Origin of the sequence: Nonomuraea longicatena (genome assembly GCF_039525605.1) — a bacterium.
GTDB classification, from domain to species: domain Bacteria; phylum Actinomycetota; class Actinomycetes; order Streptosporangiales; family Streptosporangiaceae; genus Nonomuraea; species Nonomuraea longicatena.
The window spans coordinates 1-55,314 of the sequence record NZ_BAAAHQ010000008.1; the positions used below are offsets into that span (position 1 = coordinate 1).

Consider the following 55,314-nt stretch of genomic DNA (forward strand, 5'->3'; position numbering starts at 1 on the left):
GTGTTCGTTGGGGGGTTGTGTGGTTTGTGGGTGGCTGTCTTCTTGTTTGTGTTTTGGGGGTGTGTTGGTTCGCGGGGGTGGGGTGGGGTTTGTGTGGTGGGGGTTTGTTGGGGTGGGTTGTGTGGGGTTCGTTGTTGGGGGCTTGGGCTGTGCGGTCGGTTTGGGGGGTGTGTTGGGGGCCGCCTGTGCGGATGGGTGGCTGGTGATGGGACCGATGGGTGGTGCGGGGACGGGGTGTACTCATTGACAGGGGCCGTAGCGATGAGGGTTCGCATGGTCAGTGGGCGTAGTCGTACAGCTTCACAGGGATGGGAGCTGTTGCTGTAGGTCTTCTGGCGGTGGCGGGGGATTGTGTGGATAATTCCTGACACATCACGGGGGGAGGTGGACCACGTGTTGCGTCGGGTGCTGGTTACGGTGATCCTCGTTCTGCCTGTCGCGGCCTATGGAGCGGCTGATCGGCGGGAGTCCCGAGTTGTCCAGGTGGAGCGGCTGGTGGCGCCTGCGCGGGAACAGGCGGGGCCGATGGTGACCGCGGCGCCCAGGAGCGGGCGGGAGCCTGGGGAACCGTCGTCACCCGGGTTCCGGGCGCGGGATGTCACCCAACGGCTCGATCGGTTTCTGGCCGGTCGGCCTGGTCCGGTGAGTGCCATGGTCAAGGATCTGGCGACGGGGCGGGAGTATCGCTACCACCATCATGAGCGGCTGATCACCGCCAGCGCTGCGAAGACGCTCATCCTCATGGCGTTGCTGCGGAAGACGCCCTGGGGGCGACTCGGTCAGGCCGTTCGGCGCGACGCGGAGTTGATGATGCGCTACAGCGACAATCATGCCGCCGACCGGCTCTGGTTACGGATCGGCGGCGCGGCGGGCTTCACGAAGGCCGCCGAGGTGTTCGGGCTGCGGCACACGCGAGGGGTGCCCGGCGACTGCCTGGACCTGTACTGCTGGGGGATCACCAGGACGTCGGCCGAGGACCAGGTCAGGTTGATGGGCGCACTGGTGAAGAAGAGCGCCCTGAACGGCGACGGACGGGCTCAGGTGTTACGGCTCATGGGCAAGGTCGTCGCCGGGCAGGGCTGGGGGGTCAGCGCGGGCGCGTGCAAGGGGCAGTCGACGGCGCTGAAGAACGGGTGGCTGAAGCGGGTGTCCACCAAGCGGTGGGCGGTGGTGAGCGTCGGTGTCATCGGGCGAAGGTACGCGGTCGCCGTACTCACTGAGGGGAGTACGAACGTGAGCGACGGCGTCTCCACGGTGGAGGGCGTGGTAACCCGTGTTCTCGCGTCGTTCCGGAAATGCCAGGGGGCGTCAAGGCGTAACCAGCCGGTAGCCCACGCCGCGTACCGTCTGGATGAGCGCGTCGTCCTCGTCGCCCAGCCGGGCGCGCAGCCGCTTGACGTGGACGGCGATGGTGTTGGTGGAGGTGGTCTCGGCGGCGTTCCACACATTGTGCATGATCTGCTCGCGGGTGACCGTACGGTCGGCGTTGCGCATGAGGTAGTGAAGCAGCTCGAACTCGCGCAGCGGCAGATGCACAGCGCGGCCGGCGACACGGACCTGGTAGGCGCGCACGTCGAGCTCCACGTGGCCCACCCGAAGCAGGGAACGGGTGCCGGGTGCGGAGGCCTGTACGAACGGCAGCAGCTCCCGCACCCGGTACGGCCGCGCCACGCATGCCGCGGCACCGGCCGCGAGAGCCTGGACCGCCTGCTCGGCATGGCCTTCCCCGACGCCGAGTAGCACGGGTACGGCACGCGCCAGCCGTACCGCTCGGACGAAGTCGACCGCGCCGATGACCGGCAGCGTGGCCGAGACCAGCACCACGTCCGGCCGCAATGCTCCGGCCTGGAGCAGGGCCTGGGCGCCGTCGGGCGCACCGGTTACGTTGACGCCCTCGCGGGTGAGCGCGGCGGCCAGTTCGCGGACGATGCCGTCGTCCGGGTCGGCGACCAGCAGCACGGGCGCCGATCGAGTGTCGCTGTGCACTCCGGATGCCGGCTGCTGGTTGGTCATCAGCCGAAGCGTCCGGTGATGTAGTCCTCGGTCCGTTTGTCCGAGGGATTGGTGAAGATCCGGCTAGTTTCGTCAAACTCGACCAGGCGCCCGTGGCGCTCGCCCTGTTCGTCGAGTTCGGCGGTGAAGAAGGCCGTGCGGTCGGAGACGCGGGCGGCCTGCTGCATGTTGTGGGTGACGATCACGATCGTGTAATCGCGCTTCAGCTCCTGCATGAGGTCTTCGATCTTGGTGGTGGCGATCGGGTCGAGCGCCGAGCAGGGCTCGTCCATGAGGATCACGTCGGGGGTGACGGCGATGGCGCGGGCGATGCACAGGCGCTGCTGCTGGCCGCCGGACAGGGACAGCGCGTTCTGCTTGAGCTTGTCCTTGACCTCGTCCCAGAGGGCGGCCTTGGTGAGGGCGTCCTCGACCAGGTCGTCCATCTTGCCCTTCTTGCCGTTGACGCGGGGGCCGTAGGCGATGTTGTCGTAGATCGACTTGGGGAAGGGGTTGGGCTTCTGGAAGACCATGCCGATGCGGCGGCGGACCTCGATGGGGTCGACGTGGTCGCCGTAGAGGTCCTCGCCGTGGTAGGTGATCTTGCCGGCGGCGCGGGCGCCCGGGATCAGGTCGTTCATCCGGTTGAAGCAGCGCAGCACCGTGGACTTGCCGCAGCCGGACGGTCCGATCATCGCGGTGATCTCGCGGTTGCCGATGGTCAGGTCGACACCTCGGACGGCCTCGTAGGCGCCGTAGAAGACGCTGAGGCTCTCGACGGAGAAGACGGGATCCAGAGCCTCGATGTTGCGGGGCGCCTCAGGGCCTCGGACGGTGATGTTCGGCATCGAGGTTCCAATCTCAGACATTTCTTCCTCACCACCGCTTCTGATAGCGGTTGCGGAGCCAGATGGCGACGGAGTTCATCAGCAACAGGATCACCAGGAGGATCACGATCGCGGCCGCGCCGACGACCTGGACCTCGGGACGGGAGTTGGTGATCAGGTTGTAGATCTGGACGGGTAGCACGGAGAAGCTGCTGGACAGGCCGTCGGGGTTGAAGCGGACCAGCGTGGCCGCGCCGAGCAGCAGGAAGGGCGCCGCCTCGCCGATCGCGCGAGACAGCGCCAGGATGGAGCCGGTGGCGATGCCGGGTACCGACGCCGGCAGCACCTGCCGCCAGATCGTCTGCCACTGGGTGGCGCCGAGTGCCAGTGAGCCCTCGCGGATCGACGGCGGAACCGCCTTGATGGCCTCGCGAGACGAGATGATCACGATCGGGAGCACCAGGAGCGACAGCGTGATCGCGCCGGTGATCACCGACGGGCCGAGCCCGAACCCCCGGGAGATGACACCGAGGCCGAGGATGCCGTAGACGATCGAGGGCACGGCGGCGAGGTTGGCGATGTTGAGTTCGAGCAGCCGGTTGTACCACTTGGTGTTGTCGGCGTACTCCTCCAGGTAGACGGCCGCGAGTATGCCGGTGGGCAGCGCCATGAGCGCGGTCAGCGCGACGACCCAGATCGTCCCCATGATGCCGGACAGCACTCCGGCGGTGGCCGCGTTCACCGTACGCAGCGACGGGAAGTTCTGGAGCAGGTTGAGGTCGAGCCGGGGCCAGCCCTGCGTGACCACGTACACGAGCAGCACACCCAGGAAGACCATCGCGATCGCCAGGCTGGACAGCAGCGCGATGCGGAACAGGTGCTCCTTGAGCGGCCGGCCCCGGCCGGCCAGGCTGACGTTGGAGGCAGGCGTGGACAGGAACGCCATCAGTCGTACACCTCACGGTACTTCTGCACCATGCGGGCGCTGAACCAGTTCATCACGAAGGTGATGACGAACAGCAGCGAGCCCACTGCGAAGATCGTCTTGTAGGGAATCGAGCCGGTGGACAGGTCGCCCGCGCCGGCCTGGGCGATGAAGGCGGCCATCGTCGCCATCTCGCTGGTGGGGTCGAAGGTGAAGATCGACTTGAAGCCGCCGGCCACCGCCACGATCATGGTCTCGCCCGCGGCGCGGGAGACGGCCAGGATGACGGCGGCGACGATGCCGGAGAAGGCGGCGGGCACGACGACCCGGACCGACGTGAGCATCTTGGAGGCGCCGAGGGCGAAGGAGCCCTCGCGCAGGCCGTTGGGCACCGCGGCCATCGCGTCCTCGGACAGCGAGGCCACGATCGGGATGATCATAATGCCGACCAGCAGGCCGGCGGCGAGCGCGTTCTTCGCTTCGAGCTGCAGGAACGGGAAGACATCGTTGAGCAGCGGGGTCACGAAGGTGAGGGCGAAGTAGCCGAAGACGACCGTGGGGACACCGGCGAGGATCTCCAGGACCGGCTTGAAGAAGCGGCGCACCCTCGGCTTGGCGTACTCGGACAGGTAGATCGCCGCAGCCAGGCCGAGCGGGACGGCCACGACGACCGCGATCACCGTGATCTCCAGCGTGGCGACGACGATCGGCCAGACGCCGAACGTCGGCGGCTTGATCAGTGGTCCCCAGTCGAGCGAGCCGAAGAACTCGGCGACGCGGACCGCCTGGAAGAACTCGATCGTCGGCTCTACCAGGGAGTAGATGATGCCGACGGTGGTGAGGATGGAGACCAGGGTCGCCGCGAGCAGCAGCGTCTTGATGACGGTCTCTCCGTAACGCGGGCGCGACCGCGCCAGGGACCTGCCGGTCCCCGGAGCGGTCGCACGGTGCTGGGCTGCCATCAGCTCGCCTTCAGCGCGGTGATGTCGCTCTTGAGCTTGGCCTCCTGCTCGGCGTTCAGCGGAATGAACTTCGCCTCCCTGGCCAGCGAACCCGCGTTGGCGGCGAGGTAGTCGAGGAAGGCCGCGACCTCCGGCTTCTTGGCGGCGGGGGCGGAGGGGTAGACGTACAGGGGGCGCGACAGCGGGGTGTACTTGCCGCCCTGCGCCGCCTCGACGCTCGGGGCGACGCAGCCGCTGCCCGAGTCGATCTCGACGGCGTTCAGCTTGTCCGTGTTCTCCTCGAAGTAGGTGAACCCGAAGTAGCCGAGGCCGCCCTTGGCGCCCGCCACGCCGTTGACGATGTCATTGTCGTTCTCGGAGGGGCTGTAGTCCTTGCGGCTCGCGCCCTCCTCACCGTTGATCTCGTCGGTGAAGTAGTCGAAGGTGCCGGAGTCGGCGCCGGGGCCGTAGAGCTTCAGCGGCTCGGCCGGGAACGTGGCGTCGACGTCCTTCCAGGTCTTGACCTTGCCGTCGGCCGCAGGCTCCCACATCTTCTTGAGCTGGGCGGTGGTCAGGCACTTGGCCCAGGTGTTGGACTTGGGTACCACGACGGTCAGGGCGTCGGTGGCGACGGTGAGCTCGGTGAACTTGATGCTCTTGCCCTCGCAGAGGGTCTTCTCCTCGTCCTTGATCGGGCGGGAGGCGTTGGAGATGTCGATCTCGCCCGCGCAGAACTTCTCGAAGCCACCGCCGGTGCCCGAGGTGCCGACCGGGACCTTGACCTGGGGCTGCTCCTCGCCGAACGCCTCGCTGGCGACGGAGATGAGCGGCGCGACGGTGCTGGAACCGTCGATCTTGATCTCGCCGGTCAGTCCGGCGGCGGGCTCGGCGCCCGTGGCCGCGCCGCCCGTGGCCGCAGCGCCGGCTGTGCCGCCGTTGCCGCCGCTGCCACAGGCCGCCGCGAGGGAAACGACGAAGGCGGCCGTCGCCACCGCACTGAGGCGGCGCTGTCCACTGGTCACGGTTGTGTGTCCTTCTCCATGAGGGATCTGTCGTGCGTCAACGCCGATACAACTCGGGGAAAGTGAACGGCAATGAAACGAGCCGTGACCTGTGACGGAAGTCGTGTGCGGCCTCGTGTGAATAGGGCGCCAAGCGGCATGCTGGATCCATGACGTACCGCATATGTCTGGTCTGTATGGGAAATATCTGCCGATCGCCGATGGCGGAGGCGGTGCTGCGCGCCACCATCGCCGAGCACGGCCTGGACGGGGTCGTGGTCGAGAGCGCGGGCACGGGCGGCTGGCACGCGGGCGGCCCCATGGACGAGCGGGCGGCGAGGACGCTGGCCGCGAACGGCTACGACGGAGCCGGGCACCGGGCCAGGCAGTTCACGCGGTCGTGGTTCGAGGAGTACGACCTGGTCCTGGCCATGGACAGGGACAACCAGCGGGAGTTGCAGCGGCTCGCGGACGGGCCGGTCCGGTTGTTCCGCTCCTTCGACCCGGCGGCGCCGCGCGACGCGGAGGTCCCGGACCCCTATTACGGTGGTCAGGACGGCTTCGACATCGTGCTCAGGCAGGTGGAGGCGGCGGCGGAGGGCCTGGCCAAGTGGCTGGCCGATGAGATCCGTTAGGGACCTGGGCTCCTCCCACAGTTGGCGGCTCCAGCGCGGCCGCTGGTCCGACGGTCGCGAGGTCTTCGCCAAGACCGGAGTCGTTTGCCCGCCGTTCACCTTGGAGTTGTTTCCCTCGGAGGCCGCCGGGCTGCGGTGGCTGGGGGAGGCGATCGCCGTACCCGAGGTGATCGAGGTGAGCGGGGAGCGGCTGGTGCTGTCGTGGGTGGAGACGGAGCGGCCCACGCCCGGTGCGGCCGAGCGGTTCGGGCGGGCGCTCGCGCGCATGCACCGGGCGGGGGCGGAGTCGTTCGGCGCGCCGTGGCCGGGGTTCATCGCCGACCTGCCGATGGACAACGCGCCCGCGCCCGGCTGGCCGGCCTTCTACGCGGCCCGCCGCATCCTGCCCTTCGTACGGCCCGCAGGACTGCCCGCCGGGCCCTTCGAGGCGCTGGCCGCCCGGCTCGCCTCGCTCGCGGGTCCCGAGGAGCCGCCCGCCCGCATCCACGGCGACCTGTGGAACGGCAACATCCTGTGGTCGGGCGGCACCGGGGTGCTCATCGACCCGGCCGCGCACGGCGGGCACCGGGAGAGCGACCTCGCGATGCTGGCGTTGTTCGGCGCGCCGTACCTGGACCGGATCATGGGCGCCTACCAGGAGGTGCACCCGCTGCACCCGATCCTGATCCACGCCGTTCTGTACGGCGGAGGCTACCGGGATCAGGCGATGGACCTGGCCGCTCAGCTGTTGAGGTGATCGAGGACCTTCTGGTGAAGGGTGCCGTTGGTGCACACGAGGCTGCCGCCGTCGAGGCTGGGGACGCCGGCCACGTCGGTCCAGCGGCCGCCGGCCTCCTGGACGATCACCGTGAGCGCGGCGATGTCCCACCGCGACAGCTCGGGCTCGGCGGACAGGTCGACGGAGCCCTCTGCGACCATCAGGTGCGACCAGAAGTCGCCGTACGCGCGGGTACGCCAGCAGGCGCGGGTCAGCCCCAGGAAGTTGTCGAGTCTGCCCGCCTCCTCCCAGCCGTCGATGCTGGAGTAGGAGAAGGAGGCGTCGCCGAGTTCGCTCACGCCGGAGACTCGCATGCGGGTGGCCCTGGTCAGGTCGCGGCCGGTCCAGGCGCCGCCGCCCTTGGCCGCCCACCAGCGCTTGCCCAGCGCGGGGGCCGACACCATGCCGACGACGACCTCGTCGTGGTCGGCGAGCGCGATCAGCGTGGCCCAGACGGGGACGCCGCGCACGTAGTTCTTGGTGCCGTCGATCGGGTCGATCACCCAGGACCTGGCGCCCCTGCCGCTCTCGCCGAACTCCTCGCCGATGACCGCGTCGCGGGGGCGCGCCCGGCGCAGCGCGCCCCGGATCGCCTCCTCGACCGCCCGGTCGGCGTCGCTGACCGGGGTCAGGTCGGGTTTGGTCTCGACCTGGAGGTCGACGGCCTTGAAGCGCCGCATGGTGAGGTCGTCGGCGGCGTCGGCCATGACGTGTGCGAGGCGCAGATCGTCGGTGTAGTCCGTCACAAGGGGTCACGCTATCGCGCCGGGCGTTCCTTTTGGGTTACTGGCCAGTAGCATGAGGACATGTCATTCGATGTGGGCGCCTTCCTTCTGCAGACCGTCCCGTTCGCCCAGACCCTCGGCATCGTCTTCGACAAGGTCGAGGACGGGTACGCCGTCTGCCGCCTGCCCGATCGGGCGGACCTGCACAACCATGTCGGCGGGCCGCACGCGGGGGCCATGTTCACGCTCGCGGAGTCGGCGTCGGGGGCGGCGATGCTGACGGTGTTCGGGGACCAGCTGAGCCGGGCCGTACCGCTGGCGATGGGGTCGCAGGTGCGCTACCTCAAGCTGGCGATGGGGGAGGTCGCCGCAGAGGCGTGGCTGCTCGGTGACCGGGACGCGGTGGTCGCCGAGCTGGACGCCGGGCGGCGTCCGGAGTTCGATGTGCGGGTCGAGGTGAAGAACGCCGACGGCACGGTGGTGTGCACGCTGACGGTCTCCTGGACCCTGCGCCCGAACAGGTAGGTAGCCCTCACTCCTCCGGGTCGCGCGTGGTGAGGAGGCGGCGCAGCGAGGCGAGGCGGGCTGGGTCGGCGTTGCCCTCGGTGACCCAGGCGTCGAGGGCGCAGTCGGGGCCCAGGTGGGTGCAGCCCTTGGGGCAGTGGACGGTGCCCTCGATGAGGTCGGGGAAGGAGGCCAGCACGGTCTCGGTGGAGATGTGCGCCAGGCCGAAGCTGCGCACGCCCGGCGTGTCGATGATCCAGCCGCCGCCGGGGAGTTCGAGGGCGACGGCGGAGGTCGAGGTGTGACGGCCCCGGCCGGTCACCGCGTTGACGTGGGACACGGCGCGGTTGGCGTCCGGCACCAGGGCGTTGACCAGCGTGGACTTGCCGACGCCCGAGTGGCCGACCAGGACGCTCACCCGCCCGTCGAGATGGGCGCGCAGCTCGTCGAGCTCGCCGCCCTTGTGCACGACCACGTGCGGGACGCCCAGCGGCCGATACAGCGCGAGCAACTCGCCGGCGTCGGCCAGGTCGGACTTGGTGAGGCACAGCAGCGGCTCGATGTCGGCGTCGAACGCGGCCACCAGGATGCGGTCGATCATGCGCGGGCGCGGCGGCGGCTCGGCGAGGGCGGTGACGATGACGAGCTGGTCGGCGTTGGCGACGACGGGCCGCTCGATGCCGTCGGTGTCGTCGGTGTCGTCGGCCGAGCGGCGCAGCATCGAGGTGCGCGGCTCGACCCGGACGATGCGGGCCAGGGCGTCGGGGGCGCCCGAGACGTCGCCGACGATGGCCACCCGGTCGCCGACCACGATGCCCTTGCGGCCCAGCTCGCGGGCCTTCATCGCGACCACGAGGCGTCTGGCGGCCGTCCGCTTCTTGCGGTTGCCGCGGTCGGGGGACTCGACCAGGGAGGTATAGCGGCCACGGTCGACCGCGACGACGAAGCCCTCGACGGCGTCGTCGTGGGCAGGACGGATCCGGGTCCTCGGCCGGGAGCCCTTGCCCGGCCTGACCCTGACGTCGTCCTCGTCGTACTCCCGCTTCCTCAGCGGTCTTCGCCCCCCAGCATCTCCCCCCACATCCGAGTGAACTCGGGAAGGGTTTTACCCGTTGTGGAGATGTTCTCCACTTGGACGCCGCTCACGGCCAGGCCGATGACGGCGCCGGCCGTGGCCATCCGGTGGTCGGCGTAGCTGTGGAAGACGCCGCCGTGCAGCGGGCGCGGCCGGATGATCAGGCCGTCGTAGGTCTCCTCCGCGTCGCCGCCCAGGCGGTTGATCTCGTTGACGAGCGCGGCGAGCCGGTCGGTCTCGTGTCCGCGCAGGTGCGCGATGCCCCGGATGCGGCTCGGCGAGGTCGCCAGCGCGGCCAGGGCGGCGATCGTGGGCGTCAGCTCGCCGACATCGCGCAGGTTGGCGTCGAGCCCCCGGATCGGCCCGCCGCCGGTGACGACGAGGTCGGCGGAGGCGGCGGTGGTGTTCGTGAGGGCGACGCCCGCGCCCATCAGAGTCAGCAGGCGGCGGAGCTCGTCGCCGGGCTGCGTGGTGGACAGCGGCCAGCCGGGGACGGTGACGCTGCCGCCGGCGACCATCGCGGCCGCCAGGAAGGGGGCGGCGTTGGACAGGTCGGGCTCGACCGTGAACTCGCGGGCGGCGATCGGGCCGGGCGCGACGCGCCACACGTCCGGCTCGGAGTCGTCGACGGCGACGCCGACCTCTCGAAGCATCTGGACGGTCATCCGGATGTGCGGCTGCGAGGGGATCGGCGGCCCGTCGTGCCTGATCGTGACGCCCTTCTCGAACCGGGCGGCGGCGAGCATCAGGCCGGAGACGAACTGCGACGAGCCGGACGCGTCGATCGTCACCTCGCCGCCGGAGACCGGCCCGTGGATGGTGAACGGCAGGGCGTCGTTGTCGATCCGGGCGCCCAGCGCGCGCAGCGCGTCGAGTATCGGGCCCATCGGACGCTTGCGGGCGTGTTCGTCGCCGTCGAAGAAGACCGGGCCGTCCGACATGGCCGCCAGCGGCGGGACGAACCGCATCACGGTGCCCGCGAGACCCACGTCGATCCGGGCGCCGTCGGCGACCGGGCCGGGCGTGACGTGCCAGTCGACGCTCTCCGACGTCTCGGCGATCGGCTCGAAGACGGCGCCCAGCGCCCTCAGCGCGGCGACCATGAGGTCGGCGTCGCGGCTGCGCAGCGCTCGGCGCACGACGCCGGGACCGTCGGCGAGGGCGGCCAGCGGCAGGGCGCGGTTGGTGACCGACTTGGATCCGGGCAGGCGGACGGTCGCCGTGATCGGGGCGGTCGCGACCGGGGCCGGCCAGTGCTCAGCGGACATGGTCAAAGCCTACTCGCTGGGGGGAACCCGGCCGCTCAGCCCGGGACCAGGACGGCGCGGCCCTGGATCTCCCCCCGCCGGAGGCGGTCCAGGACGGTCTGCGCCTCGGACAGGGGGTGGCGCTCGGCACGGACCCTGATGCGGCCCTGCCGGGCCAGGGCCACCACCTCGTGCAGGTCGCGCCGCGTCCCCGCGTACGGCGTGGACAGGGTCGCGCCCCAGGGCAGGCCCGCAGCGGAGCCGTCCGCGGTGAACGGGATCGAGCCGCCCGCGAGGCCCACCGCGGACAGGTGACCGTACGAGCCGACGATCGAGGCGGCCAGCCGCAGCGTGGGCTCCGTGCCGACGAAGTCGAGCACCAGGTCGGCCCCCACCCCCGAGGTGAGGTCCAGGACGCGGGCGGCGGCGTCGGCGTCGGACGGGACGGCCGCGTCGGCGCCGTAGCCTTCGGCGGCCGCGAGCTTGGCGGGGTCCACGTCCACGGCGACGATCCGGCTGCCGGTGATCGCGCGCAGGATCTGCACCGCCATGTGACCGAGCCCGCCGACGCCGATCACCACGGCGGTCGCCGACGGGGTGAGGAGGGGCAGGGCGCGGGAGACCACGTGGTACGGCGTGAGCGCGGCGTCGGCCAGCGGGGCGGAGTCGACGGGGTCGAGGTCGCCCAAGGGGACGAGGAACCTGGCGGGGACGAGGAGGTAGTCGGCCATCGCGCCGGGATGTCCGAGGCCGGGGCCGGGGACGATGCGCCGGGCGAAGCGTTCGCAGGCGTTGTCCGTGCCGTCCGCGCAGCGGCGGCACAGGCCGCAGCCCCACGCGATGTAGGCGAGCGCGTGCTGGCCGATCTCCCAGCCGGTGACGCCGGGACCGAGGGCGGCGATCCGTCCCGCCGGCTCGTGGCCGAGCGTCATCGGGTACGGCATCCCGTCCGTGTGGAGCAGGTGCAGGTCGGAGTGGCAGACACCGGATCCGGTGATCTGGAGGAGGATCTCGCCGGGGCCCGGCTCCGGTACGTCCACGTCGCGGAGCTCGGCCTTGTGGGGGGCGACGAGCTGGAAGGCCTTCATGGGCCGACCCTACCGACCTTGATCCGCGGGCCGAGCGGTGTGACAGGCTGGAGGTCATGTGCGGTAGATACGCGTCGGCGCGGAAGAAGCACGAGCTGCTGGAGGAGTTCGAGGTCGAACTCGACCCCGAGCCCGACCAGGAGCTTGAGCCCGACTACAACGTGGCGCCGACCAAGCAGGTCTACGCGGTCCTCAGCCGTGTGCCTGAGGAGGCCAAGCGGGCCGTGCGTCAGCTGAGGGTCGTCAAGTGGGGTCTGGTGCCCGTGTGGGCGAAGGACCCGTCGATCGGCTCGCGGATGATCAACGCGCGGGCCGAGACGCTGGCCGAGAAGCCCGCCTACAAGCAGGCGTTCGCCAAGCGCCGGTGCCTGATCCCGGCGGACGGCTACTTCGAGTGGATGCCCGTGGAGGGCGACAAGAAGCGGAAGCAGCCGTACTTCATCCACCCGGAGGACGGCGGGGTGCTGGCGATGGCCGGGCTGTACGAGTTCTGGAAGGACCGGACACGGGCCGACGACGACCCGCTCAAATGGCTGGTCACCTGCACGGTCATCACGACGGACGCCGAGGACGAGCTCGGCCACATCCACGACAGGATGCCGATGATGATCGAGCGCGAGCGCTGGGCCGAGTGGCTCGACCCGACGCTGACCGACACCGAGACGGCCTCGGGCCTGCTGGTGCCCGCGCAGTCGGGGCGGCTGACGGCGTACGCGGTCTCGACCGAGGTCAACAATGTACGGAACAACGGCCCGGACCTCATCAAACCTCTACCTCCAGGTGAAGAAGCCGCTCTCTTCTAGAGAGGTGTAAGAAGCAGTCTTTGCGGGCATCCGGTGAGGAAAGCGATGCATCCGTTCACTCGGTGTCACCGCCGCATTCGCCCCTGAAGCACGCCAGGCGGGACTGCCGGGGAGTCTCGTCGGGCTCCCCACGCCTACCCGGAGGTGCGGATCCGTGGACAGCGCGACCGCTGCTCGTGACCGTCTGAAGACCATGCTGGCCGAGATCGACCGCTCGATCGGGATACTCGCGGGCGAACCCGTGGCCGTCCGCGACCGGTCCTCGGCCGACGCCGGATCCGACCTCACCGACGCCGACCGCGTCCAGGCGATGGTGACCGCCGCCTCCGCCCACCGCCGCGCCGTCGTCGAGGCGCTCGGCCGCGTGGACGACGGCACGTACGGCGAGTGCGTCGACTGCCGCAAACCGGTACCGGAAGGGCGGCTGGAGGCCCGGCCGGAGGCGGCGCGCTGCGTGCAGTGCCAGTCGCGGAAGGAACGCCGCCGCTAGCCCACGGCCTTGCGGGCGCTGGCCACCAGGTGGATGCCGACGGTGTCGTCGTCGTCCGGGTGGGCCTCCAGTTCGGTGCGCACCAGCCAGGCCAGCGACTTGGCGTCGCTGCCCAGCACGTGGTCGACGGTCGAGGGGGACAGCACGGTGCGCGGCCGTACCCACTCGACCTCGAGGCCCGCGCCCATCAGCAGCTCGCGCAACTGGCCGCTGCTGAAGCACCGGGTGATGCCGCCGTCCGGCCAGGGCACCAGCATGACCTCGCCGGTCTGGGTGAGGTGCTTCCACTGCCCCTGCTCGGCCAGGATCGCCATGCCGAGCACCAGCGAGTCGACGCACACGAGCACCCGTCCGCCGGGCCGCAGCACCCGGGCCACGTCGAGCATCGCCGATTCGGCCATCAGCTCGACCGACATCGCCCGCTCCTCGGCCACGACCGCGTCGACGCTCTCGTCGGGCAGGAAGGCGAGGTCGTCGGAGCGCACCTGGCGCACCCTGATGTCGCGCAGCCGGGGCTGCTCGGCCGTACGGCGGAAGTCGACGACCTCGATGACCTTGTGCCCGGCCTGCGCGGCCTGGCCCGACCACCTCCCCCTGCCGCCTGACAGGTCGAGGACGACGGAGGGCCGGCCGGGGAGCCAACCGTTCAGTTGCTCGGCGACGACCGCTCGATAGAAGGTCCAGTACGGCCCGAGTGTCCCCGAGCCGTTGAGTTCCTCGGCCGGAATGGGCAGCACACGCGACTCCTGGGTTCCGGGTTTATGGCTACCAGCCGGTACATAGGTTTTTTCCCCGCACCGGGTTGTTCGTCACCTTCTATCTTGCGGGAACAGACGCGGGCGCGGGTGTGTTGCGACGAGCATGCTCGCTGTTGTTGAAAGTACCGGCCGCGCGGCCGGTCGCCCGCCTGTGGCACCCCGCCCCCGTGACCGGGGATCGGAGGCCGAGCGGGTATCCTCCCCTGAGTACGGTGTCCCGCGACAGTCGGCCACCGGTGATCTTAGGGGGGTGGGTCCGGTGCCCGCGACAGGCACGGAGACTCTGGAGCAGCGCGGTCAGCGGTTCGAGCGCGACGTCATGCCGTACCTTGAGCAGCTCTACTCCGCGGCCCTTCGGATGACCCGGAATCCGGCCGATGCGGAGGACCTGCTCCAGGAGACCTTCGCCAAGGCGTTCGCCTCGTTCCACCAGTTCCAGGAAGGCACGAACCTCAAGGCGTGGCTCTACCGGATCCTGACCAACACCTTCATCAACAGTTACCGCAAGAAGCAGCGTGAGCCGAAGCAGTCAGGAACCGAGGAGATCGAGGACTGGCAGCTCGCGCGCGCCGAGTCCCACACCTCCAGCGGACTCAAGTCCGCCGAGGTCGAGGCGCTCGAACATCTGCCCGACGGTGACATCAAGCAGGCTCTGGCGGCGCTCCCCGAGGAGTTCCGCATCGCGGTCTACCTGGCCGACGTCGAAGGTTTTCCGTACAAGGAGATCGCCGAGATCATGGGCACGCCCATCGGCACGGTGATGTCCAGGCTCCATCGCGGACGAAGGCAGTTGCGAGGGCTTCTCGAGGACTATGCTCGCGAGCGTGGCCTGGTCCCGGCGGAGGGGTCGAAATGAGCTGTGGCAACCCGCACGACACCGACTGTCGCGAGGTGCTGGACAAGGTCTACGCCTATCTCGACGGCGAGTTGGGCGAGGGTGACTGCGTCGACATAAGAGTCCATCTGGACGAGTGCGACCCGTGCCTGCAGGAATACGACCTGGACAAGGTCGTCAAGCAACTGGTGGCCAAGCACTGCGGGTGCGATCCGGTGCCTTCCGACCTGCGTTCCAAAGTGCTCGACCGCATTCAGCAGGTCAGGGCGGAGCTGTCCGACTAAGCTCGTTGCCATGCGCGTGCTGGTCACCGGAGGAGCCGGGTTCATCGGGTCGCATGTCGTCGATCGCCTGCTGGCGGACGGGCACGAGGTGTTCGTCGTCGACGACCTGTCGTCGGGCAGCACGGACAACCTCTCGGCCGCGTTCGACAGCGGGCGCTTCCACTTCCACGAGCTCGACATCCGCGATCCCGGGCTGGGCGCGTTGGTCGTGGAGTGGAAACCGGAGGTCGTCTGCCACCTGGCCGCCCAGATCAGTGTGCGCAGGAGCGTGGCCGACCCGATCCACGACGCCAGGGTCAACGTCGAGGGTACGGCGTGCGTGCTGGGCGCCGCCCGCGAGGGCGGTTCGCGCAAGGTGGTGTTCGCCTCCTCCGTCGCGGTGTACGGCCATCCGCCGGTGATCCCGGTGCCCGGTGACGCGCCCACGGATCCGCGTTCGCCGTACGCGGCCTCGAAGCTGGGCGCGGAGGCGTACCTGTCGAGCTACCGCGCCCTGTACGGGCTGGACTTCACGACGTTGGTCCTGGCCAACGTCTACGGGCCGCGCCAGTCGGCCGCGGGCGAGGCGGGGGTGGTGGCGATCTTCACCGACGCCCTGGTCGACGGCAAGCCCACGGTCCTGTACGGCGACGGCACCCAGACCCGCGACTACGTGTTCGTGGCCGACATCGCCGACGCCTTCGTCGGGGCCTGCGGGTCCGAGGGCGGCGGCAGGCGCTTCAACCTGGGCACCGGCCTGCAGACGACCGACCGCAGGCTGCACTCGATCATCGCCGACGCGGCCGGCGCCAACGACAAGCCGGGGTTCGCGCCGCCGCGTCTGGGTGACCTGCCGGCGATGGCGGTCGACCCGGTGCCCGCCTACGAGGGGCTGGGGTGGCTGCCGCGCACCGAGTTGGGCGAGGGGTTGCGGGCGACGGTCGAGTGGCGCCGGAGTTGCCGCAGGTAGTGGCTTGATTACGCTTTGCTTGCGATTCTCGACTCCGCCCGTTTCCCCACGGTGACTTCTGTAGCGTGATGCACGGATATCGATGTGGAGGACGTGGATGTTGAAGGTCGTCGCCGTCCGGCTGCTCACCGCTCTCATGCCGGTCGCTGCTGTGGTTCTGCTCGTGGCGGGCGGCGGGGAGGCCATGCCGCCTGGGGTGTCGTGGACCTGAGCACCCGATAGGGGCCTCAATGCGTGATCTGTCGTGGCCTGCGAAGGTCTATCTGCTCGCCGTCATCGTGATGGCGGGCGCCCTGTTCGGCAACAGCCTGGCCACCAGGGGCGAACTGGTCGCGGTCGAGAGCCTGGGCATCCTGTTGGTGCTGGCGCTGCTGTTCCTCGTCTGCGAGTCGATGCCGACGTTGCTGAACGTCGAGCAGTTCGCCGTGTCCGTGAGCTTCTCGGCCGCGTTGGCGGCGATCGTGCTCATCGGGCAGGAGGGGGCGGCGCTGGTCGGCCTCACGGCGATGCTCAGCGTGCGGCCGGGGCTGCCGCTGATCAAACGGTTGTTCAACGGCTCGCAGTTCGCGATCTGCGGATATGCCGCCGGCTCCGTCTACGAGGTGCTCGGCGGGGTGTCCGGGGTGCCGAAGGTCAACGCCTTCGACGCGCTGATCGGGCCGTACGCGGCGGCGACGGCGGTGTTCGTGCCGCTCAACATCGTGCTGACGCTCACCATGATCCGGCTGGCCACGCGGGTGGGCAAGGTGGAGATGCCGATCCGGGGTTTCGCGCAGTTCCTGCTGACCTACCTCGGCTATGGGACCTTCGGGCTGCTGGTGGCGGGGCTGTGGGCGACGATCGCGTCGATCTCGGCGGTGCTGGTGCTGCTGCCGCTGTTCGTGGCCCGCTGGGCGTTCGGCCAGTACTACGCCCAGCAGCGCTCCTACGACGCCACCATCGCCGCGCTGTGCCAGGCGGTGGAGACCAAGGACTACTACACCAGAGGCCACTGCACGCGGGTCTCGCTGGCGTCCACGATGATCGCGCAGGAGATCGGCATGGGCGTGGAGCGGTTGCGCGCGATCAGGTACGCGGGCATGCTGCACGATGTCGGCAAGCTCGGCGTGCCCACGAAGGTCCTGCAGAAGGAGGGCGCGCTGACCGAGGAGGAGTTCGCCGCGATCCAGCTCCACCCGATGCGCGGGCTGGAGATCGTGCGCGGCATCGACTTCCTCGACGAGGCGTTCGCCGGGATCATGCACCACCATGAGCGGCACGACGGCAAGGGCTACCCGATGGGCCTGGCGGGCTCTGAGATCCCCGAGTTCGCCCGGGTCATCGCGGTGGCCGACGCGTTCGACTCGATGACGTCCGATCGTTCCTACCGGGGCGCGCGGCCGGTGGAGGTCGCGGTGCGGGAACTGGAACGGGGCGCGGGCACGCAGTTCGACCCGGTGATGGTGGCCGCCTTCATCAGGGCGCTGGAGCAGGAGCCGTGGCAGCCGCCGCGCCGTGTCGACCCGCCGCCTCCGGACGCCAAGCGGATCAAGGACCACGACGATCCGACGATGCCCATCGAAGTGGTGACCGGCCAGTGAGACGCTCGGCCGGCAAAGGGCTGGACTCCGGCCAGTTGCTGCTCATCTGCGCCGCCGGACTGGTCGCGGTCGCGGGGATCGCCTCGACGGCGGCGGTCGGGCTCGACCGGCCGGAGGTGGCGATCGGGTTCGGCGCGCTGATCGCGGCGGGCGAACTGGCGCGGCTGACGATGCCTGGCAACCGGGAGGTGGCGCCGATCGGCGCCGCCGCCGCACTCGGTTACACGCTGCTGCTCGACCTCGCCTCCGACCAGTTGCACCATTCGGCGTTGCAGGTGGTGGCCGTGATCGCGGTGGGCATGGTGGCGGGCGCGCTGCCACATCTGGCGGTCGGGCGCCCGCCGAGGCTGGACGCGATGGCGCGGCGGCTGCTCACGGGCGCGCTGCTGGCCTTCGCCTTCCGGCCGCTGGCCGCGCCGCTGCACGAGTACACGCGGGGCGCGGGCGGCGTGTGGTGGCCCGCGCTGGCGGTGATGGCCGGGCTGATCGCCATCACGCTGGTGGTGGACGTGCTCATCGCGGCGCTGCTGCGGGCCGAGCAGGTGCGCACGGCCTTCCGGGTGGCGGTGCGCGACGAACTGGGGATGGCGTTGCCGCTGGGCGCGGCGGTGGGGGCCTCGGGTGTGCTGCTGGCGCTGGCCTCGCACAGCATGGACCTGGTGGCGCTGGTGGTGTTCGCGGCGCCGCTGCTGGTCACCCAAGTGGCTTTCCGGAAATATGCCGGTATCCGGGCGACCTATCTGCAGACCGTGCGCGCTCTGTCGCGGGTGACCGAGGTCGGCGGGTACGTCGAGCCCGGGCACTCGCGGCGGGTCAGCCGCATGTCGGTGGCGATCGGCCGCGAACTCGGGATGGCCGAGCCGGAGCTGCTGGAACTGGAGTACGCGGCGCTCATGCACGACATCGGGCAGTTGTCGCTGCGCGACCCGATCCCGGGCGGCGCCACCGTCCTGACGGACCCGGAGCAGGCGCGGCGGATCGCCGAGCTGGGGGCGGAGGTCATCAGCCAGACCGGGGTGCTGCACCGGGTGGCGGACGTGGTGCGCCGCCAGTGCGACCCGATCGACGCCGACCCGCCGCTGTCGAGCCGCATCATCAAGGCGGCCAACGCCTACGACGACCTGGTGGGTGGCTCCAACGACCGCGACCGGGCAAACGCGGCCCTGGAGCGCCTGCGGCTGGGCGGCGGCACGGAGTACGACCCCGCCGCGATCGACGCCCTGTCGCGGGTGGTCGGCCGGTCCGGCGCCCGCCTCTGACCCGTCACGGTCCACCCCCGCCCACCGCCCCGCGCCGCCGCCGCTTCTCCCGGTCGGCGGCCGCTCCTCGGGCGCGCCTGAACCCGCCGTGACGACTCCGCTCTTGCCCTCCCGAGGGCGGACAGGCCGCGGTCATCGACCGAGGCGCGCGAGGAACCTTTCCCGATCGACCGCCATCCGCTCGACGACTCCCCGGCCGACCAGCGTCGAGCGCTCGTGGGCGGTGAAGGTGAAGACCAGCCTGCGGCCGTCGACCTCGGTCAGCTCGGCGACGATCTCGACGTGCGCGCCGATCGGCGTGGCCGCGAGATGGTCGAGTTCGACGCGGGTGCCGACGGTGGTCTGTCCTGGTTCCAGATGTGGTCCGACGGCCTGGACGGTGGCCGTCTCCGCCAGCGCCAGCAGGCGCGGGGTGGCCAGCACGGGGACGTCCCCGCTGCCGATCTTGGCGGCGGTGTCCTCCCGCTCGACCATGATGAGCAGCCGGGACCTGAGGCCGGGGGCGAGCGTCATGCCGTCAGCGTACTGCGATCACCACTGCGCGCCCGCCGGGAACGGCAGGCCGGACGGTGACCGAAGAGAAAACTAGAAACCCGGACAAGATCCTGCATTAACCATCAGGATAGGTTTATACGACATATGGCATTCGAGTGGTGTATGGGGCACGTGGGTCATACACTCTCGAAGTTCCGTGACCTCTGTGTGACCCCGCTGCGACACTGGTGCGCTTTGTTGGGGGTCTGGGGGTCGGGAGAGGCTGGGGGTACCGGGGGGGACATGGCGGCACAAGGGATGATGCTGGCGGGGCGCTATCGCCTCGACACGCGCATCGGGGCCGGAGGCATGGGCGAGGTCTGGCGTGGCGAGGACATCGTGCTCGCCCGGACCGTCGCCGTCAAGGTGCTGCTCCCCGGCCGCATGGACGACCCGGGCTTCCTCGCCCGCTTCCAGGGCGAGGCCCGCGCGATGGCCACCGTCAACCACTCCGGGGTCGTCGACGTCTACGACTACGGCGTCAGCGGCGACACCGTCTACCTGGTGATGAAGTTCGTCGACGGCGAGTCGCTCGACCGGCTGCTGGGACGGCTCGGCCGGATCGCGCCCGAGCCCGCCATGGAGCTCATCGCCCAGGCCGCCTCGGCCCTGCAGGCCGTCCACGACCAGGGCATCGTGCACCGCGACGTCAAGCCGGGCAACCTGCTCGTGCAGCGCGACGGCACGCTGGTGATCACCGACTTCGGCATCGCCCGCTCCGACCTCGCCAACCGCCTCACCGACGCGGGCATGGTGCTCGGCACCGCCGCCTACTGCGCGCCGGAGCAGGCCGAGGGCGCTCCCGTCACCCCGGCCGTCGACATCTACGCCCTCGGCGTCGTCGCCTACGAGTGCCTGGTCGGCCAGCGCCCGTTCGACGGCGACAGCGCCGTCACGATCGCGCTCAAGCACATCCGAGAGGCCCCGCCGCCACTGCCCGCCGACATCCCGCCCGCCGTGCGCGCGCTGGTGGAGAAGGCGCTGTCGAAGGACCCCGCCCGGCGCTTCGCCAGCAGCGGCGAGATGGCCGCCGTCGCCCGGCAGGCCGCTCAGGGACGGCAGGCCATGCCCGAGCTGGCCGCTGCCCCCGTGCCCGCCGCGTTGCCCGAGTCGCCGGCGACCGCGGAACCGGCTCAGCAGCAGAACGACACCACGCCCGTCGTCCCGAACCGCCGCCGCAAGGTCGCGAAGGCCCGCAGCCGTGGCGGGCTGGTGGCCGCCCTCGCCGTGGCCACGGTCCTCGGTGCGGGCGCGGGCGCCATCGCCATCACCAACATGGGGCTGCCGAGCGAAGGGCCCGGGCCCTCACAGCCTCAGGCCGGTGAGGACCCGATCACCGCCGGCGTGACGACCGAGCCCTCGACCCCGACGCCCACCAAGTCGCCTCGGCCCCGTCCGAAGCCCACGGCGTCCACGGAGCCCCCGGTTCGTTCCACCGAGCCGGAGGACGAGCCCGACGACAAGCTCCCCAGCCTCGACCCCGAGCCCACCACGACCACCGAGCGCCCCTCGCCCACGCCCTCCCGCACCAAGGACAAGACGAGTGCGTCGGCGACCCCTGGGCTGAAGAAGGTGCCGAACGTGGTGGACATGCTCTACCCGGAGGCCCGCCAGGTGATCGCGGGCGCCGGGTTCACGGTCAGGTACTACGACGACAGCAACGGGTCGGTGCCGCACCGCTGCCTCAACGTGATCTCCACCACGCCGAAGGCGGGCACCATGCTGGCACCGCGCAAGAGCGTCACCCTCAACCTGGTCGGCTCCCTGACGTGCGCGGCGGAGCCGACGCCGACGCCCACCCCGACGCCGGACCCGTCGGCCGGCGGCACTAAGCCGGCCGGATAGGGCCGGTCGGGTAAGCCCGTCAGATCCCGGTCGTGTTGCGGGGGTAGGCGATCTCCGGGTCCGTCGCGATGTTCACCAGATAGGGCACCCCCGAGTCGAAGGCGCGCCGCAGCGCCGGACCGATCCCGGCGGGCTCGGTCACCAACTCGCCGGCGCCGCCGAGTGCGGTGACCACCTGGTCGTACCGCGTCTGCGGCTGGAGCTCGGCCGCCACGTCGTAGCCGTACAGCAGTTGCATGGGGTGCTTCTCCAGGCCCCAGATGCCGTTGTTGCCACAGATCATGACGACCGGCAGCTTGTGCCGTACCAGCGAGTCGACGTCCATCAGCGAGAATCCGGCGGCGCCGTCGCCGAGCAGCAGCACCACCTGCGACGACGGGCGCGTCAGGCGGGCGGCGATGGCGTAGCCGAGGCCGGTCCCCAGGCAGCCGTACGGCCCCGGGTCCAGCCAGTTGCCCGGCCGGGCGGGCTCGACGTACTTCCCGGCGTAGGAGACGAAGTCGCCGCCGTCGCCGATCACCACCGCGTCGTCGTCGAGCACCTTGTTGAGCTCGCCGTACACCCGCATCGGGTGGATCGGGTCGGCGTCGCTGCCCAGCAGCGCGGCGTCCGAGGCGACGGCCGCCCTCGCGGTGTCGGCCAGGGTGTCCGCCCAGCCCGCGTAACGGGAGGTCTTGACGCCCGCCTCGCCGCAGGCCGCGGACAGCCCCCAGAGCACCAGCGACAGGTCGCCCGCCGCCGACGCCACCGGCTGCATGTGCGTCGTCACCTGGGACGGCGCATCCGCGATGTGCACGACGCGGGCCAGCGGCGCCCCGTCCTTGCCGCCGAACCAGCCGTAGCCGAGGCGGAAGTCGAGCGGAGTGCCGACCACGATCACCAGGTCGGCCTGCCCGAACGCCTTGCCCCTGGCCCGGGTGACCAGCAGCGGATGTCCCGCGGGCAGCAGTCCCCTGCCCTGTCCGTTGAGGACCACCGGCACCTTCCACGACTCGGCGAAGTCGCGGGCGGCCTCCTCGGCGCGGTCCATCCACACGTCGGAGCCGAGCACCAGCACCGGCCGCTCGGCCTCGCCCAGCAGCCGCGCGACGGCGGCCAGGTCGTCGGGGTCCGGCTCCAGCGGGGACGGCGTCTGCGTCCGCACCGTGTGCTCCGGCGACGGGGAGAACAGGTGGTCCATCGCGAAGTCGATGAAGACCGGGCCGCGATGCGGGGCGGTCGCCGTCCTGAAGGCCATCTCGACGTCCTGGCCGATCGAGTCCGGGCCGGTGGCGGTGAAGGCCAGCTTCGTGACGGGCGCCAGCAGCGGTGGGTGGTCGAGCTCCTGCAGCGCGCCGCTGCCCCAGCGGGACTGCGGCGCCCGGCCGCCCATGACGACGACCGGCGAGCCGTTGAAGTGGGCGCTCGCCACCCCGCTCACGCCGTTGGTGATGCCGGGCCCCGCCGTCAGCACGGCCAGGCCCGGCTTCCTGGTGAGCCGGGCCGTGGCCTCGGCGGCGAACACGGCACTCTGCTCGTGGCGTACGTCGAGGATGCGCATCCCCTCGTGCACCGCGCCGTCGTACAGCGGGAACACGTGCGCGCCCGACAGGGTGAACATGGTTTCGACGCCATATGCCTTAGAGACGGCGACTGCGGCGTCGCCGGCGTGCTTCGCGGACTCCATGCGGGGAAACCTACCAACCAGTCACTCAAGTAAACAGATGGTCAGCAGCAGAGCTCCACCCGGCCGGCCGGCGCCTCCGCGAAGATCCTGCGTGAGGAGTGCGACGCGTGTGTCACGTTCACGAAGGTCTTGCGCCCGAGCGCGGTCACGTTGTAGGTGCTGGCCGGCACCCTCACCCGCACCTCGCCCTCGGTGCGCACCACCGCCCGGATGTCGTCCGGCGGCTGGTGGAAGGTCAGGTCGAGGTCGCCCGCGCCGGTCTCGACGTCGGCCCGATCCGCCCGCATTCCCTCGGCGGTGATGCTCCCGGAGCCCGAGCGGGCCCACACGCCGCCGACGATGCCGGAGATGCGGACGTTTCCTGACAGGGAGGTCAGCCGCAGGTTGCCGTACAGGCCGGAGACGCTCAGTTCGCCGCGCCCGGTCTCGGCCACCAGGTCGGTCTCCACGGGGACGGAGATCTGGTAGTCCACGGTGCACCGGGGGTTGTGCTGCTCGACCACGGTGGTGGGCTCCGGGCACTCGGCCCCGAGGTCGAGGGTGGAGGTCAGTGGGTCCCAGTTCTGCGTGAACTTGGGCTGGTCGCGGCTCGACCAGGTCATGCGTCGCTCGACGAAGATCCGCCCGGCCTCGCCGGACACCACGTCCACCGTCACGAACGGGCTGTTCGTCACGACCTTGAGGCTGGAGCCGCTGAACGGGATCGGCTCGTACTCCCTGGACGAGGGCAGGTCGGCGTCGGCGAAGATGGCCACCATCGCCGCCGTGGAGATGACCATGGCGGCGACGGTCGCCACCGACCCGACGACCCGCCACAGCGCCTTCACTGCTGCGTCCTGACCCGCAGGAACCGCAGCACGGCCAGCACCCGCCGGTGGTCGCCCTCCGTCGGCGAAAGGTCGAGCTTGGTGAAGATGTTGCCGATGTGCTTGCCCACCGCGCCCTCGCTCAGCACCAGTTCCTGCCCGATGCCGGCGTTGGAGCGGCCCTCCGCCATCAGCTTGAGCACCTCCTGCTCGCGCGGGGTCAGCCGGTCGAGCGGGTCGCTGTGCCCGCGCAGCAGCAGCTGCGAGACGACCTCCGGGTCGAGTACGGTCCCCCCGGCGGCCACCCGCCGCAGCGCGTCGATGAACTCGGCCACGTCGGCCACCCGGTCCTTCAGCAGGTAACCGACGCTGCCGGTGGCCGACGACAGCAACTGGGCGGCGTAGCGCTCCTCGACGTACTGGGAGAGCACCAGGACCGCGAGGTCGGGCTGCTCACGGCGCAGTACGAGGGCCGCGCGCAATCCCTCGTCGGTGTGGGTCGGCGGCATCCGCACGTCGGTCACGACCAGGTCGGGCCGATGCTTCTCCGCGGCGCGCAACAGGCTCTCCGCCTCGGCCACGGCGGCCACGACCCGCATTCCCGACGACTCCAGGAGCTTGATCAGCCCCTCCTTCAGCAGGACGGAGTCCTCGGCCAGCACTACTCGCACGGTAGCTCCACTTCGATCATCGTCGGCCCGCCCAGCGGGCTGTGTAGTCGCACCGTCCCGTCGACGGCCGCGATGCGCTGGGCCAGTCCGCGCAACCCGGTGCCGCCTTCGAGACTGGCGCCGCCCCGCCCGTCGTCGACCACCGTGATCGTCAGGAGGGCGCCCCTGCGCCGCACCACGACCTCGGCGCCGCTCGCCCGCGCGTGTTTGGCGATGTTGGTCAGTGCCTCGGACACCACGAAGAAGGCGACCGCCTCGATCGTGGGCGAGACCCGTTCGACGAGGTCCACGCGCAGCCGCACCGGGACCGGCGAGCGGGCCGCGATGCCCGACAGGGCCGCGTCCAGGCCCTGGTCGTTGAGCACGGCCGGATGCAGGCCGCGCACGAAGTCGCGCAGCTCCTTCAGGGCCTGCTTGGCCTCCTCGTGCGCCTGCTCGATCGCCTCCTTGGCCGGCGGCGGCAGGTCGGTCAGCGTCGCCCGCGCCAGGCCCAGATTCATCGCCAGGGACACCAGGCGCTGCTGGGCGCCGTCGTGCAGGTCGCGCTCGATGCGGCGGCGTTCGGCGTCCGCCGCGTCGATCACCCCGGCGCGGCTCTCCTGAAGCGTCTCGATGCGCTGGCCCAGCTCGTAGCTGCTGGGGCCGAGCAGGGTCCGTGCCATCGACGACTCCAGCAGCACCATCGCCCTGGCCGCCACCGGCGCGAACAGCAGCAGCACCGCCCCGCCGGCCGTGAAGGCGGCGATCACCGGCGGGTCGCGCAGGTCGAACAGGTTGAACACCGCGTTCGTCGCGTTCACGTGCTGCTGGACGAACGCGGTGATCCCCATCACGCCGCCGCCCCACATCACGCCGACCAGCACCAGCGTGACCAGGCTCAGGAAGGGGGCGGCCAGGTGGAAGCCGATCTGCCGCCACAGCCGCTGGTCCCGCCAGGTGGAGAACGCCGGCGAGGGCGGCAGCCGGTGGTCGATGAACGCCTCGAACCGAGAGCTCTGCACCCGCGTGAAGACCGGCATGCAGCGGCGCAGCAGCGGCGGGGCGAACAACGCCGCCACCGTGAGCACCGCCAGCACGACGGCGACCGGCAGGCCGACGGCGACCAGCGCCGTGTCCAGCCAGGCGCGCCGCGCGTGGCGCAAGAGTTTCATGGCCCCTACGGTACGAACTGCGGGCCGGTGCCCGACAGGGGTCAGGTGGGCGGGCCCCTGGTGGGGTTAGCACCACCGGGGGCCGGGCGTCACAGCGGCGGTACCGACCACCCCCTGGCGCCGAACAGCGGAGCGTGCTCGGCGTTGACGAACAGCCGGTCCTCCGGGGCGGGGACGCGGAAGTAGCTCTGCGGGTGCAGGAGTTCGCGCGCGTCGTCCGACAGGTCGAGGACGTACCGGTCGGGTGCGCGGCGACCGGCCAGGAAGCGCAGCTCGAACGGCAGCAGCGCCAGCGGGTCCTGGTGCTCCCAGATGCCGAGTCCCGCCTCACGGGCCTGACGGACGGCGGCTCTGGCGCGGCCGAGGGCGCCCGCCTCGGCGACGGCGCGGGCGCTGCCCGGCTCCGGCACCGCCTCGGCCACGCTGCCCTTCTGGCGGGCGAACGGGTCCACGTTCGGCCAGATGAAGTACGGCGCCACGTGCCCGGCCGCCAGTAACCGCTCGTTGTAGGGGGCGGGGCGAGGCGGGTCGCGCTGGTCGCGGTTGACGTAGCAGAGCAGGCGACCGTACCTGTCGAGGATCTCGTGGGCGAAGGCCAGCCGGAGCTTGAAGGTCTCCTCCGTGAGGCCCTGTTCGGCGAGGTCGGCGGAGATCATGTCCTTGAGCGCCCTGGTGGACGGCGCCGCGTGGCGGGCGTGGTTGGCGGCGGCGGAGGCGCCCACCTTGGTCAGCAGGTGGGTGTGCAGCGCGGTGCGCAGCGTCAGCGGCGGGTAGCCGGCCGCGAACGGGTCGGTCAGGAAGTCCGTCCAGGCCGGGTGTTCGATCTTGACGAACCCCTTCGGATGGTCGGGGAAGGCGGGACTGCGCGGCAGCGTGAAGCTGACCTCGGGGGCGTCGACGCCGAGCATGCGCACGCCGAAGTTGCCGTCGGCGGCGATGTTGATCGTGTCGCCGTCGTGCACGATCTTCTCGACCGGCTGGGCCCTGCCGTTCTTGGACCTGGCGAGAAGGGCGTGGCCGATGGTGATGCCGGGAACCGGTTGTTCGATCGCCTTTGCCATACCTGCACGATCCACCGTCGCGGGCGTTCCCGCCAGGGGTCACCGGCCGGGTGCGAACGTGCGCCGGAAGCGGGCGGGGTCGAAGGTGCCGCCCAGCACGGGCGCCAGCCCTTCGCGGGCCAGCATGAGGAAGTCGGGGCTCGCGGCGGCGTTCGCGGGCAGGGCGCCCGCGAGGGGGCGGGTGGAGAGCATCTCCAGGTCGGTGACGTTGCTGCGGTCGTCGAGCCCGGGATCTCGCGGCCAGCAGCCGATGACCAGCCCGGCCAGGTCGAGGCCGCGGTGGGCGAGCGCTTCGAGGGTGAGTGCGGTGTGGTTGAGGGTGCCGAGCCCCGGCCTGGTGACGACGAGGACCTGGGCCGACAGCAGGCGGGCGAGGTCGGCGAGGGTGGCGCCCTCCTCGTCGAAGCGGACGAGCAGGCCGCCCGCGCCCTCGACGAGCACCAGGCGGTTGGTCTCGGAGAGTTCCCTGATGCGGACGGCGGCCTCGGGGATCGACAGCGGGGGCAGGTCCGCGTGGCGGGCGGCGGCGGCGGGGGAGAGGGGGGCGGGGTAGCGGGCGAACTCGAAGGTGGTCGTCACGCCGGCGAGGCGGATGATCTCGTCGAGGTCGCCGGGCTCGGTGGGGGCGACGCCGGTCTGCGCGGGTTTGACCACCGCGACGGAGGCGCCTCTGTCGCGGGCGAGCGCCGCGACCGCCGCCGTCACGACGGTTTTGCCGACGCCGGTGTCCGTGCCCGTCACCACCACCACGCTCACCCGTCCCACGGTATCCGTTCGTGGTGGTCGGTGCTCGCATCCATCCGTTACGGCAGGCCGCCCGACCCCCGCCCGCCGTCGCCGCCGCCCGGCCTCCCCGGCGCCCCTCCTCTGCCACACGTCCCGCCGTGACGACGCCCCGGACCCGCCTCCGTGGTTCCCCTCCAGGGGCTTACCAGGCGGCGTCGCGGTGGGGTGGGCGTCCGGGGAGTGGCGCCGGAGAGGCCGTGAGCGGAGGACGGAGGGCGGTGGTGAGGGGTGGCTTGCCGTGACGGATGGGTGGGAGGTTTCAGGGGCGGCGCAGGCGGGTGACGAACTTGTAGCGGTCGCCTCGGTAGAGGGATTGGGCCCATTCGACCGGATTGCCGTCGGCGTCGAAGGCGTGCCGGGTGAGCAGCAGCATCGGCAGCCCGACGTCCACCCCCAGCGCCTTGGCGTCGTACGGCGTCGCCAGCACCGTCTCGATGATCTCCTCGGCGTCCGTCAGCCGCACGTTGTAGGCGTTGTGCAGGGTCTCGTACAGCGACGAGTGCACCTCCAGCTCCCTGCGCAGCCGGGGGAAGCGCCGCGCCGACAGATGGGTGGTGTCGATCGAGACCGGCTCCCCGTTGGCCAGGCGCAGCCGGTGGATGCGCAGGACGCGCCCGCCCGGGTTGATGGCCAGGCGGCGGGCCAGCGCCTCGTCCGCCGTGATGTACCCGATTTCCAGGATCTTGGTGTCCGGTTCGAGCCCGGCCGTCCGCAGGTCGCCGATGTAGGAGGTCAGTTGCAGCACCTGCGCCACCTTGGGCTGGGCCACGAAGGTGCCCTTGCCCTGGATGCGCAGCAGCCGCCCCTCGACGACGAGTTCGGTCAGCGCCTGCCGGACGGTGGTCCGCGAGGTCTCGAACCGCACGGCCAGCGCCCGCTCGGGCGGCAGTGCGGTGCCCGCCGGCAGGCTCTTGGTGAGTTCGAGCAGGCTGCGCTTGACCTCGTAGTACTTGGGCACGCGGGGCGCGTCCTCGGTCACGCTCTCACCTTCACTTCTGCCACGGCGGTGAGGGCGTGTCTGATCACCGCGAGATCATCGGAACTCAGATTGGCCCGAGCGGTCAACCGCAGGCAAGAACGGCCACGGGGTACGGACGGCGGACGGAAGCATCCGACGCGCACACCGTGCTCCGCGCAGGTCGCCGCGGCCGCCAGGGCGGCCTCGGGGGCGCCGAGAACCACCGGCACCACTGCTCCCGCGGGCTCGCTCGTCTCCAGGCCGAGTGCGCGGGCCGCCGAGGCCAGCTCCCTCGCTCTGGCGCGGGCGGTTCCCGGCAGCTCAGGCTGACTGAGAAGGATATCCACAGCGGCCAGCGCGGCGGCAACGCAGGCGGGCGCGAGGCCGGTGTCGAAGATGAAGGGCCTGCCGGTGTCGACCAACGTCTCGATCACCTCCGGCGTGCCAAGCACCGCTCCGCCTTGGGATCCGAGCGCTTTGGACAGTGTGACGGTTCTCACAATGTGAGATTCCCGAAATAGCGCGGTTGACTGCTCCGAAACCGGTCCGGCTAACTCTTTCGCCGCCCAGACCGCGCCTCTGCCGCCCTCGCCCACCACGCCCAGCGCGTGGGCCTCGTCGACGACCAGCAGGGCGTCGTGCCGGGCCGCGGCCTCGGCCAGCGCGGCCACGTCCGCGAGGTCGCCGGCCACGGAGAACACCGCGTCGGTGACCACCACCGCGCGCTCCTCCGTCCGCGCGGCGAGGGCCTTCTCGACGGCGGCCACGTCCCCGTGCGGGGTCACCGCCACCCGCGCTCTGGACAGGCGGCAGGCATCGGCGATCGACGCGTGGTTGCCCGCGTCCGAAACGACCAGCCCGTCTCTCGCCAGCGTCCCCACGGCCGCCAGATTCGCCATGTACCCGGAGGAGAAGACCAGGGCCCGCTCCGCGCCGCAGAAGGCCGCCAGCGCGGCCTCCAGGTCGCCGTGCAGCCGCGTGGAGCCCGTCACCAGCCGTGAACCCGTGGAACCGGCTCCCCAGGTCCGCAGCGCCGCCACGGCGGCCTCGACGACGCGTGGGTCGCGGGCCAGGCCGAGATAGTCGTTGGAGGCGAGGTCGAGCAGGTCGTCGTCGGGCGGTCGGGGGCGCAGGGTCCGCCTGAGCCCGGCGGCCTCGCGCTCCTGAGCGGCTGCGCGCAGCTCTGCCAGCGGATTCATGAGCGAATTTAACCAGCAGCCCCGCCGCTCACACCTGTCCGCCCTTCCCCGCCGCACCCGCCGTGAGGGGAGGGGGCGGTTTGGATGATGCGGGGGCGAGCGCGCATGATGCACTCGTGCCGACACTCAGCGACCTGGTCGCTCGCCATACCGCACTCGACGAGGCGGATCTCGACTGGCTGTACTCCCTCGTGTCCGACTGGCAGTTGCTGGCCGACCTGTCGTTCGCCGACCTCATCCTGTGGACGCCGCTGCTGGAGGGACGCGGCTGGATCGCCATCGCGCAGATGCGGCCGACCACCGGACCGACCGTCTACCACGACGACGTCGTCGGCACGGTCGTCGGCAAGGGCGAGCGGCAGCTCATCGACACCGCCTGGAACGAGCGGCGCATCTGCCGCGAGGGCGACCCGGACTGGTCGACCGGCGTGCCGGTCCGTGAGGAGACCATCCCGGTCCGCCGTACGCTGCCGGACGGCGAGGGCCGCTTCCTCGGCGTCATCCAGCGCTCGACGAACCTGTCGTCGGCCCGCACCCCCTCCCGCCTGGAGCTCACCTACCTCCAGAGCGCCTCCGACCTGGCCCAGATGGTGGCGGAGGGCCGCTTCCCGTTCTCCGGCGACGAGCCGATCCTGGTACGTTCCCCGCGCGTCGGCGACGGCCTGCTCCGCCTCGACCGGGCGGGTCGCGTCACGTACGCCTCGCCCAACGCGCTGTCGGCCTACCGCCGCCTCGGCCTCCACGCCGACCTCGTGGGGGCGGAACTCGGGCGGGTGACCGCGACGCTCTGCTACTCGGACGAGCCGATCAACGAGGACCTGATGATCGTGGCCAGCGGGCGGGCGGCCAAGGAGACCGAGGTCGAGTCCGGCGGCACGATCGTGCAGTTGCGCGCGATCCCGCTGATCGTGGGCGGCGGGCGCATCGGGGCACTGGTGCTGATCCGCGACGTCACCGAACTGCGCCGCCGCGAGCGCGAGCTGATGACCAAGGACGCCACGATCAGGGAGATCCACCACCGGGTCAAGAACAATCTGCAGACGGTCGCCGCGCTGCTGCGCCTGCAGGCGCGCAGACTGCAGCTGCCCGAGGGGCGGGAGGCCCTGGAGGAGGCGGTACGGCGGGTCGGCTCGATCGCGATCGTGCACGAGACGCTCTCGCACGCCCCCGAGGAGTTCGTGGACTTCGACGACATCGCCGACCGGGTGATCGCGATGGCGGGCGAGGTGTCGGCGCCGGAGGCGGCGGTCACGCCGCGCCGGGTGGGCGAGTTCGGCGTACTGCCCTCGCTGATCGCGACCCCGCTGGCGATGGCGCTCACCGAGCTGCTGCAGAACGCGCTGCAGCACGGTCGCCCGAAGCGGCTGCAGGTGGTGGTGGAGGCCAAACAGGACCGGCTGAACGTGCTGGTCTGGGACGACGGCCTGGGGCTGCCCCCCGACTTCGACGCGGAGAACGCCACCAGCCTCGGCCTGCAGATCGTCCGCACGCTGGTGGTGGGGGAGCTGTCGGGCAAGCTCGCGATCAGCCCCAGGCCGGGCGGCGGCACCGAGGCCGCACTCTCGATTCCGCTGCCCACGACCTGAGATTCCGCTGCCCACGACCTGAGCCGAGACGCACTTGGCCGCCCAAGGGACTTGGGCGGCCAAGAACGTGTGCGAGCCCCCGCCGCATGAGCGCGGTGAACCCGCAGTATGATCTGAATGTAATGATCTACAGGGCTGCGCGGGCACGGGTGCGGGCCGAACGGCGCTTCAGAGCGCGGCGTTCGTCCTCGCTGAGACCGCCCCACACGCCGGCGTCCTGCCCGGACTCCAGCGCCCACTTCAGGCATTTCTCGACGGCGGAGCAGGAACGGCAGACCTGCTTGGCCTCCTCGATCTGCATGAGCGCGGGGCCGGTGTTGCCGATCGGGAAGAACAGCTCGGGGTCCACGTCACGGCAGGCAGCTCGGTGGCGCCAGTCCATGCGTCACTCCTTAGTGGATGGAGCCTCTGGTCGACTCCGTGCGGCTAGTACTTTGTGAAGAGATTCACTAACGCGCGCGAACAGTTTCCCGAATCCTTGGACTCAGGGGTGTCCGCTGACCATCGGATGGGCCTTTTCGGGGTTGGTTAAAGGTCCTACGTTCCGATGTCAGTCCTGAGCCTTTCAGCCACGCTGAGTGCACGCAAGAGGGTTGGCGCGAAGTTTTGGCGGATATGGATGTCGGATGCGTCACACAATGACCGAATGTAACCGTCTAGACCAGAACTTGTAACGCGTCCGGTGTGGCCCGGAATGTGATGGACTCGCATTCGCCCAGGTAGTCACCGTCGAGCTGGAAGGCCACAGGACGCTCTGCGGAGATCGTGAACTCGGGCTCGTCGTGCAGCTGAACGAGGTTCCGCCCGGACGGAAGGCCGTCACTCTGCGTGAGGATCTGCCGGATCAGCGCCGTCATCGCCGGCAGTCCCATCCGGCGCAGCCCGAGCAGGTCGAGCCCGGTCTCGAAACTGGCCCACGGGGTGGGCGAGACGGGGTGGCTGCCGACATACGTCCAGGGTGAGGTGTTGGAGACGATCGCCATGAAGACCCCTTCGGCCGGCGTGAAGCCGGGGCCGCTGACGGTCATCGAGGGCCTGCGCTTGTCGGTGATGAGGTAGTGCCGGAGGGCGGTGTTCACATACCGTGCCGGGGTAGCCTTCCTGCCCGCCCCGCGCAGGCCCTCCACGGCCCGCACGACCTCGGCGTCGTAGCCCAGGCCCGAGCAGAAGGTGAAGTAGCGGCTCTGGTCCTCCCACAGTGCCCGCCCCAGCCCCACCGACCGGCTGCGGCCCTCGTGCAGCGCCTCCAGCACCGCGCCGGTCGCCTCGACCGGGTCGTTGGGCAGGCCGAGCGCACGGGCGAAGACGTTGGCGCTGCCACCCGGGATCACGATCAGCGCGGGACGCTCCGAGGCGTCCGTCACGCCGCCGTCGACAGCGGTGAGCAGGCCGTTGACGGCCTCGTTGACCGTGCCGTCGCCACCGAGCACGGCCACGGCGTCATAGCCTCTGGCTCGCGCGGTGCTCGCGAGAGCCGCGGCGTGGCCTCGGTAACCGGTCTCCTCGACGGTCAGGTCCACGGCGGCGCCGAGCGCCCGGATGAGCACGTCTCGGGTCCGCGGGTTCGTGGTGGTGGCCTTCGGATTGACCAGCAACATCGCACGCACCACCCCAGCCTAGCCGACCGGATTGTGGTCGTTGCGTATCCTTTGTCGCGCTCTTTACGGAACCCGGCGGCCGGTACGGCGTCGCGGCGGGAGGGGGAGCGGGGGAGGAGCGTCACCCTGGAAGGTCGTCGGGTGTCGCGGTGGGCGGGGGCGTGGGGGCTGTGCCGTGACTTTGACCGGGAGCTCCGAAGGAGCGAGCGCGCGGGCACTGATAAGGGGAGATAAGGTGATGGGCGTGAGGCGGCCTGGGACACTGTTGGCGGGAGCGGCGATCGTCGCGCTGGAGGGCCTGGTGGCCCTGGCGCTGAGCCTGTACTTCGCGTTCGGCACCATCACCGGCTCGGCGGGCAACCTGACCATGGCCGTCGCCGAGATCGTGTTCTTCGCCGCCGTCGGCGCCGGGCTGCTGTGGGTCGCCTGGGGCGGGCTGCTCAAGCTGGAACGCTGGGGGAGGGCGCCCAGCGTGATCACCCAGCTCTTCATGCTCCCCATCGGGTACACGATGTTCCAGAACGACCTGCCTGCCATCGGCGCCCCGCTCGTGGCGGTCGCCCTGGCCGGCCTCGGGGTGTTGCTGGCGCCCCCCACCACACAGGCTTTGTACGACCAGGACGCCTAGTCCTCCGCCGTCAGCCCCTCGCGCAACTGGGCCAGGGTCCTGGCCAGCAGCCGTGAGACGTGCATCTGCGAGATGCCCAGCTCGGTGGCGATCTGCGACTGTGTCATGTTGCCGAAGAACCGCAGCAGCAGGATGCGCTTCTCGCGCGGCGGCAGCCGTTCGAGCAGCGGCTTGAGCGACTCGCGGTATTCGACCCCTTCGAGTGACTCGTCCACGATGCCGAGCGAGTCGGACACGGCGGGCGCGTCGTCGTCGCCCGAGTCGGGGGCGTCGAGCGAGACCGTGGAGTAGGCGTTGGCCGACTCCAGTCCTTCGAGCACCTCCTCCTCGGTCATCTTCAGGAAGGCGGCCAGCTCCGCGACCGTGGGCGCGCGGCCCTCACGCTGCGACAGCTCGCTTATCGCCTTCGTCAGCGACAGCTTCAGCTCCTGGAGCCGCCGCGGCACCCTGACCGCCCAGCCCTTGTCGCGGAAGTGCCGCTTGATCTCCCCGACGATCGTGGGTGTCGCGTACGTCGAGAACTCGACACCCCGGCCGAGGTCGAAGCGGTCGATGGACTTGATGAGCCCGATCGTGGCGACCTGGGTGAGGTCGTCGAGCCACTCGCCGCGGTTGCGGAAGCGGCGGGCGAGGTATTCGACCAGGGGAAGGTGAAGCTCGACCAGCTCGTCCCTGATGCGCTGTCGGCGCGGCTCGTCAGGGCCCAGCTCGGCCAGTTCGGCGAAGAGCATCCGGGCCCGGACCCTGTCGGGAACGGCGTGTTCGCTGGTGGCCATGGCTCCAGTCCTTTCCGTCACGCCGGCCTCGCCGTGCCTCGGCGCTTCCGCAGGACGATCGCCATGCGATCGGGAGAGTCTGTCACGGCGTCGACGTCGTCGGCGAGCGCGGTGAGCACCATCCACGCGAAGTCGTCGCGCTTGGGCGCGGAGGTGCCGACGGTCGCGACCTCGACACTGACCTGCATCTCCTGCCCGGACAGCTCGAACTCGGCCGTGAGGTCGGTGCCGGGCACCGCCTCGCTCAGCAGCATGGCGCACGCCTCGTCGACCGCGATCCGTAGATCCTCGATCTCGTCGAGCGTGAAGTCCAGCCGTGCGGCCAGCCCGGCGGTGGCCGTGCGCAGCACGGACAGATAGGCGCTCGCAGCGGGGAGCCTGATGCTCACCACGTCGCGGATGCCTGCCACGCCTTCCGCTCGCATCTCGGTTTCCTCGGTCACGATCCTCCCTGGTTCAGATCCGAACGCTTGGATACGACGTTAGCTTCGGCGCTGACAGCAACTTACCGCCCTTGGGCGACCGTTGGCGGAATCAGACTCACCCTCAACCGAAAAGGCTCTGTGCGGACTTCACCACACAGAGCCTTAAAGGCCGAATTATGCGGCCTTGGTCTCCCAGAAGATCTTGGAGATCTCGTCGATCTTGCCGAGCAGCTCGTCGGCCTTGGTCACCTCGACCGTGCCCTTGCCGCCGGCGGCGCCCGCCAGCTTCGTGGCCTCCCAGAAGAGCTGGTGCAGCTGCGGGTACTGCTCCAGGTGCGGCGGCTTGAAGTAGTCGGTCCACAGCACCCACAGGTGGTGCTTGACCAGCTCGGCCCGCTCCTCCTTGATGCTGAGCGCGCGGGAGCGGAAGACCGGGTCCTCGTTGCCTGCGTACTTCTCCATGATGGCCTTGACAGACTCTGCCTCGATGCGGGCCTGCGCGGGGTCGTAGACGCCGCAGGGCAGGTCGCAGTGCGCCGAGGCGACATGCTTGGGTCGAAGCAGTCGTGCGAGCATCAGAAAATCCTTCCTTGATGCTGAAATCAGCTTGGTCCATCACCGACCTTACTCGGGTCGGAACACCCGGGGATGAGGGGGTCACGGCCCATGAGGGTGCGTGTCGAAGGCGACTCCATGCGGCCCGCGCTGCGCCCGGGCGACTGGCTGCTGGTCAGACGGGGTGCGCGGGTTCAGCCGGGCGATCTCGTCGTCGCCAGGCTACCCGGCGAGCCCTCTCAGCTCATCGTGAAACGCGCTCAATGGCACGGCGCGGAGGGCTGGTGGCTGGAGAGCGACAACCAGCGCGCCCCGGGGCGGCGCGACAGCTGGGACTTCGGCCCGGTCCACGACATCGTCGGGCGCGTCGTGCTGCGCTACTGGCCGCTGGTACGGCGGCGCCGCCGCTAGAACGGCGCCGGCGTACCAGCTCAGCCCTCCGGGTGGAGCACCCGGCGCAGGAAGGCCCGCGTCCGCTCGTGCTGCGGATCGCCGATGACCTGCGACGGCGGCCCGTCCTCGACGATGACGCCGCCGTCCATGAAGACCACCCGGTCGGCCACGTCGCGGGCGAAGCCCATCTCGTGGGTGACGACCAGCATGGTCATGCCCTCCTCCGCCAGCTTGCGCATGACGGTGAGCACGTCGCCGACCAACTCGGGGTCGAGGGCGCTCGTGGGCTCGTCGAACAGCATCAGGTCCGGGTTCATCGCCAGGGCCCGCGCGATCGCCACCCGCTGCTGCTGACCGCCCGACAACTGGGCCGGGCGGGCGTCGCACTTGGCGCCGACGCCCACCTTCTCCAGATTCTCCCTGGCGACGACCTCGGCCTCCTTGCGGCCGCGCTTCAGGACCCGCTGCTGGGCGATCATCACGTTCTGCAGCGCGCTCATGTGCGGGAACAGGTTGAACTGCTGGAAGACCATGCCGATGCGGCGCCGTACGGCGTCGATGTCCACGTCGGGGTCGGTGATCTCCACGCCCTCGACGAACACCCTGCCCCGCGTCGGCGTCTCCAGCAGGTTCACGCAGCGCAGCAACGTCGACTTGCCGGAGCCGGAGGGCCCGATCACGCAGACGACCTGGCCGGGCTCGACGGTGAAGTCGATGCCCTTCAGCACCTCGTTGTTCCCGAAGTGCTTGTGCAGGTCCCTGACGTCGATGGCGTGGGTCATCGCTTCTCCAACCTGGTCGCGAGGTACCCCAAGGGGATCGTGACGATCAGGTACGTCACACCGGCGACCATGATGGGCGTGGCGTTGGCGTACTGCGAGGCCAGGTCGTTGCCGAACTTGGCCAGCTCGACGTACTCGGCCGACACCCCGAGGAACAGCACCAGCGAGGAGTCCTTGAGCAGGGCGACGAACTGGTTGGTCGTCGGTGGGATGACCATACGGATCGCCTGCGGGATCACCACGGTGACCAGCGCGCGGCCCGAGGACATGCCGAGCGACCTCGCCGCCTCCGTCTGCCCCTTCGGCACGGCCTGCAGTCCCGCCCTGAACACCTCCGCCATGTAGGCGGAGCCGACCAGGCCGAGGCCCAGGATGCCCTGGCCGTACGTGCCGCCGGGCACCTCGAAGCCGGGCAGTGCCAGGGGCAGGAAGGTGATCATGAGGAAGATGAGCAGCGCGGGCAGGCCCCGGAAGATCTCGATGTAGACGATCGCGATCCACCGGTACGGCTTCACCGAGGACAGCCGCATCAGGGCCAGCAGCAGACCGAACACGAAGCTGACGGCGAATCCGCCGACGGCGTAGACGATCGTGTTCTTCAGCGCGATCGTGAACAGGTCGGGCAGCGCCTTCTCCGCCACGTCGAGCTTGGCGAAGTTCTGCGCCAGGCTCGGCCAGTCGGCGTAGAAGAAGAACGCGACGACCGCGGCGACCAGGAGGGCGTACTGGATGCTCCGGCTGATCCGCTGCTTCTTTCGGGGGCTGAGACCGGACCCGCGCGGGGCGGGCCGGGCCTCAGCCGTCCTGGGCTGGTCGGCCATCGGCTACCCCAGCTCGCCGGGCTTCTTGCCGAACCACTTCACGAAGATCTGCTCATAGGTGCCGTCCTTCTTGGCGGCCTCGATGCTCTCGTTGAGCGTCTTCAGCAGCACCGGGTCCGCGCCCTTCTTCAGGCCGAGGCCGTACTGCTCGCCGGTGTCGAGGCTGGCGATCATCTCGAACTTCTCGGCGATCTCCGGCTTCTTCAGCCAGGTGAGGACGACGGGGAGGTCCTGGACGATCACGTCCTCCTGCCCGGACTGCAGGGCGAGCAGCTCCTTGGCGGAGTCGGCGTACTCCTTGGGGCTGAAGCCCTGCTTCTTGATGTAGTCGAGGCCGGTGGTGCTGGCCTGGGCGCCGAGCTTGAGGCCCTTGGCCTTGACGTCCTCCAGCGACTTGGCGCCGGTGCCCTTCTTGGCCAGCAGGGCCTGCGTGGCGTCGAAGTACGGGACGCTGAAGTCGATATTCTGCTTGCGCTCGTCGGTGATCGTCATGCCGGCGGCGGCGAGGTCGCACTTGCCCGTGGCCATCGCGGCGCCGCTCTTGATGACGGCGAAGTCGATGTCGACGATCTCCTGGGTGACGCCCAGCTTCTTGGCCGCCAGGTCGACGATCTCGACGTCGAACCCGACGATCTTGCCGCTCGGGTCCTTGAACTGGAACGGCTCGTACGGGATGTTCGTGCACGTGGTGAGCTTGCCGGACTTGACCAGCTTGGCGCCGCCGCCATCGGCGGCGGCCGTGCTGCCCGACGAGGCGGTGTCCGTGCCACCCGACTGACCGCCGCAGGCGGACAGCACCAGGGCGGCGGCGATGGCGAGCGCTCCTGCGGCGTAGCCGCGGGGGCGCGAGGACCAGAGGGCCATGGGTGGCCTCCTCATGAGATATGCCATGAAAGTTGGGTTTTGTGAAGTTTAAGTGCAATTTACAGTGTTCTGTCTCCGCGTATTTAACGATGCGTCAACAGAACAGCGTCAGCTACGACACCGCAGCTGTCTCAGCATGTGGCACAATCGAGAAACGGGTGACCCCCGTACCCCTCACGAGGCGGCCGGTAGACGAGAGCGCCCGGCGCATTCGTGTCGTCTCCTTCCGTCCGATGAAACTACAGGGGTCTCTGTGGCCGTCACGCCCGCTTCCACCTCGCTTGAGTCCTTCGACCTCGATCCGGCCTTCGCCCTGCACCGCGGCGGCAAGCTGGAGGTCCGCTCCACGATCCCCGTCCGCGACGCGGACGACCTCTCTCTTGCCTACACACCCGGCGTCGCCCGCGTGTGCAGCGCCATAGCCGACGCCCCCGAACTCGCGGGCGAGTACACCTGGGTCTCCAACCTCGTCGCGGTCGTCTCCGACGGCACCGCCGTACTCGGCCTCGGCGACATCGGCCCGGCCGCCGCCATGCCCGTCATGGAGGGCAAGGCGCTGCTGTTCAAGGAGTTCGCCGGCGTCGACGCCGTGCCGATCTGCCTCGACTGCACCGGTGTCGAGGAGATCATCGAGACCGTCGTCCGGCTGGCGCCGTCCTTCGGCGGCGTCAACCTGGAGGACATCAGCGCCCCGCGCTGCTTCGAGATCGAGGACCGCCTGCGCGACCTGCTCGACATCCCGGTCTTCCACGACGACCAGCACGGCACCGCCATCGTCGTGCTCGCCGCCCTCCAGAACGCCGCCCGCCTCAGCGGCCGCACCCTCGGCGACCTGCGCGCGGTCGTGGCAGGGGCGGGCGCCTCCGGCGTCGCGGTCACCCGCATCCTGCTGGAGGCGGGCATCGGCGAGATCGCCGCCGCCGACTCCAAGGGCCTCATCCACACCGGCCGCGACGACCTCAACCCGGTCAAAGCCGCGCTCGCCCGCGACACCAACCGCGACGGCCGCACCGGCTCCACCGAGCACGCGCTGGCCGGGGCCGACGTCTTCATCGGCCTGTCCGGCTCCACGATCTCCGAGGCGGCCATCGCCTCCATGGCGGACGACGCGATCGTCTTCGCGCTCTCCAACCCCACCCCGGAGATCGCCCCCGAACTCGCCGCCCGCCACGCCGCCGTCGTCGCCACCGGCCGCTCCGACCACCCCAACCAGATCAACAACGTGCTCGCCTTCCCGGGCGTCTTCCGCGGCGCCCTCGACGTGCGGGCCACCATGATCACCGAGAACATGAAGGTGGCCGCCGCCCACGCGCTGGCCGCCGTCGTGGCCGACGAACTGCGCCCCGACTACGTCATCCCGAGCCCGTTCGACGCCCGTGTCGCGCCCGCCGTGATCGCCGCGGTCGCGGCCCAGGCACAGGTCGATGGAGTGGCACGCATCTGACCCTTTTGTTTGGAATCATGGCCGTGTGACATTCATCCTCCCGGGCGCGGTGGCGATCGCCGCCGCGCTCACGTTATCCACCGCCCCCGCTAGTGCCAGCGGGATGAAGACCGTGTACGGCTGGGCCAAGATCTCGGGCGACTCCCACTTCGTGCTCACCCCGGCCAAGGCCGAGGTCGGCGAGATCGGCGAGAGCGGCCTCTCCGGCTGGTCGCTGACCAAGGGCAAGGGCAAGCCGGTCAGGATCGCCTACACAGAGGGCCTCGACTTCCGCCAGATCAACAAGACGTGCGGGAAGCGGGCCGCAGGCTACCCGCACGACACCTACAGCAAGAAGGGGTTCGGCCGCACCAAGTGCGACCCGATCCACCTGTACGAACTGCTGCGGAAGGGCAAGCTCGCGGTCCGGGTGACTTATGACGCCACCGCGCGGCCCATGTCCACCCGCGTCTGGGAGCTCAACCTGCCCTGACCTGGGACGTCGTACGGCGGAGCGGGGGGCCGTGGCTCCGCCGTACCGAAAGTCCTTTGGGAAGACCAGAAAGCTCTTTACTCTTCGTGCTATAAAGGATGCGCTCTGTAAAGAAGGCGGGCGCCGGCTCCTGTGGCGAGGAGAGCTATGGAACGCGAGCCCAACCGACTGCTCCAGCAACTCATCGCGGAGGCAGGCTTCTCCCACAAAGGGCTGGCCAGAAGGCTCAACGACCTCGGGGCGGCACGCGGTACCCCCGGCCTGAAGTACGACCACAGCTCCGTTCTGCGCTGGATCGGTGGTCAGCGGCCGAGAGAACCCGTTCCCTGCCTGCTCACCGAGATCTTCGCGCTCAGACTCGGCCGGCAGGTGACCACCGAAGACCTCGGCATGCCCGCCGGAACCACACCCCTCGATCTCGGCCAGGAGTTCACGCACACGTGGCAGGAGGGGGTCGCGACCGTGACGGCGTTGTGGCGTGCCGATGTGGAAAGGCGCAGGTTCCTGCTCGACTCGACGTTCGCGATAGGAGCGGGCTCCGTCGGAGCGATCCGGTGGCTGACCGCCCCGCAGGAAGGACGGCCGACCGGCACGGGAGGCCGCCGGGTCGGCAAGGCGGACATCGCCGCCATCCACGAGGTGACCCGATCGTTCGGCGAACTCGACAACAGGTTCGGCAGCGGACGCGTCCGCTCCTCGGTGGTGAAATACCTCGACACGGCGGTCTCGCCCCTGCTCAAAGAGGGCTCCTACGACGACTCCACCGGCCGCGAACTGGCCGCCGCCTCGGCCGAGCTCACCCGCCTGGCCGGGTGGATGGCCTACGACCTCGAACAGCACGGCCTCGCCCAGCGCTACCTGATCCAGGCGCTGCGCCTGGCCAGAGGCGCCGCCGACCACGCCCTCGGCGGCGAGATCCTCGCCGGGATGTCCCACCAGGCGATCTACATGGGCCAGTACGCCCACGCCATCGACCTGGCCCGCGCGGCCCAGCTCTCGGCGGAACGTTCCGGCGTGCGCACCCTGCTGGCCTCCTGCCACGTGCTGGAGGCGCACGCGCATGCCGGGCGCGGCGACGGGAAAGCCTGCGGCGCCGCCCTCAACGCGGCCGAGCGGGCCTTCGAGGCGCGCGACGCGGACGCGGAGCCGGAGTGGATCGGCTACTTCGACGAGGCATATCTGTCGGCGAAGTTCTCCCACTGCTTCCGCGACCTCGGCGACGGCGAACGCACGGTGCGTTTCGCGCGGCGCTCGCTCGACATGGACGGGCGGTTCGTGCGCGGGCGCATGTTCAACCTGTCGCTGCTGTCGGCGGGACTGCTGCAGACGGGTGAGCTGGAAGGGGCCTGCGCGGCGGCGGGCGACGCGTTCGGGCTGGCGGGGGAGTTGCAGTCGGCGCGGTCGCAGAGTTACGTCGCCGACCTGCGGCGGCGGCTGGCGCCGTACCGGGACGAACCCCCCGTGCGCAGCCTGCACCTGCACACAACCTAGAGCTGTTACGGCGAAGCCCTCTACGCCCACCCGCCGTCGCGCGCGGGCGGCCTCCAGGGAGACGCTCCTCACCCGAGTGCCGTCCCGCCGCGACGCAGCACCCGTTACTGCCGGACTTCTCCGTCGGCCCCGACGATCGACTTCGTCTCGGCGAAGCCCGCCTTGTCGTAGACCGAGGCGGTCTCGCTGTCGAAGTACGGCGAGCTGACGTAGTCGATCCGCTCGTTGCCGTCCTGGTCGTAGAAGACGCTGGTGACGCCGTTGAGGTAGCCGGCGCGCTTGGCGTTGTCGTACCTGACCAGCCACGGGCCGCCGTCGGCGCCCGGGGTCATCGAGCACCGCAGCGTCTGGTGGGTCTCGACCCGGAACATGTTGGCCTGGACGCGCTTGGTGCCCGTCTTGCCCGAGCACCACTTCGGCGTCACCCCGGTGAACGGCCGGTCGCCGTCGGGGTGCGGCGCGCTCGGGTACCCGAACACCGTCGCCGCCTGGCCCAGCGGCTGGTTCCACGCCAGGCCCTGGCCGCCGACGGTGTCGCCGAGCCGTCCGGCGTCCTTGGCGACGGCGACGTAGTAGCGGTCGCGGAAGTACTTCACCTGCTTGTCCGCCTTGACCCACTGCTTGGTGTAGTAGCGGGTGAGGGTCCAGGCGGTCTCGTTGCCCGCCGAGTCCTTGTCGGCGGCGAGGAAACCGAGCACCTTGCCGTCGGCCTTCTCCCCGGCCAGCTTGCGGTACTCCTCACGGCTGATCGGCGTGGGGCCGACCTGCTCGAACTTCTCGCCGTTCAGGTTGGCGTTCGTGCTCGCCGGGGCGGCGGTGTAGGCGTCCTTGGTGACCTCGACCTTGGTGAGCGTCTTCTCACCGAGGTAGGCGGGGCCGACCTTGTCGGCCGTGTCGAGGGTCTTCGACCAGTACGGCCCCAGCGGTCCGAACTTGTCGAGGCCGGTGTCGAACTCCGCCTTCGTGATCTCCTCGCTCTTCACCTGCTTGTCGCCCTTCCAGCCGGTGAAGTCGGCCTTGGCGACCTCCTTGGCCTTGTCCAGGGAGAAGCCGTTGTGGACGGCGACGAAGGCGTAGTCGCCGTCGTAGTCGTCGTAGGTGTCGAGGTCGTAGTGGGTGAAGGCGTACGCGCCCGCGTACACGCCGAAGGGCGCGCTGCCCTGGTAGTAGGCGGGGATGAACACCCACTTCTGGAAGACGTCCTTGCCCTTCTCGAACACGCAGTGCCCGGCGGTGGCCACGAGGTTGCGGTTGCGGGACTGGACGGAGGTGGCCGAGCACCAGCGGTACCGGCCCGCGCGGTCGACGAAGAAGACCTTGCCGATGGTCTTGGGTACGTTGACGTTCCTTGTCCTGGCGGCGGGCTTGGCGGTGCCGATCGGCTCCACCAGGCTCGGCTTGCTGTCCGGCGTCTTGGCCTGGGTGGTGACGAGCTTCTGGACCTTCTTGGAGTCCCAGTGGTACTGCGTGGCCTTGCGCAGGGCGGCGCCGTTGGCTTCGAGCCAGAAGGCGGCGGCGCTGTAGGCCTCGGCGGGTTTGGCGGCGAGGGGGTCGCTGACCCAGTTCGGCTCCGCAGCGGCGGGGAGGGCGAGGCTGGTGGCGCTCAGGCCGGCGGCGGCTAGGGGGATGAGCAGGCGCTTCACAACAGACTCCACAGGAGTGACAAAGGGGATGTCAGTACCCTATCGGCCTGCCGGTAAGAGATATTTCCGAATTCACCGGAAATATCGGGAAAAAGGCCGAAGGGCCCGGCTGGAAGCCGAGCCCTTCGGGGTGAAGCTGGGTGAACCGGGGTTTGGACCCCCGGTTCGAGGCGTAAGAACTAGCCCGGCAGGTACGTGCCGGAAGCGGCAGCCGAAGCCGCCTTGTAGACCGCAGCGGTCTCGCCGTCGAAGTACGGCGAGGAGATGTGGTCCCAACGCTCGTTCTTGTCGTCGTCGTACAGAACGCTGGTCACGCCGTTGACGTAGCCCATGCGCTTGGCGTTGCTGTACTTCATCAGCCAAGGTCCGCCGTTGTAGCCACCGGTGACGGTGCACTTCAGCGACACGTGCTCCTCGATCTTCAGAGCGGGAACCTTGGTCGCCTTGGAGCCGGTCTTGCCGTAGCACCACTTCGGCGTGACGCCCGTGAAGGGCTTCGAGCCATCGGGGTGCTTGGCGTACGGGTAGCCGAAGGTCCGGACAGTCTGGCCGGTCTTCTGGCTGAAGGCCACACCCTGGCCACCGACGTTGTCACCGAGCTTGCCGAGGTCCTTGAGACCCGTCTGGCCGCCCTCGGTGATGAAGAAGGAGTCCTTGAAGTAACGGGTGCCCTTGCTGACCTTGTACCACTGAACGACGTAGTACTTCCGCAGCCAGTAGCCCTTGGCGTCCTTCTCGACCGCACCGAGGACCTTGCCAGCAGCCTTGTCGTCAAGGGCCTGCTTGTACTCAGCCTCGGTAAGGGCGATCTCGACGACCTTGCCCTGGTCACCGTTCTTCCAGGTCTTGCTGTCCTGCGGGTCCTTCTTCGGGTCGGCAGCACCGTGAACGGCCTTGGTGACCTCGACCTCATCGTCGGTGGCGATAGCACCCTCGACGTTGGAGCCGCCAGCCGGCAACTTGTCGCCGAAGCCCTCGGCGCGGTAGCCAGCGTTGGGGCCGTACTTGTCACGGCCCTCGTCGTACTGCTGCTCGGCAGTCTTGCCGCCGGGGATGTCCTTCAGCTCAACCGACTTGATCTTCTTGTTCGTGCCGGGGTGAGCGTCGTACGCCGACTTCGAGACTTCCTTCTCGGACGCCGAGGTGCTGGTGAACCCAACACCGTTGTACACGGTGACGAACGCGTAGTCGCGGTCGAAGTCCTCGTAGTTCGAGAAGTCGTAGTGGGTGAAGGCCTGCTTGCCCACGTAGATGCCCTGCGGAGCCTTGCCGTCGTAGTACATGGGCACGAAGACCCACTTGTCCATGACGTCGTCGTTGCTACGGACGTCGTAGACGCAGGAACCGGCGGTGGCGACCAGGTTACGGTAGTTACCCTGGATCGAGGTGGCGGAGCACCAGTAAGACTTGCCGTCGCTGCCCTGGAAGAAGACCTTGCCGATCGTCTTCGGGAAGTTGACGTTGTGCGACTTGCTGGTGACGGTCTTGCCGCCGCCGATCGGCTCTACGAGCGACGGCTTGCTGTCCGCAACGTAGCCGCCCTTCTGGACGACCTTCTGGACATCCTTGTGGTCGTAGTAGTACGCCGTCGCCTTCTTCATGGCCTCACCGTTCGAGGCGAGCCAGTAGTTGACGGTCTCCGTCGCGGTCTTGACGTCGGCGGCAAGCGTCGCCGAGTCGATGTCCGGGTCGGCCTGAGCAGAACCGGCCAGGCCGGCAGCCAGCAGACCAGTGGCGAGCAGTGCGCCACCGGCGGGGAGGAGGATGCGCTTCAAGGTAACTCCTTGCGCTGTCGTGGAACGCTTCTTGCGTCCCATGCGTCAGTAAAGGGATGCCTCGAAACATACAGGTTCGATCTTGAGCTCAGGAAGCCGCTTTGGCCTGAAAAGGCGGGACAAGTTGGGCGTGATCGTTCCGTGATGTTTAGACGACGTAAGCGGATGATCAGGACAACCTGCGCCAGCGTGATGTTTCCGCAGATCAACGAAATGATGTTGCGTCTGTGACTCCAGGGGCGTGAGTCGATCATCGTCGCCGCTCGAACTCGCGATGTGATGCAGATCACATGGACTCAATGGCACCGTTCGCGGCCCGCGTGCGTCCAAAGCCCCACAGATTTCCGTCGAGACGGCCGAAGGGCCCGGCGGATGCCGGGCCCTTCGGGTGAATCGGATCAGTGGCAGCTGCGCTGAGCGCGCTCAGCGACTAGAACGCCTTGCCGGACCACACGTTGGCGGCGGCCTTGTAGACGTCACCGGTCTCACCGTCGAAGTACGGCGAGGAGATGTAGTCGACGCGGTCGTTGCCGTCCTGGTCGTTGAAGGTGCTCGTGACACCGTTCACGTAGCCGATGCGCTTGGTGTTGCTGTACTTGAGGAGCCAGGGGCCGCCGTCGGCGCCCTCGGTCATCGCGCACTTGAGCGCGATGTGCTCCTCGATCCGCTTGGCGGCCGAGCCCACGGTCTTCTTGGAGGTCTTGCCGTAGCACCACTTCGGCGTGACGCCGGTGTAGTTCTTGTGGCCGTCGGGGTGGGGAGCCGCCGGGTAGCCGAACACGCGAACGGCCTTGCCCGTGGGCTGGTTCCAGGCGACACCCTGGCCGCCGACGTTGTCACCGAGGCGACCGGCGTCCTTGATGGTGCCCTGTCCACCGGTGACGATGTAGAAGGTGTCGTGGTAGTACCGGGTGGTCTTGGTGACCTTGTACCACTGGACCACGTAGTACTGGGTCAGCCAGTAGCCCTTCTTGCCCTGCCAGACCTTGCCCAGGACCTTGCCCGCGGCCTTGTCGTCGAGAGCCTTCTTGTACTCGGCCTCGGTGAGCGGCTTGAACTTCCTGGAGCCCTGGTCGCCGTTCCTCCAGGTCGTCGCGTCGTCCTTGTTGGCGACCTTGGGGGCGGCCTTCCACTGGGCCTCGGTGACCTCGACACGGTCGACGGTCGGGATGGCCTCCTTGAAGTTGCCGCCCGACGCCTCTTCCGTGGTCGTGGTCTCGGCGCGGTAGCCACCGTTGGGGCCGTAGCGGTCGAGGCCGTCCTTGTACTGCTGCTCGGCGGTCTTGCCGCCGGCGATGTCCTTGAGCTCGGTGGACTTGACCTTCTTGTTGCCCGTGTACGCGTCGTACTCGGACTTGGGAACCTGCTTCTCCTCGACCTTGCTGGAGGACAGCGAGACACCGTTGTAGACGGTGACGAACGCGTAGTCGCGGTCGTAGTCCTCGTAGTTCGAGAAGTCGTAGTGGGTGAAGGCCTGCTTACCCACGTAGATGCCGTAGGGGGCCTTGCCCTGGTAGTAGCCCGGCACGAACACCCACTTGGACATGACGTCCGTGTTGGCCTTCGTGTCGAACACGCAGTGGCCGGCGGTGGCGACCAGGTTCTTGTACTTCGACTGGACGGAGGTGGCCGAGCACCACTTCTTCTCGCCCTTGCCGTTGACGAAGAAGACCTTGCCGATGGTCTTGGGGAAGTTCACGTTGTGTGACTTCGAGGAGGACTTGCTCTCGGCGCCGATCGGAGCCACCGTGCTCGGCTTGCTGTCGGCCGAGTAGCCGCCCTTGCTCTGCAGTTTGGCGACGTCCTTGCCGTCCCAGATGTTGGACTCCTTGGCGGCCTTCAGGGCAGCGCCGTTGTTGTCCGCCCAGAACTCGGCGATCGCCTTGGCCGTGGCCGCGCTCTTCGCCATCGGGTCGGAGGTGACGTCACTGGCGGCCGAGGCGGTGCCGGCGAGGCCGGCGGCCAGCAGGCCGGTAGCCAGGATGGCTCCACCGGCGGGGATGAGGATGCGCTTCAAGGGAACTGCTCCTTGGTCTGTCGTGAGTCGCAACACGCGACCCATGCGTCAGTAAAGGGATAGCAAGGAACATACCCGTGTGATCTTCGCAGGTGAAAGCCGTATCGGCCCATCTGGAAGGCGCCCGTACCTCCGTGATCGTGCTGTTACCAGTCAGGGTTCGTCGCCGACGGTGATCGTAAACACACGTTTTCACTGGCCACGCGGGGCGAGCGAAAAATGGGACGAACGGGTCGCTAGTGCCTGGTGACGCTCGGTGAGCAGTTCAATGTGACGCAGATCACAGGAACCGAATCGACGGGTGGCCACGTCTAAGCTCGCCTCGATCTTCAAGAGGGGGGATTCGGAGGCATGCCAAGGGGGCGGTGAATCGCCCATGCGGTCGGTCGCCGGTTCCGAGAGGCGGGCGGGAAGGTGCTGTGCCCGGGTCTCGGCGGCCCGATCCGGGGACGCCTGTCCGTACGGCCACGCTACGGCCGGCCGCCCACGCGCCGTAACCGCCCACCGTGAGTTCACAGGAGATTGACAGGTCCGTCCCGGAACGCACGCGGGCCCAGCACCCGTGGAGGGTGCTGGGCCCGGATGGGGGAGAGTGCCTAGCGAAGTTCGCCCTTGGGGCCGACGATCTTGCCGGACCACCGGTTCTTGGCCGCGTTGTAGACCTCCGCGGTCTCACCGTCGAAGTACGGCGAGGTGATCCAGTCGATCCGGTCGTTTCCGTCCTGGTCGGCGAAGGTGCTCGTGACACCGTTGACGTAGCCGAGCCGCTTGGCGTTGCTGTACGCCTTCAGCCACGGCCCGCCGTCGTAGCCGGGCGTGACGGCGCACTTGAGGCCGACGTGCTCGTCGATCTTCAGCCAGGACGCGCCGACCTTCTTGCCGGTCGTCGGGCCGTAGCAGGTCTTCGGGGTGACGCCGGAGTACGGCCGGTCGCCGTCCGGGTGCGCCGCGTACGGGTACCCGAAGGCGCGCACCGGCTTGCCGCTCGGCTGGTTCCAGGCCAGGCCCTGGGCGCCGACGTTGTCGCCGAGCCGGCCCGCGTCCCTGGAAACCAGGAGGTGGTGCTTGCCGCCGCGCGACCACTTCAGGCCGGAGAAGGCGTCGTAGTCCTTCTTGCCCACCTGCTTCACGCCGTCGAAGGCGACACCGTTGTAGACGGTGACGAAGGCGTAGTCGCGGTCGTAGTCCTCGTAGTTCGAGAAGTCGTAGTGGGTGAAGGCCTGCTTGCCGACGTAGATGCCGTGCGGGGCCTTGCCCTCGTAGTAGCCGGGCACGAAGACCCACTTGCCCATGACATCGCTGTTGCCGGCGGTGTCGTAGGCGCAGTGGCCCGCGGTGGCGACCAGGTTGCGGTGGTTGGACTGGACGGAGGTCGCGGTGCACCACCGGTACTTGCCGGAGGCGTCCACGAAGAAGACCTTGCCGACGGTCTTGGGCAGGTTGATGTTCTGCGACCTGCCGCTGCCGGTGGTGGTCGTGGGGGCGACCATGCCGGGGCTGCCGTCCGGGCTGTAGCCGCCCTTCTGGATGACCTTCTTCACGTCGGCTGCGTCCCACGTGTAAGACGTGGCGGCGCGCAGGGCGGCGCCGTTGGACGCGGCCCAGAAGGAGACGATGGAAGCCGCCTCGCGCGTGCTGTTCGCCATGGTGTCGGTGTCGATGTCACCGGCGGCCTGGGCGGTGCCGGACAGGCCGGCCGCCATGAGGCCGACGGCCAGGAGGGCGCCACCCGCAGGGAGGAGGGATCGCTTCAAGGTAACTCCAGGAACTCCGTTGCGCTGGAGACGGGCACCGTTCGCGCCGCGTGATCCAGCAAAGGACAAGCCCGGAACCTATCGGGTTGACCGGTCCGGTGGGAGTTCGAGCAAGATCATGTCAGTGCCCGGACACGCGTAGTGACCATTCCGAGACAGGAGTCGCACCTGATCACGGAGTTAAGGTGCACATAAGGTGTGACATGTACCACCTTTTTGTGTAACCCCGAGGGGACGGGGTGTGATCAACGACTGGGTGCCTGCGCGTCGGCGGACCGGTAGACCGCCATCGTCGTCGTGATGAACGGCGGGGCGGAGACGGCGTCGTAGCTGCCCTTGGCGTCCCGGTTCCAGGTCAGGCTGTTGACGCCGTTGAGATAGCCGAGCCGGGTCGAGGTCTGGTACTTGAGCAGCCAGGGCCCGCCGCTCGCGCCCTTCGTCAGGTTGCACGGCTGCAGCAGGACCCCGTACTGGAGGTCGCGGCTCGGCGCCGTGGTCTTGGACGTGGTGCCACGGCAGGTGCGGAGGGTCCTGCCGTCGAAGGGGCGGGAACCGTCCGGCTGGGGGCCCGCCGGGTAGCCGAAGGCGGTGATCGTGTTCCCGTGGCCCTTGCCGACGGCCAGGCCGAGGCCGCCGACGTTGTCCTGGAGGCGGCCGACGTCCTTCATGTCGAAGGAGCCGTCCTTCTGTTTCTCCCAGACGAAGCCCCGGTGCACCGAGACGAAGGCGTAGTCGAAGTCGAAGTCGCCCTTGCCCGGCCAGTCCTCGTGCAGGTTGAGCGTCGCGCCGACGTAGATGCCGTCGGGGGCGCTGCCGTCCGGGCCGGGGTTGGGGACGAAGATCCAGTACTCCGCGGGGCCGGGGCGGCGCAGGTCGTAGGCGCAGTGGGCGGCGGTGGCGACCACGCTGCCGCTCTTGCTCGCGACCGCGCCGGCCGAGCACCAGTACTCCTTGCCGTCGAAGCGGAAGAAGACCTTGCCCATGGTCCGCGCGGCGGAGCCGTTCTTGGGCGGCGCGGGGGCGACGTCGGCGGTGGTGAGCTTGCCGGTCAGGGGTGCCGAGGTGGAGAGGGGCGGGCTCGCGACGGCGCCGGCCGCCGTAGGGCTGGCGGAACTGGAGGAACTGGGGGAGGACGAGGGAGCGGCTTCGGCCGGCGAGGCTTCGGCGGAGTAGCTGGCCGCGCGCTGGAGCCGCTCCGGCTTCCAGTGCTCGGCGACCCGCTTGAGGTCGGCCTCGGTCCTGGTCATGACGGAGGTGTGGACCTTGCTCGCCGCTTCCGCCGTCCCGGTGAGCGCAGGCGCCAGCAGCAGCGCGCCGAGGGCGGCTGCCGCCAGTGTCCTGGCCCGGGAGATCATGGAATGCCTTTCTTTGGGCTGTAAGGGAGGATTTTTCCAGATAGACAAGCCACATGGCAGCTTGGATGGAGATTCGTTATCTGATCAAGGTTGACGTCTGCCCCATAAAGCCGTTGTGAGGCATGTGTCCCGCGAGTCGGTCGTTGGTGGGCGGGTAACCGCGAGTAAGGCTGCCGTTATGCGACTCATGTGCCTGGCAGCGTTTTCCTGTATCGCCATCACCGCTGGTCCCGCCGCCCACGCGAGCGCGGCTCCGCCCCAGAACGGCTTCGTCCTCGGCAACGCGGGCCGTCACGTTCTGCTGGTCTGCGACGGGAAGCCGAGCGCCCACCCGCGTGCCGCCGAAGTGTGCGCGTCGCTGGAGAGGACGAAGGGCGACCTGTCCCGGCTCACGACCAGCCTGGTCTACTGCACGAAGGAGTTCGCGCCGGTGGCCGTCCACGCCATGGGCGTCTGGGAGGGACGGCTGGTCCGCTACACCGCCACGTTCGGCAACGTCTGCGAGCTTCGCGCCGAGACGGGGGCACTGTTCGACTTCTGATCGGGCGGAAAAGGACCTCCCGGTTCTGGGGTACGGAGGGTCCGCCACGGAAACGGGCGGTGGTGTCACACAGTCGCGGGGCGGTGAGCAGGCCGGATACCTGAAGTGCGGACGTTGGGCGGCGCGGGGCTCCCACCGGGAGGCCCCGGCCAAGCGGAGGGGACGGCGCGGCGGGTCTGGGGACGGCACGTCGAGCTGATCACGGCGGGTCTGGGGGACGGCACGCCGGGCCGATCGGGGCAGGGGCGTCGCCCTGGTGCGCCGAATGAACCCAGGCGTAAAGTTCTTGTGCGGACGGCCATTTCGGCGGCGGTATTCGTCCTGCCCGGAATTCATAGGCACTTGCGGAGGCTGAAATCCCGGGGCGCCCTAATGCGTGGCGGTGATGCGGAATGGGTTGCGGAAAATGTGAGGCACGTCATTCCGTGCACATTTGGTTAATGGCGCGGACGTGGGGTGCTGCCGGGCTTCCGTCGTCGCCGGGTGGCGTCGGGTCGGGGCCGGGCGGCGTCGGCGTCCGGCGCGGGCGGCGGGGGTCTCCTGCAGGGGCGGGACGGTGATGGGGCAGGGTAGAGGCGGCGGCAGGGCCCCCGTTCTTCATGAAATATGGCGAAAAATCGCGACATGGTGGTTTGTGGGCGAATCGCTAGCCCGGGACGACAATCCCGTGGTGGGGCTTGCGTCCCTCCCGGCTCTGCTCTGAAATTGGTCAGAAGGGCGCAAACCATACTTCTCTCCAGGGAATGTCGTGGTCGACCAGTTCGACATGATCGAAGCCGGGCAGAACAGCCGCCGCAGGTGGATCGGCATCGCGGCGCTGGCGGTGGTCCTCGCCGTACCGGTCGTCAGTGTGCTCACCAGCCGCGACCCCCGACCACCGCCCCCGCCCCCGCCCGCGCCGACCTCCAGGGCGCCGCTCACCACGATCACCTCCGCCCAGAACGCCCTGTACGTCGAACCCGTGAAACGCGGCGGCGACGAGATCATCCAGGTCGTCTTCCCGCACGGGCTGCGCGCCGAGGTCCGCTACCCGGCCGCGCTGCGCCTGGCCGAGCTGGGGTCGCGGCCCTACCACGGCATCTGGGCGGACGGCGAGGGCTACCCCGAGTACCGGCCGCTGACCACGCCGTACCACGGGGACTACGAGATCACCCGAGGCGAGGAGCCGTTACGCAGGCTCACCGGCAACGTGACGCTGTGGCCCCGCCCGCCCGGCGCGGGCGCGACCGGCCAGGTGCTGCTGTTCGAGTTCGGCAAGTGGCGCCTGGCCATGTACGACGCGCGGCGCAGCCTCGCCTTCGAGACCCGCATGGCGATCGCCGAACGGCTGCGCGCGACCATCACCAAGGACGGCTACCTGGTGCTGTCGGCCTCGGGCCCGGTCCGGATGGCCCGGCCGGGCGAGGGGCGCCGCAGCGCTCCGGCCGGGCCGCAGCTGTGGTTCGGCGGGGTGGGCTCGGACACGCTGGGACTGATCCCGGCGCCGGACTGCTCACTGCCCGACGTACCCGCCTCGGTCGCCTCGGCGAGCCCTCACTCACGGGCCGTCTGCCGAGGGGACATCCTGGTCGCGGCGGCGGGCTCGAAGGAGTTCGTCGACACGGCCGTCGCGAAGATCCGCGTCAGACCGAAGTGACCCGAAAGCACCCGGGAGGCGGCTACGTAAATCAAGTGAGAACCGTGGACCTCCACGCGATACTGCGGACGTGACCATGTTCCCCTCCCGGCTTGAGCGCAGGCACCCGTTCCGCCAGTGGAATACCTGGACCATGCCGGGCGGGCTGACTCTCACCGGATACTCGCGGGCCAACGACAAGACGTTCTTCCACGTACCCGAGCTGAAACTGGCCCTGGACGCAGGGCTCGTCGAGGGCCGTCAGGTCGACACGGTCCTGCTCACGCACACTCACCTCGACCATTCCAAGGACCTCGACTTCCTGGCGACCAGGCCCACCGGGGTGGACGTCTACGCGCCCGCGCAGGCGGCCGGCTACGTCCGCGACTACCTGCGGGCCACGACCGCGCTGAACCAGACCGCCGCCTTCGACCCGGCCCAGGCCGAAGGGGTGCGCTTGCACGGGGTGGCTCCGGAGGAGGAGTTCGCCATCGGCAAGGGCGGCTCGCACGCCGTACGGGTGTTCGCCACAGAACACAAGGTGCCCAGCGTCGGCTACTGCGTCGCGGAGAACCGGCGGGCATTGGCCCCCGAGTACGCCTCCCTCAAGGAGACGCTGAGCCCGGCGGAGTTCGGGCGGTTGCTCGCCCGGGAACGGGCGGAGGGCCGCGAGGTGGAGCGTCCGGTCCGGCGGCCGCTGTTCGCCTACCTGGGAGACACCCACGCCGACGCGCTGCCGCGCACCCCCTGGCTGACCGACTACCCGGTGATCATCACCGAGTGCACGTACCTGGACGACGCGGAGCTGGACCGGGCCAGGCGCGTGGGCCACACGGTGTGGAGCGAGTTGCGCCCGTTCGTGGCGGCGCATCCGGACAACCTGTTCGTCCTGACCCACTTCAGTCTGCGCCACTCGGAGCAGGACGTGATCGCGTTCTTCGAGAAGGAGGACCTGGCCAACGTCCTGGTGTGGGCGACCTGAGACAGCCTCCTGAGGTTCTCGATCGGGCTGAAGTAGGGTGCGGCCATGTTCGCCGTAACCGCCGCTCGCACCGATCCCGATCATCCGCTCGCCGGGCTGAGGCTCGGTGAGCATCCGGACCCCTCGCCGCCCGACGGCTGGACCACGGTCGCGGTCAAGGCCGCCGCGCTCAACCACCACGACCTGTGGACGCTCAAGGGCGTCGGCATCCGCCAGGACCGGCTGCCGATCGTGCTCGGCTGCGACGCCGCCGGCCTCGACGAGGACGGCAACGAGGTCATCGTCCACGCGGTCATCGGCTCGGGGGCGGACGAGACCCTCGACCCGAGACGCTCGCTGCTGTCGGAGACCCACGACGGCACGTTCGCCGAGCGGGTGGCCGTCCCGAGACGCAACCTGGTGCCCAAACCGGCGGCGCTCAGTTTCGAGGAGGCCGCCTGCCTGCCGACCGCGTGGCTGACCGCCTACCGGATGCTCTTCGACAAGGCGGGGCTGGAGCCGGGCGCCACCGTACTCGTGCAGGGGGCGGGCGGTGGTGTGGCGACGGCGCTGATCGCGCTCGGCCGGGCGGGCGGCTACCGGGTGTGGGCCACCTCGCGCTCGGAGGAGAAGCGGGCCCGAGCCCTCGACCTCGGCGCCGACCAGGTGTTCGAGGTGGGCGCGCGGCTGCCGGAGCGGGTGGACGCCGTCATGGAGACCGTCGGCCAGGCCACGTGGAGCCATTCGCTGAAGTCGCTCCGGCCGGGCGGACGGGTCGTGGTGTCCGGCGCGACCAGCGGCGCGGTGCCGCCCGCCGACCTGAACCGGGTGTTCTTCCTGCAACTGTCGGTGATCGGCTCCACCATGGGCACCCGGGACCAGCTCCGGCGCCTGGCGGTCTTCCTGGAGCAGACCGGCGTGCGCCCGGTGATCGACCGGACGCTGCCGCTGAGCGAGGCGGCGGCCGGGTTCGCCGCGATGCACGAGGGCGAGGTGTTCGGCAAGGTGGTCTTCACGAACTAGAGAAGCGACGCCCTCGTTTCGCCTGCCGCGCCCGTCATCGCGCCAGGGCGAGTGGCGGCCGGCCTGATCGGTTCATCGGAGGGTGTCTCGGATGCGCTCGCCGGCCGTGCCGAGGGTGCGGCGGATCTCGTCGAGGCGCTCGGCCGACAGCCTGCCGTTCCCGGCGTCCTCGCGCACCCGGCCCACGAAGTCGGCCAGGATCTCACCCAGCTCGGCGTCGAGTTCGGCCTGGTTGCCCTGCTCGCCGCCGAAGGTGCTCCACAGGTCGCCCCAGATGCGCCGCCATTCGTGGCCGAGCCGTTCGCCCTCGCTCTGCCAGGTCTTGGCGCGCTCGCCCCACTGCCGCTGCTGCTCCTTGAGCCGCCCGGCTTCGGCCCGCTGGCCGGTCCGCACGTCCTTGGCCATCTTGGTCAGTTCCTCGCGCAGCGACTTGACCGTGTCGCGGACGTCCTCCTTGACCTCGCGGGCGATGTCGCGGACGGAGGCGGAGATCTCCTGCTCCAGGTCGGCCAGCTCGTCGAGGCGGCCGTCCAGTTCCTCGCGCCCCTTGTCGGTGATCGAGAAGACCTTCTTGCCCTCGATCAGCTCGTGGGTGACCAGCCCCTCCTCCTCCAGCCGGGCCAGGCGCGGGTAGATCGTGCCGGGAGAGGGGGAGTAGACGCCCAGGAACCGGTCCTGGAGCAGCCTGATCACCTCGTAGCCGTGGCGCGGGCTCTCCTCCAGCAGCTTGAGCAGGTACAGCCGCAGGCGGCCGTGGCCGAACACGGGACTCATTCCTTCTCCCCCTTGAGCAGCGCGACCTCGCCGGAGACCGTCCTCGCCGTCAGCGAGGCCATACCGCCGAGCAGCCGCCCGGACATCGACTGCACGCCCGGCCGGGAGTGCTCGGTCAGCTCGTCGAAGCCGCTGACCATCCGGCCGGAGGTGGAGCGGAGTGTGACGTCCGCCTCGGTGCGCTCGGGCAGTCTGATCATGATCGCACCGGAGACACTGTTCAGTGTCACGTACGCCGTGGGCCGCAGCCGCAGGTCGGTGGTGATCCGGCCGGAGACGGTGGTGGCCTTGAGCCTGCGCGGGATGCCGTCGGCCACGGCCAGCTCACCCGACAGGCTCTTGAAGGACAGATCGCCCGCCATCGCCCGGCACTCGACGGAGCCGGAGACGGTGGTGGCGTTGACCGTGCCGCTGACCCCGTCGAGGACGATGTCCGCCGACACGCTCTTGACGTGGGTGGTGTGCTCGAATCCGGCGATCACGGCGGGCGCGGAGACCACTCCGGCGTTGACCCGGCAGTACTTGGGCACGGTGACCGACAGCACGGCCCGGCGCCGGTCCGGCCGCAGCCAGCTCGTCAGGCCCTCCCAGGTGAGGTCCTGGTAGGTGACGCTGAGCGTGCGGGCGTCCTCGTCGTAGGTCACGATCAGCGGCGAGGCGGAGTCGAAC

55 protein-coding genes and 1 pseudogene (1 of these 56 only partly in view) are annotated in these 55,314 nt (G+C 69.6%); 22 read left to right on the forward strand and 34 right to left on the reverse strand.

What is annotated here, in order from left to right:
* Positions 1-810: 810 nt before the first annotated feature.
* Positions 811-1,158, forward strand: a pseudogene (locus ABD120_RS09235) (serine hydrolase); the annotation flags it as partial.
* Positions 1,159-1,308: 150 nt separating this feature from the next.
* Here ABD120_RS09235 and ABD120_RS09240 read toward each other — a convergent pair.
* Genes ABD120_RS09240 through ABD120_RS09260 form a run of 5 tightly spaced genes read right to left on the reverse strand, consistent with a single transcriptional unit; the run spans position 1,309 to position 5,707 of the window.
* Entirely contained in the window at positions 1,309-2,013 is a 705-nt protein-coding gene (locus tag ABD120_RS09240; protein WP_343949328.1) for a response regulator transcription factor, read from the reverse strand.
* On the reverse strand, positions 2,013-2,840 hold the full coding sequence (gene pstB / locus ABD120_RS09245) for a phosphate ABC transporter ATP-binding protein PstB (RefSeq protein WP_343949666.1): 828 nt from the start codon (positions 2,838-2,840) through the stop codon (positions 2,013-2,015). The genes ABD120_RS09240 and pstB overlap by 1 nt, the downstream gene beginning before the upstream one ends.
* Positions 2,841-2,868: 28 nt before the next feature.
* On the reverse strand, positions 2,869-3,765 hold the full coding sequence (gene pstA, locus ABD120_RS09250) for a phosphate ABC transporter permease PstA (protein WP_343949329.1): 897 nt from the start codon (positions 3,763-3,765) through the stop codon (positions 2,869-2,871).
* Positions 3,765-4,706: a phosphate ABC transporter permease subunit PstC gene (gene pstC / locus ABD120_RS09255; RefSeq protein ID WP_343949330.1), complete on the reverse strand. Its 942-nt coding sequence runs from the start codon at positions 4,704-4,706 to the stop codon at positions 3,765-3,767. The genes pstA and pstC overlap by 1 nt, the downstream gene beginning before the upstream one ends.
* On the reverse strand, positions 4,706-5,707 hold the full coding sequence (locus tag ABD120_RS09260; RefSeq protein WP_343949331.1) for a PstS family phosphate ABC transporter substrate-binding protein: 1,002 nt from the start codon (positions 5,705-5,707) through the stop codon (positions 4,706-4,708). Before ABD120_RS09260 ends, pstC begins: the two co-directional genes overlap by 1 nt.
* Before the next feature lie 149 nt (positions 5,708-5,856).
* Between ABD120_RS09260 and ABD120_RS09265 the strand changes: the two genes are divergently transcribed.
* Together ABD120_RS09265 and ABD120_RS09270 are read left to right on the forward strand one after the other, a co-directional pair.
* Positions 5,857-6,321, forward strand: a complete 465-nt coding sequence (locus ABD120_RS09265) for a low molecular weight protein-tyrosine-phosphatase (RefSeq protein WP_343949332.1) — start codon at positions 5,857-5,859, stop codon at positions 6,319-6,321.
* Positions 6,308-7,057: a fructosamine kinase family protein gene (locus tag ABD120_RS09270; RefSeq protein ID WP_343949333.1), complete on the forward strand. Its 750-nt coding sequence runs from the start codon at positions 6,308-6,310 to the stop codon at positions 7,055-7,057. The genes ABD120_RS09265 and ABD120_RS09270 overlap by 14 nt, the downstream gene beginning before the upstream one ends.
* Here the strand turns inward: ABD120_RS09270 and hisN are convergent.
* Positions 7,042-7,785, reverse strand: coding sequence for a histidinol-phosphatase (gene hisN / locus ABD120_RS09275; RefSeq protein ID WP_425563955.1), 744 nt, complete (start codon positions 7,783-7,785; stop codon positions 7,042-7,044). The genes ABD120_RS09270 and hisN overlap by 16 nt on opposite strands.
* Positions 7,786-7,884: 99 nt before the next feature.
* On the opposite strand from hisN, the gene ABD120_RS09280 reads away from it, so the two are divergent.
* Positions 7,885-8,328: a DUF4442 domain-containing protein gene (locus tag ABD120_RS09280; RefSeq protein ID WP_343949335.1), complete on the forward strand. Its 444-nt coding sequence runs from the start codon at positions 7,885-7,887 to the stop codon at positions 8,326-8,328.
* A gap of 7 nt (positions 8,329-8,335) precedes the next feature.
* Here the strand turns inward: ABD120_RS09280 and rsgA are convergent, their stop codons facing one another.
* Genes rsgA through ABD120_RS09295 form a run of 3 tightly spaced genes read right to left on the reverse strand, consistent with a single transcriptional unit; the run spans position 8,336 to position 11,717 of the window.
* The gene (rsgA, locus tag ABD120_RS09285) at positions 8,336-9,358 is read right to left on the reverse strand and encodes a ribosome small subunit-dependent GTPase A (protein WP_343949667.1); all 1,023 of its coding nucleotides are present in this window, start codon (positions 9,356-9,358) and stop codon (positions 8,336-8,338) included.
* Positions 9,355-10,650: a 3-phosphoshikimate 1-carboxyvinyltransferase gene (gene aroA / locus ABD120_RS09290; protein ID WP_343949336.1), complete on the reverse strand. Its 1,296-nt coding sequence runs from the start codon at positions 10,648-10,650 to the stop codon at positions 9,355-9,357. The genes rsgA and aroA overlap by 4 nt, the downstream gene beginning before the upstream one ends.
* Positions 10,651-10,685: 35 nt before the next feature.
* Complete coding sequence (locus ABD120_RS09295; RefSeq protein WP_343949337.1) at positions 10,686-11,717, reverse strand: NAD(P)-dependent alcohol dehydrogenase; 1,032 nt, start codon at positions 11,715-11,717, stop codon at positions 10,686-10,688.
* A gap of 56 nt (positions 11,718-11,773) precedes the next feature.
* On the opposite strand from ABD120_RS09295, the gene ABD120_RS09300 reads away from it, so the two are divergent.
* Positions 11,774-12,520 carry an SOS response-associated peptidase gene (locus tag ABD120_RS09300; protein ID WP_343949338.1) on the forward strand — a complete coding sequence of 249 codons (747 nt, stop codon included), beginning with the start codon at positions 11,774-11,776 and terminating at the stop codon, positions 12,518-12,520.
* 154 nt (positions 12,521-12,674) lie between these two features.
* On the forward strand, positions 12,675-13,010 hold the full coding sequence (locus ABD120_RS09305) for a TraR/DksA family transcriptional regulator (RefSeq protein WP_343949339.1): 336 nt from the start codon (positions 12,675-12,677) through the stop codon (positions 13,008-13,010).
* Here ABD120_RS09305 and ABD120_RS09310 read toward each other — a convergent pair.
* Entirely contained in the window at positions 13,007-13,747 is a 741-nt protein-coding gene (locus tag ABD120_RS09310) for a class I SAM-dependent methyltransferase (protein WP_343949340.1), read from the reverse strand. The two genes, ABD120_RS09305 and ABD120_RS09310, sit on opposite strands and share 4 nt — an antisense overlap.
* Positions 13,748-14,018: 271 nt before the next feature.
* Between ABD120_RS09310 and ABD120_RS09315 the strand changes: the two genes are divergently transcribed.
* The 5 genes from ABD120_RS09315 (at position 14,019) to ABD120_RS09335 (ending at position 18,675) form a co-directional block, all read left to right on the forward strand.
* Entirely contained in the window at positions 14,019-14,624 is a 606-nt protein-coding gene (locus ABD120_RS09315; RefSeq protein ID WP_343949341.1) for a sigma-70 family RNA polymerase sigma factor, read from the forward strand.
* Positions 14,621-14,887, forward strand: a complete 267-nt coding sequence (gene rsrA, locus ABD120_RS09320; protein ID WP_343949342.1) for a mycothiol system anti-sigma-R factor — start codon at positions 14,621-14,623, stop codon at positions 14,885-14,887. The genes ABD120_RS09315 and rsrA overlap by 4 nt, the downstream gene beginning before the upstream one ends.
* A 10-nt stretch (positions 14,888-14,897) precedes the next feature.
* Positions 14,898-15,836 (forward strand): NAD-dependent epimerase/dehydratase family protein, encoded by a 939-nt coding sequence (locus tag ABD120_RS09325; RefSeq protein ID WP_343949343.1) that lies wholly within the window; start codon positions 14,898-14,900, stop codon positions 15,834-15,836.
* A gap of 230 nt (positions 15,837-16,066) precedes the next feature.
* Positions 16,067-17,416 carry an HD-GYP domain-containing protein gene (locus tag ABD120_RS09330; protein ID WP_343949344.1) on the forward strand — a complete coding sequence of 450 codons (1,350 nt, stop codon included), beginning with the start codon at positions 16,067-16,069 and terminating at the stop codon, positions 17,414-17,416.
* Entirely contained in the window at positions 17,413-18,675 is a 1,263-nt protein-coding gene (locus tag ABD120_RS09335; RefSeq protein WP_343949345.1) for an HD-GYP domain-containing protein, read from the forward strand. Before ABD120_RS09330 ends, ABD120_RS09335 begins: the two co-directional genes overlap by 4 nt.
* A gap of 132 nt (positions 18,676-18,807) precedes the next feature.
* Here the strand turns inward: ABD120_RS09335 and ABD120_RS09340 are convergent, their stop codons facing one another.
* Positions 18,808-19,188: a thioesterase family protein gene (locus tag ABD120_RS09340; RefSeq protein ID WP_343949347.1), complete on the reverse strand. Its 381-nt coding sequence runs from the start codon at positions 19,186-19,188 to the stop codon at positions 18,808-18,810.
* A 264-nt stretch (positions 19,189-19,452) separates the two neighbouring features.
* Between ABD120_RS09340 and ABD120_RS09345 the strand changes: the two genes are divergently transcribed.
* Positions 19,453-21,054 (forward strand): protein kinase domain-containing protein, encoded by a 1,602-nt coding sequence (locus ABD120_RS09345; protein WP_343949348.1) that lies wholly within the window; start codon positions 19,453-19,455, stop codon positions 21,052-21,054.
* A 19-nt stretch (positions 21,055-21,073) separates the two neighbouring features.
* Here ABD120_RS09345 and ABD120_RS09350 read toward each other — a convergent pair whose 3' ends face one another.
* From ABD120_RS09350 to ABD120_RS09385, 8 genes are all read right to left on the reverse strand, one after another.
* Positions 21,074-22,720 (reverse strand): acetolactate synthase, encoded by a 1,647-nt coding sequence (locus tag ABD120_RS09350; RefSeq protein WP_343949349.1) that lies wholly within the window; start codon positions 22,718-22,720, stop codon positions 21,074-21,076.
* Positions 22,721-22,761: 41 nt separating this feature from the next.
* Positions 22,762-23,547 (reverse strand): DUF4097 family beta strand repeat-containing protein, encoded by a 786-nt coding sequence (locus tag ABD120_RS09355; protein WP_343949350.1) that lies wholly within the window; start codon positions 23,545-23,547, stop codon positions 22,762-22,764.
* Positions 23,544-24,197 carry a response regulator gene (locus tag ABD120_RS09360; RefSeq protein ID WP_343949351.1) on the reverse strand — a complete coding sequence of 218 codons (654 nt, stop codon included), beginning with the start codon at positions 24,195-24,197 and terminating at the stop codon, positions 23,544-23,546. Before ABD120_RS09360 ends, ABD120_RS09355 begins: the two co-directional genes overlap by 4 nt.
* Positions 24,188-25,348, reverse strand: a complete 1,161-nt coding sequence (locus ABD120_RS09365) for a sensor histidine kinase (protein WP_343949352.1) — start codon at positions 25,346-25,348, stop codon at positions 24,188-24,190. The genes ABD120_RS09360 and ABD120_RS09365 overlap by 10 nt, the downstream gene beginning before the upstream one ends.
* An 89-nt stretch (positions 25,349-25,437) precedes the next feature.
* On the reverse strand, positions 25,438-26,409 hold the full coding sequence (locus ABD120_RS09370) for a thermonuclease family protein (RefSeq protein ID WP_343949353.1): 972 nt from the start codon (positions 26,407-26,409) through the stop codon (positions 25,438-25,440).
* Positions 26,410-26,448: 39 nt separating this feature from the next.
* The gene (bioD, locus tag ABD120_RS09375) at positions 26,449-27,165 is read right to left on the reverse strand and encodes a dethiobiotin synthase (RefSeq protein ID WP_343949354.1); all 717 of its coding nucleotides are present in this window, start codon (positions 27,163-27,165) and stop codon (positions 26,449-26,451) included.
* 289 nt (positions 27,166-27,454) lie between these two features.
* Positions 27,455-28,174, reverse strand: coding sequence for a GntR family transcriptional regulator (locus tag ABD120_RS09380; RefSeq protein ID WP_343949355.1), 720 nt, complete (start codon positions 28,172-28,174; stop codon positions 27,455-27,457).
* Complete coding sequence (locus ABD120_RS09385; RefSeq protein ID WP_343949356.1) at positions 28,171-29,352, reverse strand: 8-amino-7-oxononanoate synthase; 1,182 nt, start codon at positions 29,350-29,352, stop codon at positions 28,171-28,173. Before ABD120_RS09385 ends, ABD120_RS09380 begins: the two co-directional genes overlap by 4 nt.
* A gap of 116 nt (positions 29,353-29,468) precedes the next feature.
* Between ABD120_RS09385 and ABD120_RS09390 the strand changes: the two genes are divergently transcribed.
* A complete protein-coding gene (locus ABD120_RS09390) occupies positions 29,469-30,938 on the forward strand; it encodes a histidine kinase N-terminal domain-containing protein (RefSeq protein ID WP_343949357.1) in 1,470 nt (489 codons plus the stop codon).
* 127 nt (positions 30,939-31,065) lie between these two features.
* On the opposite strand, the gene ABD120_RS09395 is transcribed toward ABD120_RS09390, so the two are convergent.
* Both ABD120_RS09395 and ABD120_RS09400 read right to left on the reverse strand, forming a co-directional pair.
* On the reverse strand, positions 31,066-31,320 hold the full coding sequence (locus tag ABD120_RS09395) for a WhiB family transcriptional regulator (protein ID WP_343949358.1): 255 nt from the start codon (positions 31,318-31,320) through the stop codon (positions 31,066-31,068).
* A gap of 274 nt (positions 31,321-31,594) precedes the next feature.
* Positions 31,595-32,545 carry a diacylglycerol/lipid kinase family protein gene (locus ABD120_RS09400; RefSeq protein WP_343949359.1) on the reverse strand — a complete coding sequence of 317 codons (951 nt, stop codon included), beginning with the start codon at positions 32,543-32,545 and terminating at the stop codon, positions 31,595-31,597.
* 235 nt (positions 32,546-32,780) lie between these two features.
* On the opposite strand from ABD120_RS09400, the gene ABD120_RS09405 reads away from it, so the two are divergent.
* Positions 32,781-33,164, forward strand: coding sequence for a hypothetical protein (locus ABD120_RS09405; protein WP_343949360.1), 384 nt, complete (start codon positions 32,781-32,783; stop codon positions 33,162-33,164).
* Here the strand turns inward: ABD120_RS09405 and ABD120_RS09410 are convergent.
* The 3 genes from ABD120_RS09410 to sodN all read right to left on the reverse strand — a co-directional run bounded on the left by ABD120_RS09410 (position 33,161) and on the right by sodN (position 34,941).
* Positions 33,161-33,940 carry an RNA polymerase sigma factor SigF gene (locus tag ABD120_RS09410; RefSeq protein WP_343949361.1) on the reverse strand — a complete coding sequence of 260 codons (780 nt, stop codon included), beginning with the start codon at positions 33,938-33,940 and terminating at the stop codon, positions 33,161-33,163. The two genes, ABD120_RS09405 and ABD120_RS09410, sit on opposite strands and share 4 nt — an antisense overlap.
* Positions 33,941-33,957: 17 nt before the next feature.
* Positions 33,958-34,383, reverse strand: coding sequence for an ATP-binding protein (locus tag ABD120_RS09415; RefSeq protein ID WP_343949362.1), 426 nt, complete (start codon positions 34,381-34,383; stop codon positions 33,958-33,960).
* 156 nt (positions 34,384-34,539) lie between these two features.
* Positions 34,540-34,941 (reverse strand): superoxide dismutase, Ni, encoded by a 402-nt coding sequence (gene sodN, locus ABD120_RS09420; protein ID WP_343949363.1) that lies wholly within the window; start codon positions 34,939-34,941, stop codon positions 34,540-34,542.
* A gap of 90 nt (positions 34,942-35,031) precedes the next feature.
* Between sodN and ABD120_RS09425 the strand changes: the two genes are divergently transcribed.
* On the forward strand, positions 35,032-35,331 hold the full coding sequence (locus ABD120_RS09425) for a S24 family peptidase (RefSeq protein ID WP_343949364.1): 300 nt from the start codon (positions 35,032-35,034) through the stop codon (positions 35,329-35,331).
* 20 nt (positions 35,332-35,351) lie between these two features.
* On the opposite strand, the gene ABD120_RS09430 is transcribed toward ABD120_RS09425, so the two are convergent.
* Genes ABD120_RS09430 through ABD120_RS09440 form a run of 3 tightly spaced genes read right to left on the reverse strand, consistent with a single transcriptional unit; the run spans position 35,352 to position 37,780 of the window.
* Positions 35,352-36,095: an amino acid ABC transporter ATP-binding protein gene (locus tag ABD120_RS09430; protein ID WP_343949365.1), complete on the reverse strand. Its 744-nt coding sequence runs from the start codon at positions 36,093-36,095 to the stop codon at positions 35,352-35,354.
* The gene (locus tag ABD120_RS09435; RefSeq protein WP_343949366.1) at positions 36,092-36,916 is read right to left on the reverse strand and encodes an amino acid ABC transporter permease; all 825 of its coding nucleotides are present in this window, start codon (positions 36,914-36,916) and stop codon (positions 36,092-36,094) included. The genes ABD120_RS09430 and ABD120_RS09435 overlap by 4 nt, the downstream gene beginning before the upstream one ends.
* Before the next feature lie 3 nt (positions 36,917-36,919).
* On the reverse strand, positions 36,920-37,780 hold the full coding sequence (locus ABD120_RS09440; RefSeq protein WP_343949367.1) for an ABC transporter substrate-binding protein: 861 nt from the start codon (positions 37,778-37,780) through the stop codon (positions 36,920-36,922).
* Positions 37,781-38,033: 253 nt separating this feature from the next.
* Between ABD120_RS09440 and ABD120_RS09445 the strand changes: the two genes are divergently transcribed.
* The 3 genes from ABD120_RS09445 to ABD120_RS09455 all read left to right on the forward strand — a co-directional run bounded on the left by ABD120_RS09445 (position 38,034) and on the right by ABD120_RS09455 (position 41,187).
* Positions 38,034-39,224, forward strand: a complete 1,191-nt coding sequence (locus tag ABD120_RS09445; protein ID WP_343949368.1) for an NAD(P)-dependent malic enzyme — start codon at positions 38,034-38,036, stop codon at positions 39,222-39,224.
* 25 nt (positions 39,225-39,249) lie between these two features.
* Entirely contained in the window at positions 39,250-39,696 is a 447-nt protein-coding gene (locus tag ABD120_RS09450; protein WP_343949370.1) for a hypothetical protein, read from the forward strand.
* Positions 39,697-39,843: 147 nt separating this feature from the next.
* The gene (locus tag ABD120_RS09455) at positions 39,844-41,187 is read left to right on the forward strand and encodes an NsdA family TPR-like regulatory protein (RefSeq protein ID WP_343949371.1); all 1,344 of its coding nucleotides are present in this window, start codon (positions 39,844-39,846) and stop codon (positions 41,185-41,187) included.
* A 104-nt stretch (positions 41,188-41,291) separates the two neighbouring features.
* On the opposite strand, the gene ABD120_RS09460 is transcribed toward ABD120_RS09455, so the two are convergent.
* The 5 genes from ABD120_RS09460 to ABD120_RS09480 all read right to left on the reverse strand — a co-directional run bounded on the left by ABD120_RS09460 (position 41,292) and on the right by ABD120_RS09480 (position 49,731).
* Entirely contained in the window at positions 41,292-42,830 is a 1,539-nt protein-coding gene (locus tag ABD120_RS09460) for a trypsin-like serine peptidase (protein ID WP_343949372.1), read from the reverse strand.
* 179 nt (positions 42,831-43,009) lie between these two features.
* Positions 43,010-44,605, reverse strand: coding sequence for a trypsin-like serine peptidase (locus ABD120_RS09465; protein ID WP_343949373.1), 1,596 nt, complete (start codon positions 44,603-44,605; stop codon positions 43,010-43,012).
* A 430-nt stretch (positions 44,606-45,035) separates the two neighbouring features.
* The gene (locus ABD120_RS09470; protein ID WP_343949374.1) at positions 45,036-46,622 is read right to left on the reverse strand and encodes a trypsin-like serine peptidase; all 1,587 of its coding nucleotides are present in this window, start codon (positions 46,620-46,622) and stop codon (positions 45,036-45,038) included.
* A gap of 596 nt (positions 46,623-47,218) precedes the next feature.
* Positions 47,219-48,376, reverse strand: coding sequence for a trypsin-like serine peptidase (locus ABD120_RS09475; protein WP_343949375.1), 1,158 nt, complete (start codon positions 48,374-48,376; stop codon positions 47,219-47,221).
* A gap of 245 nt (positions 48,377-48,621) precedes the next feature.
* Positions 48,622-49,731, reverse strand: a complete 1,110-nt coding sequence (locus ABD120_RS09480) for a trypsin-like serine peptidase (protein WP_343949376.1) — start codon at positions 49,729-49,731, stop codon at positions 48,622-48,624.
* Between the two features lie 187 nt (positions 49,732-49,918).
* Between ABD120_RS09480 and ABD120_RS09485 the strand changes: the two genes are divergently transcribed.
* The 4 genes from ABD120_RS09485 (at position 49,919) to ABD120_RS09500 (ending at position 53,871) form a co-directional block, all read left to right on the forward strand.
* Positions 49,919-50,272 carry an SSI family serine proteinase inhibitor gene (locus tag ABD120_RS09485; protein WP_343949377.1) on the forward strand — a complete coding sequence of 118 codons (354 nt, stop codon included), beginning with the start codon at positions 49,919-49,921 and terminating at the stop codon, positions 50,270-50,272.
* Between the two features lie 748 nt (positions 50,273-51,020).
* Entirely contained in the window at positions 51,021-51,908 is an 888-nt protein-coding gene (locus ABD120_RS09490) for a hypothetical protein (RefSeq protein WP_343949378.1), read from the forward strand.
* Between the two features lie 76 nt (positions 51,909-51,984).
* Positions 51,985-52,869 (forward strand): MBL fold metallo-hydrolase, encoded by an 885-nt coding sequence (locus ABD120_RS09495; protein ID WP_343949668.1) that lies wholly within the window; start codon positions 51,985-51,987, stop codon positions 52,867-52,869.
* Between the two features lie 45 nt (positions 52,870-52,914).
* Positions 52,915-53,871 carry a zinc-binding dehydrogenase gene (locus ABD120_RS09500; protein ID WP_343949379.1) on the forward strand — a complete coding sequence of 319 codons (957 nt, stop codon included), beginning with the start codon at positions 52,915-52,917 and terminating at the stop codon, positions 53,869-53,871.
* 72 nt (positions 53,872-53,943) lie between these two features.
* On the opposite strand, the gene ABD120_RS09505 is transcribed toward ABD120_RS09500, so the two are convergent.
* Positions 53,944-54,645, reverse strand: coding sequence for a PadR family transcriptional regulator (locus ABD120_RS09505; protein WP_343949380.1), 702 nt, complete (start codon positions 54,643-54,645; stop codon positions 53,944-53,946).
* Positions 54,642-55,314 carry the 3' portion of a DUF4097 family beta strand repeat-containing protein gene (locus ABD120_RS09510; protein ID WP_343949381.1) on the reverse strand. The gene runs 131 nt beyond the window's last position, so the window shows 673 of its 804 coding nt (coding positions 132-804); its start codon lies off the right edge, out of view; it ends in the stop codon at positions 54,642-54,644. Before ABD120_RS09510 ends, ABD120_RS09505 begins: the two co-directional genes overlap by 4 nt.

Excerpts from the sequence above, each read along its gene's own strand:
- ABD120_RS09240 (WP_343949328.1), bottom strand. The coding sequence starts at position 2,013 with ATGACCAACCAGCAGCCGGCATCCGGAGTGCACAGCGACACTCGATCG.
- pstB (WP_343949666.1), bottom strand. The coding sequence starts at position 2,840 with ATGCCGAACATCACCGTCCGAGGCCCTGAGGCGCCCCGCAACATCGAG.
- pstA (WP_343949329.1), bottom strand. The coding sequence starts at position 3,765 with ATGGCGTTCCTGTCCACGCCTGCCTCCAACGTCAGCCTGGCCGGCCGG.
- pstC (WP_343949330.1), bottom strand. The coding sequence starts at position 4,706 with ATGGCAGCCCAGCACCGTGCGACCGCTCCGGGGACCGGCAGGTCCCTG.
- ABD120_RS09265 (WP_343949332.1), top strand. The coding sequence starts at position 5,857 with ATGACGTACCGCATATGTCTGGTCTGTATGGGAAATATCTGCCGATCG.
- ABD120_RS09270 (WP_343949333.1), top strand. The coding sequence starts at position 6,308 with ATGAGATCCGTTAGGGACCTGGGCTCCTCCCACAGTTGGCGGCTCCAG.
- hisN (WP_425563955.1), bottom strand. The coding sequence starts at position 7,785 with ATGGCCGACGCCGCCGACGACCTCACCATGCGGCGCTTCAAGGCCGTC.
- ABD120_RS09280 (WP_343949335.1), top strand. The coding sequence starts at position 7,885 with ATGTCATTCGATGTGGGCGCCTTCCTTCTGCAGACCGTCCCGTTCGCC.
- aroA (WP_343949336.1), bottom strand. The coding sequence starts at position 10,650 with ATGTCCGCTGAGCACTGGCCGGCCCCGGTCGCGACCGCCCCGATCACG.
- ABD120_RS09295 (WP_343949337.1), bottom strand. The coding sequence starts at position 11,717 with ATGAAGGCCTTCCAGCTCGTCGCCCCCCACAAGGCCGAGCTCCGCGAC.
- ABD120_RS09300 (WP_343949338.1), top strand. The coding sequence starts at position 11,774 with ATGTGCGGTAGATACGCGTCGGCGCGGAAGAAGCACGAGCTGCTGGAG.
- rsrA (WP_343949342.1), top strand. The coding sequence starts at position 14,621 with ATGAGCTGTGGCAACCCGCACGACACCGACTGTCGCGAGGTGCTGGAC.
- ABD120_RS09325 (WP_343949343.1), top strand. The coding sequence starts at position 14,898 with ATGCGCGTGCTGGTCACCGGAGGAGCCGGGTTCATCGGGTCGCATGTC.
- ABD120_RS09330 (WP_343949344.1), top strand. The coding sequence starts at position 16,067 with ATGCGTGATCTGTCGTGGCCTGCGAAGGTCTATCTGCTCGCCGTCATC.
- ABD120_RS09340 (WP_343949347.1), bottom strand. The coding sequence starts at position 19,188 with ATGACGCTCGCCCCCGGCCTCAGGTCCCGGCTGCTCATCATGGTCGAG.
- ABD120_RS09345 (WP_343949348.1), top strand. The coding sequence starts at position 19,453 with ATGGCGGCACAAGGGATGATGCTGGCGGGGCGCTATCGCCTCGACACG.
- ABD120_RS09350 (WP_343949349.1), bottom strand. The coding sequence starts at position 22,720 with ATGGAGTCCGCGAAGCACGCCGGCGACGCCGCAGTCGCCGTCTCTAAG.
- ABD120_RS09365 (WP_343949352.1), bottom strand. The coding sequence starts at position 25,348 with ATGAAACTCTTGCGCCACGCGCGGCGCGCCTGGCTGGACACGGCGCTG.
- ABD120_RS09370 (WP_343949353.1), bottom strand. The coding sequence starts at position 26,409 with ATGGCAAAGGCGATCGAACAACCGGTTCCCGGCATCACCATCGGCCAC.
- ABD120_RS09385 (WP_343949356.1), bottom strand. The coding sequence starts at position 29,352 with ATGAATCCGCTGGCAGAGCTGCGCGCAGCCGCTCAGGAGCGCGAGGCC.
- ABD120_RS09395 (WP_343949358.1), bottom strand. The coding sequence starts at position 31,320 with ATGGACTGGCGCCACCGAGCTGCCTGCCGTGACGTGGACCCCGAGCTG.
- ABD120_RS09410 (WP_343949361.1), bottom strand. The coding sequence starts at position 33,940 with ATGGCCACCAGCGAACACGCCGTTCCCGACAGGGTCCGGGCCCGGATG.
- sodN (WP_343949363.1), bottom strand. The coding sequence starts at position 34,941 with ATGCTCGCACGACTGCTTCGACCCAAGCATGTCGCCTCGGCGCACTGC.
- ABD120_RS09425 (WP_343949364.1), top strand. The coding sequence starts at position 35,032 with ATGAGGGTGCGTGTCGAAGGCGACTCCATGCGGCCCGCGCTGCGCCCG.
- ABD120_RS09430 (WP_343949365.1), bottom strand. The coding sequence starts at position 36,095 with ATGACCCACGCCATCGACGTCAGGGACCTGCACAAGCACTTCGGGAAC.
- ABD120_RS09435 (WP_343949366.1), bottom strand. The coding sequence starts at position 36,916 with ATGGCCGACCAGCCCAGGACGGCTGAGGCCCGGCCCGCCCCGCGCGGG.
- ABD120_RS09440 (WP_343949367.1), bottom strand. The coding sequence starts at position 37,780 with ATGGCCCTCTGGTCCTCGCGCCCCCGCGGCTACGCCGCAGGAGCGCTC.
- ABD120_RS09455 (WP_343949371.1), top strand. The coding sequence starts at position 39,844 with ATGGAACGCGAGCCCAACCGACTGCTCCAGCAACTCATCGCGGAGGCA.
- ABD120_RS09480 (WP_343949376.1), bottom strand. The coding sequence starts at position 49,731 with ATGATCTCCCGGGCCAGGACACTGGCGGCAGCCGCCCTCGGCGCGCTG.
- ABD120_RS09485 (WP_343949377.1), top strand. The coding sequence starts at position 49,919 with ATGTGCCTGGCAGCGTTTTCCTGTATCGCCATCACCGCTGGTCCCGCC.
- ABD120_RS09495 (WP_343949668.1), top strand. The coding sequence starts at position 51,985 with ATGTTCCCCTCCCGGCTTGAGCGCAGGCACCCGTTCCGCCAGTGGAAT.
- ABD120_RS09500 (WP_343949379.1), top strand. The coding sequence starts at position 52,915 with ATGTTCGCCGTAACCGCCGCTCGCACCGATCCCGATCATCCGCTCGCC.
- ABD120_RS09505 (WP_343949380.1), bottom strand. The coding sequence starts at position 54,645 with ATGAGTCCCGTGTTCGGCCACGGCCGCCTGCGGCTGTACCTGCTCAAG.